54 protein-coding genes (1 of these 54 cut by a window edge) are annotated in these 55,180 nt (G+C 68.5%); 27 read left to right on the plus strand and 27 right to left on the minus strand.

Annotation, left to right across the window (positions count from 1 at the left end):
• The 3 genes from Q1K70_RS02975 to Q1K70_RS02985 form a co-directional block, all read left to right on the plus strand.
• The coding region (locus Q1K70_RS02975) for a hypothetical protein (RefSeq protein ID WP_300155720.1) at positions 1-102 on the plus strand (102 nt) is incomplete at its 5' end.
• Complete coding sequence (gene nuoH, locus Q1K70_RS02980) at positions 99-1,088, plus strand: NADH-quinone oxidoreductase subunit NuoH (protein ID WP_300155542.1); 990 nt, start codon at positions 99-101, stop codon at positions 1,086-1,088. The genes Q1K70_RS02975 and nuoH, both read left to right, overlap by 4 nt.
• Position 1,089: 1 nt before the next feature.
• Positions 1,090-1,608, plus strand: coding sequence for a 4Fe-4S binding protein (locus tag Q1K70_RS02985; RefSeq protein WP_300155544.1), 519 nt, complete (start codon positions 1,090-1,092; stop codon positions 1,606-1,608).
• Between the two features lie 117 nt (positions 1,609-1,725).
• Here Q1K70_RS02985 and Q1K70_RS02990 read toward each other — a convergent pair whose 3' ends face one another.
• The 7 genes from Q1K70_RS02990 to Q1K70_RS03020 form a co-directional block, all read right to left on the minus strand.
• Positions 1,726-3,087: an FAD-linked oxidase C-terminal domain-containing protein gene (locus Q1K70_RS02990; RefSeq protein ID WP_300155547.1), complete on the minus strand. Its 1,362-nt coding sequence runs from the start codon at positions 3,085-3,087 to the stop codon at positions 1,726-1,728.
• Positions 3,088-3,093: 6 nt separating this feature from the next.
• Entirely contained in the window at positions 3,094-3,786 is a 693-nt protein-coding gene (locus Q1K70_RS02995) for an amino acid ABC transporter permease (RefSeq protein ID WP_300155548.1), read from the minus strand.
• 12 nt (positions 3,787-3,798) lie between these two features.
• Complete coding sequence (locus tag Q1K70_RS03000) at positions 3,799-4,575, minus strand: amino acid ABC transporter ATP-binding protein (RefSeq protein ID WP_300155551.1); 777 nt, start codon at positions 4,573-4,575, stop codon at positions 3,799-3,801.
• Position 4,576: 1 nt separating this feature from the next.
• Positions 4,577-5,290: an amino acid ABC transporter permease gene (locus Q1K70_RS03005; protein WP_300155553.1), complete on the minus strand. Its 714-nt coding sequence runs from the start codon at positions 5,288-5,290 to the stop codon at positions 4,577-4,579.
• Positions 5,291-5,359: 69 nt separating this feature from the next.
• Positions 5,360-6,112 carry an ABC transporter substrate-binding protein gene (locus tag Q1K70_RS03010; protein ID WP_300155556.1) on the minus strand — a complete coding sequence of 251 codons (753 nt, stop codon included), beginning with the start codon at positions 6,110-6,112 and terminating at the stop codon, positions 5,360-5,362.
• Positions 6,113-6,373: 261 nt separating this feature from the next.
• Positions 6,374-7,300 (minus strand): diguanylate cyclase, encoded by a 927-nt coding sequence (locus Q1K70_RS03015; protein WP_300155558.1) that lies wholly within the window; start codon positions 7,298-7,300, stop codon positions 6,374-6,376.
• 64 nt (positions 7,301-7,364) lie between these two features.
• Positions 7,365-8,258 (minus strand): DMT family transporter, encoded by an 894-nt coding sequence (locus tag Q1K70_RS03020; RefSeq protein WP_300155561.1) that lies wholly within the window; start codon positions 8,256-8,258, stop codon positions 7,365-7,367.
• Positions 8,259-8,371: 113 nt separating this feature from the next.
• Between Q1K70_RS03020 and Q1K70_RS03025 the strand changes: the two genes are divergently transcribed.
• From Q1K70_RS03025 to hemW, 4 genes are all read left to right on the plus strand, one after another.
• Positions 8,372-9,487, plus strand: a complete 1,116-nt coding sequence (locus Q1K70_RS03025; RefSeq protein ID WP_300155564.1) for an FAD-dependent oxidoreductase — start codon at positions 8,372-8,374, stop codon at positions 9,485-9,487.
• Between the two features lie 27 nt (positions 9,488-9,514).
• Positions 9,515-10,048 (plus strand): 4Fe-4S dicluster domain-containing protein, encoded by a 534-nt coding sequence (locus tag Q1K70_RS03030; RefSeq protein ID WP_300155567.1) that lies wholly within the window; start codon positions 9,515-9,517, stop codon positions 10,046-10,048.
• 97 nt (positions 10,049-10,145) lie between these two features.
• The gene (locus Q1K70_RS03035; RefSeq protein ID WP_300155570.1) at positions 10,146-10,766 is read left to right on the plus strand and encodes a tetratricopeptide repeat protein; all 621 of its coding nucleotides are present in this window, start codon (positions 10,146-10,148) and stop codon (positions 10,764-10,766) included.
• A 167-nt stretch (positions 10,767-10,933) separates the two neighbouring features.
• A complete protein-coding gene (gene hemW / locus Q1K70_RS03040; RefSeq protein WP_300155573.1) occupies positions 10,934-12,061 on the plus strand; it encodes a radical SAM family heme chaperone HemW in 1,128 nt (375 codons plus the stop codon).
• Here the strand turns inward: hemW and Q1K70_RS03045 are convergent.
• Entirely contained in the window at positions 12,055-13,425 is a 1,371-nt protein-coding gene (locus tag Q1K70_RS03045; protein WP_300155576.1) for a peptidoglycan DD-metalloendopeptidase family protein, read from the minus strand. The two genes, hemW and Q1K70_RS03045, sit on opposite strands and share 7 nt — an antisense overlap.
• 806 nt (positions 13,426-14,231) lie before the next feature.
• Between Q1K70_RS03045 and Q1K70_RS03050 the strand changes: the two genes are divergently transcribed.
• The 5 genes from Q1K70_RS03050 to nadB all read left to right on the plus strand — a co-directional run bounded on the left by Q1K70_RS03050 (position 14,232) and on the right by nadB (position 19,830).
• On the plus strand, positions 14,232-14,699 hold the full coding sequence (locus Q1K70_RS03050; RefSeq protein ID WP_300155579.1) for a hypothetical protein: 468 nt from the start codon (positions 14,232-14,234) through the stop codon (positions 14,697-14,699).
• 50 nt (positions 14,700-14,749) lie between these two features.
• Positions 14,750-15,976 carry a replication-associated recombination protein A gene (locus Q1K70_RS03055; protein ID WP_300155582.1) on the plus strand — a complete coding sequence of 409 codons (1,227 nt, stop codon included), beginning with the start codon at positions 14,750-14,752 and terminating at the stop codon, positions 15,974-15,976.
• Between the two features lie 320 nt (positions 15,977-16,296).
• Positions 16,297-17,190 (plus strand): carboxylating nicotinate-nucleotide diphosphorylase, encoded by an 894-nt coding sequence (gene nadC, locus Q1K70_RS03060; RefSeq protein ID WP_300155585.1) that lies wholly within the window; start codon positions 16,297-16,299, stop codon positions 17,188-17,190.
• A complete protein-coding gene (gene nadA / locus Q1K70_RS03065) occupies positions 17,187-18,218 on the plus strand; it encodes a quinolinate synthase NadA (RefSeq protein WP_300155588.1) in 1,032 nt (343 codons plus the stop codon). Before nadC ends, nadA begins: the two co-directional genes overlap by 4 nt.
• Positions 18,219-18,249: 31 nt before the next feature.
• On the plus strand, positions 18,250-19,830 hold the full coding sequence (nadB, locus tag Q1K70_RS03070) for an L-aspartate oxidase (protein ID WP_300155590.1): 1,581 nt from the start codon (positions 18,250-18,252) through the stop codon (positions 19,828-19,830).
• An 82-nt stretch (positions 19,831-19,912) separates the two neighbouring features.
• Here nadB and Q1K70_RS03075 read toward each other — a convergent pair whose 3' ends face one another.
• From Q1K70_RS03075 to mutL, 5 genes are all read right to left on the minus strand, one after another.
• Positions 19,913-20,689 carry an SDR family oxidoreductase gene (locus Q1K70_RS03075; RefSeq protein ID WP_300155593.1) on the minus strand — a complete coding sequence of 259 codons (777 nt, stop codon included), beginning with the start codon at positions 20,687-20,689 and terminating at the stop codon, positions 19,913-19,915.
• 87 nt (positions 20,690-20,776) lie between these two features.
• Positions 20,777-21,277: a MarR family transcriptional regulator gene (locus Q1K70_RS03080; protein ID WP_300155596.1), complete on the minus strand. Its 501-nt coding sequence runs from the start codon at positions 21,275-21,277 to the stop codon at positions 20,777-20,779.
• Between the two features lie 165 nt (positions 21,278-21,442).
• The gene (gene hisF, locus Q1K70_RS03085) at positions 21,443-22,222 is read right to left on the minus strand and encodes an imidazole glycerol phosphate synthase subunit HisF (RefSeq protein WP_300155599.1); all 780 of its coding nucleotides are present in this window, start codon (positions 22,220-22,222) and stop codon (positions 21,443-21,445) included.
• A gap of 2 nt (positions 22,223-22,224) precedes the next feature.
• Complete coding sequence (gene hisH / locus Q1K70_RS03090; RefSeq protein ID WP_300155601.1) at positions 22,225-22,857, minus strand: imidazole glycerol phosphate synthase subunit HisH; 633 nt, start codon at positions 22,855-22,857, stop codon at positions 22,225-22,227.
• Positions 22,858-23,103: 246 nt separating this feature from the next.
• Positions 23,104-25,089: a DNA mismatch repair endonuclease MutL gene (gene mutL / locus Q1K70_RS03095; RefSeq protein WP_300155722.1), complete on the minus strand. Its 1,986-nt coding sequence runs from the start codon at positions 25,087-25,089 to the stop codon at positions 23,104-23,106.
• Between the two features lie 110 nt (positions 25,090-25,199).
• Here mutL and alr point away from each other — a divergent pair, with 110 nt between their 5' ends.
• From alr to Q1K70_RS03110, 3 genes are all read left to right on the plus strand, one after another.
• The gene (gene alr, locus Q1K70_RS03100; RefSeq protein WP_300155603.1) at positions 25,200-26,321 is read left to right on the plus strand and encodes an alanine racemase; all 1,122 of its coding nucleotides are present in this window, start codon (positions 25,200-25,202) and stop codon (positions 26,319-26,321) included.
• 316 nt (positions 26,322-26,637) lie between these two features.
• The gene (gene guaD, locus Q1K70_RS03105; protein WP_300155606.1) at positions 26,638-28,056 is read left to right on the plus strand and encodes a guanine deaminase; all 1,419 of its coding nucleotides are present in this window, start codon (positions 26,638-26,640) and stop codon (positions 28,054-28,056) included.
• A 72-nt stretch (positions 28,057-28,128) separates the two neighbouring features.
• Entirely contained in the window at positions 28,129-28,776 is a 648-nt protein-coding gene (locus tag Q1K70_RS03110; RefSeq protein WP_300155609.1) for a hypothetical protein, read from the plus strand.
• Between the two features lie 24 nt (positions 28,777-28,800).
• Here Q1K70_RS03110 and Q1K70_RS03115 read toward each other — a convergent pair whose 3' ends face one another.
• Positions 28,801-30,219, minus strand: coding sequence for a sigma-54 dependent transcriptional regulator (locus tag Q1K70_RS03115; protein ID WP_300155612.1), 1,419 nt, complete (start codon positions 30,217-30,219; stop codon positions 28,801-28,803).
• A gap of 127 nt (positions 30,220-30,346) precedes the next feature.
• Between Q1K70_RS03115 and Q1K70_RS03120 the strand changes: the two genes are divergently transcribed.
• Together Q1K70_RS03120 and Q1K70_RS03125 are read left to right on the plus strand one after the other, a co-directional pair.
• Positions 30,347-30,781, plus strand: coding sequence for a hypothetical protein (locus Q1K70_RS03120; protein WP_300155615.1), 435 nt, complete (start codon positions 30,347-30,349; stop codon positions 30,779-30,781).
• A 74-nt stretch (positions 30,782-30,855) separates the two neighbouring features.
• The gene (locus tag Q1K70_RS03125) at positions 30,856-31,134 is read left to right on the plus strand and encodes a hypothetical protein (RefSeq protein ID WP_300155618.1); all 279 of its coding nucleotides are present in this window, start codon (positions 30,856-30,858) and stop codon (positions 31,132-31,134) included.
• 21 nt (positions 31,135-31,155) lie between these two features.
• Here the strand turns inward: Q1K70_RS03125 and Q1K70_RS03130 are convergent, their stop codons facing one another.
• Genes Q1K70_RS03130 through bioF form a run of 3 tightly spaced genes read right to left on the minus strand, consistent with a single transcriptional unit; the run spans position 31,156 to position 33,673 of the window.
• Positions 31,156-31,902, minus strand: a complete 747-nt coding sequence (locus tag Q1K70_RS03130) for a methyltransferase domain-containing protein (protein WP_300155621.1) — start codon at positions 31,900-31,902, stop codon at positions 31,156-31,158.
• Positions 31,899-32,498: an alpha/beta hydrolase gene (locus Q1K70_RS03135; RefSeq protein ID WP_300155623.1), complete on the minus strand. Its 600-nt coding sequence runs from the start codon at positions 32,496-32,498 to the stop codon at positions 31,899-31,901. The genes Q1K70_RS03130 and Q1K70_RS03135 overlap by 4 nt, the downstream gene beginning before the upstream one ends.
• The gene (gene bioF, locus Q1K70_RS03140; protein ID WP_300155626.1) at positions 32,495-33,673 is read right to left on the minus strand and encodes an 8-amino-7-oxononanoate synthase; all 1,179 of its coding nucleotides are present in this window, start codon (positions 33,671-33,673) and stop codon (positions 32,495-32,497) included. The genes Q1K70_RS03135 and bioF overlap by 4 nt, the downstream gene beginning before the upstream one ends.
• Here bioF and bioA point away from each other — a divergent pair.
• Together bioA and Q1K70_RS03150 are read left to right on the plus strand one after the other, a co-directional pair.
• The gene (gene bioA, locus Q1K70_RS03145; RefSeq protein WP_300155628.1) at positions 33,672-35,015 is read left to right on the plus strand and encodes an adenosylmethionine--8-amino-7-oxononanoate transaminase; all 1,344 of its coding nucleotides are present in this window, start codon (positions 33,672-33,674) and stop codon (positions 35,013-35,015) included. The genes bioF and bioA overlap by 2 nt on opposite strands.
• Entirely contained in the window at positions 35,012-35,596 is a 585-nt protein-coding gene (locus Q1K70_RS03150) for a dethiobiotin synthase (protein WP_300155631.1), read from the plus strand. Before bioA ends, Q1K70_RS03150 begins: the two co-directional genes overlap by 4 nt.
• Before the next feature lie 64 nt (positions 35,597-35,660).
• On the opposite strand, the gene Q1K70_RS03155 is transcribed toward Q1K70_RS03150, so the two are convergent.
• The 6 genes from Q1K70_RS03155 to Q1K70_RS03180 form a co-directional block, all read right to left on the minus strand.
• Positions 35,661-37,295: a tetratricopeptide repeat protein gene (locus Q1K70_RS03155; protein ID WP_300155634.1), complete on the minus strand. Its 1,635-nt coding sequence runs from the start codon at positions 37,293-37,295 to the stop codon at positions 35,661-35,663.
• A gap of 237 nt (positions 37,296-37,532) precedes the next feature.
• Positions 37,533-38,732, minus strand: a complete 1,200-nt coding sequence (locus Q1K70_RS03160; protein ID WP_300155636.1) for an MFS transporter — start codon at positions 38,730-38,732, stop codon at positions 37,533-37,535.
• 23 nt (positions 38,733-38,755) lie between these two features.
• Positions 38,756-39,424, minus strand: coding sequence for a CerR family C-terminal domain-containing protein (locus Q1K70_RS03165; RefSeq protein ID WP_300155638.1), 669 nt, complete (start codon positions 39,422-39,424; stop codon positions 38,756-38,758).
• 271 nt (positions 39,425-39,695) lie between these two features.
• Positions 39,696-40,496 (minus strand): 2-amino-3,7-dideoxy-D-threo-hept-6-ulosonate synthase, encoded by an 801-nt coding sequence (locus Q1K70_RS03170; protein ID WP_300155641.1) that lies wholly within the window; start codon positions 40,494-40,496, stop codon positions 39,696-39,698.
• Positions 40,497-40,759: 263 nt separating this feature from the next.
• Positions 40,760-41,623 carry an NAD(P)-dependent oxidoreductase gene (locus Q1K70_RS03175; RefSeq protein WP_300155644.1) on the minus strand — a complete coding sequence of 288 codons (864 nt, stop codon included), beginning with the start codon at positions 41,621-41,623 and terminating at the stop codon, positions 40,760-40,762.
• 22 nt (positions 41,624-41,645) lie between these two features.
• Positions 41,646-42,764 carry a DUF459 domain-containing protein gene (locus tag Q1K70_RS03180; RefSeq protein ID WP_300155648.1) on the minus strand — a complete coding sequence of 373 codons (1,119 nt, stop codon included), beginning with the start codon at positions 42,762-42,764 and terminating at the stop codon, positions 41,646-41,648.
• A gap of 244 nt (positions 42,765-43,008) precedes the next feature.
• Here Q1K70_RS03180 and Q1K70_RS03185 point away from each other — a divergent pair, with 244 nt between their 5' ends.
• The 5 genes from Q1K70_RS03185 (at position 43,009) to Q1K70_RS03205 (ending at position 49,108) form a co-directional block, all read left to right on the plus strand.
• Positions 43,009-45,474 (plus strand): glycogen/starch/alpha-glucan phosphorylase, encoded by a 2,466-nt coding sequence (locus tag Q1K70_RS03185; RefSeq protein ID WP_300155651.1) that lies wholly within the window; start codon positions 43,009-43,011, stop codon positions 45,472-45,474.
• Between the two features lie 80 nt (positions 45,475-45,554).
• Positions 45,555-45,758, plus strand: a complete 204-nt coding sequence (locus Q1K70_RS03190; RefSeq protein ID WP_300155654.1) for a hypothetical protein — start codon at positions 45,555-45,557, stop codon at positions 45,756-45,758.
• 53 nt (positions 45,759-45,811) lie between these two features.
• A complete protein-coding gene (locus Q1K70_RS03195; protein WP_300155657.1) occupies positions 45,812-46,717 on the plus strand; it encodes a peptidylprolyl isomerase in 906 nt (301 codons plus the stop codon).
• The gene (locus Q1K70_RS03200; RefSeq protein ID WP_300155660.1) at positions 46,714-47,700 is read left to right on the plus strand and encodes a HupE/UreJ family protein; all 987 of its coding nucleotides are present in this window, start codon (positions 46,714-46,716) and stop codon (positions 47,698-47,700) included. The genes Q1K70_RS03195 and Q1K70_RS03200 overlap by 4 nt, the downstream gene beginning before the upstream one ends.
• 1 nt (position 47,701) lies before the next feature.
• On the plus strand, positions 47,702-49,108 hold the full coding sequence (locus tag Q1K70_RS03205; RefSeq protein ID WP_300155663.1) for a HupE/UreJ family protein: 1,407 nt from the start codon (positions 47,702-47,704) through the stop codon (positions 49,106-49,108).
• A gap of 3 nt (positions 49,109-49,111) precedes the next feature.
• Here the strand turns inward: Q1K70_RS03205 and modA are convergent, their stop codons facing one another.
• The 4 genes from modA to Q1K70_RS03225 are packed head-to-tail and all read right to left on the minus strand — an operon-like array spanning position 49,112 to position 53,224.
• Positions 49,112-49,888, minus strand: a complete 777-nt coding sequence (gene modA / locus Q1K70_RS03210; protein ID WP_300155665.1) for a molybdate ABC transporter substrate-binding protein — start codon at positions 49,886-49,888, stop codon at positions 49,112-49,114.
• Positions 49,889-49,923: 35 nt separating this feature from the next.
• Positions 49,924-50,922: a GGDEF domain-containing response regulator gene (locus tag Q1K70_RS03215; protein ID WP_300155668.1), complete on the minus strand. Its 999-nt coding sequence runs from the start codon at positions 50,920-50,922 to the stop codon at positions 49,924-49,926.
• Positions 50,919-51,377 carry a response regulator gene (locus tag Q1K70_RS03220; RefSeq protein ID WP_300155671.1) on the minus strand — a complete coding sequence of 153 codons (459 nt, stop codon included), beginning with the start codon at positions 51,375-51,377 and terminating at the stop codon, positions 50,919-50,921. The genes Q1K70_RS03215 and Q1K70_RS03220 overlap by 4 nt, the downstream gene beginning before the upstream one ends.
• The gene (locus Q1K70_RS03225) at positions 51,374-53,224 is read right to left on the minus strand and encodes an ATP-binding protein (RefSeq protein WP_300155673.1); all 1,851 of its coding nucleotides are present in this window, start codon (positions 53,222-53,224) and stop codon (positions 51,374-51,376) included. The genes Q1K70_RS03220 and Q1K70_RS03225 overlap by 4 nt, the downstream gene beginning before the upstream one ends.
• 445 nt (positions 53,225-53,669) lie before the next feature.
• Here Q1K70_RS03225 and Q1K70_RS03230 point away from each other — a divergent pair, with 445 nt between their 5' ends.
• The 3 genes from Q1K70_RS03230 to Q1K70_RS03240 form a co-directional block, all read left to right on the plus strand.
• Complete coding sequence (locus tag Q1K70_RS03230) at positions 53,670-54,023, plus strand: hypothetical protein (RefSeq protein WP_300155676.1); 354 nt, start codon at positions 53,670-53,672, stop codon at positions 54,021-54,023.
• Positions 54,024-54,259: 236 nt separating this feature from the next.
• Positions 54,260-54,574 carry a DUF485 domain-containing protein gene (locus tag Q1K70_RS03235; RefSeq protein WP_300155679.1) on the plus strand — a complete coding sequence of 105 codons (315 nt, stop codon included), beginning with the start codon at positions 54,260-54,262 and terminating at the stop codon, positions 54,572-54,574.
• A protein-coding gene (locus tag Q1K70_RS03240; RefSeq protein ID WP_300155681.1) for a sodium/solute symporter crosses the window boundary here: on the plus strand, positions 54,571-55,180 show its 5' portion. The gene runs 938 nt beyond the window's last position; only the first 610 of its 1,548 coding nucleotides appear in the window; the start codon lies at positions 54,571-54,573; its stop codon lies beyond the right edge, outside the window. Before Q1K70_RS03235 ends, Q1K70_RS03240 begins: the two co-directional genes overlap by 4 nt.

Genomic DNA, 55,180 nt, shown 5'->3' on the forward strand with positions numbered 1-55,180 from the left:
AACCTGAGCGTCTTTTGCGAACTGGCGCGCGGCACGCTGCTGGCCGACGCCGTGTCCATCCTGGGCAGTCTGGACCTCGTCATCCCGGAGATCGACCGATGAACCTGGAACAGCTTTTAAGCCTGGATCATCCGCTCACGCGCCTGGTGATCGGGTTGCTTTGCATCTTCGCCTTCGTGGGCCTCAACGGCCTGGTGCTGGTCTGGGTCGAGCGCAAGGTGGCCGGGCATTGCCAGCTGCGCCCGGGTCCCCTGCACGTCGGTCCCCACGGCCTGCTCCAGCCCCTGGTCGACGCGGTCAAGCTCATCGGCAAGCAGCTCGTGGCCCCGGCCGGCAGCGACAAGATCCTCTATTGGACCGCGCCGCTTCTGGCCTTCGCCCCGGTGACGGTGTGCTTCCTGCCGTTGCCCTGGGCGCCGGAACTGTCCATGATCCCCATGAACCTGGGGCTGGTGCTCATCCTGGCCTTTTCCGGGCTCGGCGTCCTGTCGCTGATCCTGGCCGGCTGGGGCTCCAACAACAAGTGGGGGCTGCTCGGGGCCGCCCGCTCCGTGGCCCAGTCCGTGGCCTACGAGGTGCCGCTGCTCCTTTCCGTCATGGCCGTGGCCATCACGGCCGGGTCGCTGGACCTGTACCAGATCTCCGCCCAGCAGGGCGGCTGGCCGTGGCAGTGGTACGGCGTCAAAAACCCCCTGGCCTTCTTCATCTTTCTGGTCTGCGCCGTGGCCGAGACCAACCGCGCCCCCTTCGACCTGCCCGAGGCCGAGTCGGAACTCACGGCCGGCTTCCACACCGAATATTCGGGCATGGGCTTCGGCCTGTTCTTCCTGGCCGAATACGCCAACATGATCATCGTCTCGGGCGTGGCGGCAGCGCTTTTCCTGGGCGGCTGGCAGGGGCCTTTCCTGCCGGGCGTGTGGTGGTTTCTGGTCAAGATCTACTGCATCCTCTTTTTCATCATCTGGCTGCGCTGGACGTATCCGCGCGTGCGCTTCGACCAGCTGCTCAACCTCAGCTGGAAGTGGCTCACGCCCCTGGCGCTTCTTGACCTTGCCCTGGCCGTGATCGTGGCCGGATTCGGAGGCTGACATGTCGGTTTCGCAGCTCATCGAGGAAGCCTACACGGGGCTCAAAAGCCTCGTCATCGGCCTTGGCGTCACGGGCAAGGCCTTTGTGCAGCCGGGCGTGACCGTGCTGTATCCCATGGAGGAAGTGGAGCGCGACGCTCTCGTGACCTTTCGCGGCCATGTGGAGCTGATCGGCAAGGAAGAAGATCCGGCCGTGCCGCGTTGCGTGGCCTGCGGCGCGTGCGTCAAGGCCTGTCCGTCGAACTGCATCACCGTCCTGTGCCCGGTGGCTCCCAAGGAGGGCGAGGAGGGCGGCCCGGCCACGATGGCCCCGCCCCCCCAGAAGGGCTGCAAGACGCCCGGCGCGTTCATCGTGGATTTCTCGCTGTGCAGTCTGTGCGGCCAGTGCGCCAGGATCTGCCCGGTGGATTCGCTCCAGTTCTCGGACAACCCCTACATGGTGAGTTTCGACCGCAAGGACTTCCAGATCGACCTGCTGGCGCGCCTCAAGAGAATGGCGGGCGAGGAAGCGGGAGAATAGAAAGAGAAGAAACGCCTCCGACGGCCAGAAGGGGGACGACCCCTCCTGGACCTCCCGAGAGAGGGGATGAAAGCGCCCGGGGTTTCGGCCGTGGGCGTTTTTATTGGGCAAGAGGGATCAGGGAAGAACCTTGTTCGGGTTCATGATCCCGCTCGGGTCGAACAGCGCCTTGAGGCCCCGTTGCAGGGCGAGCGACCGGGGCGAGAGTTCCATGTCGATGAACGGCTGCTTGGTCACGCCCACGCCGTGTTCGCCGGACATGGTGCCGCCCAGACGCAGCACCTCGGCGACCAGGGCGCGCACGAGGTCGTGGCCGCGTGCGCGGCTGCCTTCCGGGCCGGTGATGTTGACGTGGATGTTGCCGTCGCCGGCGTGGCCGAAGGCGTAGACCGCCATGGCGAAGCGCGCGGCAAGCCCCGGCAGGGCGGCGATGAGGTCCGGGATGCGCGCGATGGGCACCACCGTGTCCTCGGACAAGTACACCGGCGCGCTCTCGTGGATGCGCGTGGAGGTCTGGCGGCGGATGTCCCAGAGCTGTTCCCGCCGATCCGCGTCGTCGGCCGGCAGCACGGCCAACGCCCCGGCGTCGCGGCAGATGCAGGCCACGCGGCCGATGTCCCGGTCCGTGGTGTCCGCGTCGCCGTCCACCTCGAGCAGGAGCAGGGCCGCGTCCCGGCCCGGCAGCTCGAAAGGCAAAAGTTCCTCCACCAGCCCCAGGCAGGCTCGGTCCATGAATTCCACGGCCGACGGGCAGATGCCCGAGGTCATCACCGACGACACGGCCGCGACGGCCGCCCGGGCGTCGGTGAAAAGCGCCACCATGGTGCGCACGGCGCGCGGATGCGGGATGAGCTTGACCGTAAGCTCGGTGATGACCCCGAGCGTCCCTTCGCTCCCCACGAAAAGCCCGGCCAGGTCGTAGCCCACCACGCCCTTGCGCGTGGCCACGCCCGCCTTGAGAAGCTCCCCGTCCGGCAGCACGGCGGTAAGCCCCAGCACGTAGTCGCGGGTGACGCCGTACTTGACGCAGGCCGGGCCGCCGGCGTTGGTGGCGGCGTTGCCGCCGATGGTGCAGGTGGCCAGGCTCGCCGGATCGGGCGGATAGAAAAGCCCCTTGGCCGCGGCCGCGTCGCGCAGGGCCTTGGTGACCACCCCGGGCTCGACCACGGCTACGCCGTTGACCGTGTCGATGGAAAGGATGCGGTCCATGGACGCCGTGGACACGACCACGCCGCCGCGTACCGGCAGACAGCCGCCGCAAAGGCCGGTGCCGGCCCCGCGCGGGGTGACGGGAAAGCCGTGGGCCTTGGCCAGACGCAGGAGCCGGCCGACTTCGTCGGCGTTTTTGGGGAAAAAGACGGCGTCCGGCCGGGCGTGCAACCCCGAATCGTCGGTGGCGGCCGCCTCGCGGCTGGCGTCGTCGAAGCGCAGGCCCGGCCCCAGCTCTCGGGACAGGGCGGCAAGGAGGCTTGCGTCCACGGCTTTCTAGTCCTTCTTCGTCTCGAAGCCCGGCAGCTCCAGCCGCTTTTCCACCGCGCGCAGGACGAAGGTGGCCACGGTCACCAGGGCCAGGTAGTAAAGCCCCACGACGATGAAGACTTCCGTGTTGCGGAAGGTGGATTTGGCCAGGCTGCGGCCCATGCCGGTCAAGTCGCTCACGGTGATGATGGAGGCCAGGGACGAATACTTGATGAGGTAGATGATTTCGTTGCCGCAGCCCGGAAGCGCCCGGCGGAAGGCTTGGGGCAGGACCACCGAGGTGATGGTGGTCAGGGGCGTCATGCCGAGGGCCTGGGCGGCGCGCAACTGGCCGCGTTTGATGGAGAGCAGGCCCCCTCGGATGTATTCGGACTGGTAGGCCCCGCTGCAAAGGGCAAAGCCGATGATGGAGGCCCACATGGGCGAGAGCACGAGATTCACGCCGCCGATGGAGACGTAGGGCAGGGCGAAGTACCAGAAATAGAGCTGCACCACCAGCGGCGTGCCCCGGAAAAGGGAGACGTACCAGTCCAGGGCCTTGCCCACGGGGCGCGGGGCGTAGACCCGGGCCGTGCCCACGATGACGCCGATGGCGATGCCGAGCAGCGAGGCCGGGACGATGAGCAGGACGCTCGTCCAGAGCCCGGCGTCCAGGGCCGGGATGATGCGGTTTACGGCGAAGTCGAGAAAGCCTTCCATGATGCGGCGGTCCTAGGAGGCGATCTCGCAGGAGGCGTCGCCGGCCAGTTCGCTCAGTTTGGCGCAAAACGACTGGGTGCGGCTGCCGGAGTTGCGGGAAAGCAGCACGGCCGGCGCGCCGCGCTCCACGATGCGCCCCTTTTCCATGAACAGGAACTCGTCGGCCAGCGATGCGGAAAAGCTGATCTGGTGCGTGGCCATGACCATGGTCATGCCCTCGTCGGCCAGGTCGCGGATGACGGTGAGCACCTCGCCGATGAGCTCGGGGTCCAGCGCCGAGGTGGGCTCGTCGAGGAGCAGCACCTTGGGGTCGAGCGCGAGCGCCCGGGCGACGGACACCCGCTGCTTCTGGCCGCCGGAGAGCTGGGCCGGGTACAGGCTCGGCTTGTCGGCCAGGCCCACGCGGGCGAGCTCCTCCATGGCCCGGTTGGTGGCGGCGCGCTTGTCCAGGCCCTTGACCTTGATCAGGGCCACGCGCACGTTCTCCATGGCGGAAAGGTGGTCGAACAGGTTGAAATCCTGAAAGATCATGCCGACCTGCTGACGCAGGGCCAAAAGCTCCTTCTTGCTCTTGCCGTTGACCGGCTTGCCGTCCAGGGAAATCACGCCGGAATCGGGCGGCGAGAGAAAGTTGATGCAGGAGAGCAGGGTGGACTTGCCGGCTCCGGATGGGCCGATGAGCACCTTGAGCCCGCCTTTTTTGACGGCAAAGGAGACGTCGTCGAGAATGCGCTGCCCGCCGATGGTCTTGACGATGTTCTCGACGCGCAAAATGGCCGGCTGGTCCATGCTACAGCGTTCCCTGGTGCGCGTATCCGGGGATGCGCACCTTGGCTTCCAGGCGTTTGAGGGTTTTGATGCCGGCCCAGGTCAGAAAGAAAAAGAGCGCTCCGGCCAGGATGGACAGGGGCAGCGGCTGGTGGGTGACGGCCGCCACCGAACGCGTGCGCGCCATGACCTCGAGGACGCCGATGGTGAACGCCAGGGCGGAGTCCTTGAGCAGGATGGAATATTCGTTGGACCAGGCCGGGATGGACAGGCGCAGGGCTTGGGGCAGGATGATCGCCCGAATGGCCTGGCCGTCGGAAAGGCCCAGGGCCCGGGCGGCCTTCAGTTGCCCGGCGGGCAGGCTTTGCATGGCTCCGCGGAAGATCTGCGACTGGTAGGCGGCGCTGGTGAGCCCGAGGACCACCACGGCGGAAAAAAATCCCGAGGAGAGCGGCAGGAAGGACAGGGCCGGCAGTTCGCTCAAGTAGGCCATGATGCCGAAGTAGAAGAGGTAGAGCTGCACCAGGATGGGTACGCCGCGAAAGAGCCAGACGTAGCCCGAAACGAGCCGCCTTGCCAGGCGGCCGCCGTAGACGTGGGCCACGGCCAGGGGCACGCCGAAGGCCAGGCCCAGGGCCATGGCTCCGAGGATGAGCCCGGCCGTCCACCAGAGCCCGCCCAGGATGTAGGGCAGGGCTTCCCAGGATGCCAGGGCGGCCTTGAGGAATCCTTCCATGCAATTCACGTCCGGGGGGGCGCCTCGGCCGGGCCGCGTCGCTGCGGCCCGGCCGAGGCGGCGGGAGGGCTACAGGCCGTACTTGGCCTTGAGTTCCTTCCAGTAGGGGTCGGCCATGAGGAGCTTGAGGCCCTGGTTGACCTTGTCCTGGAATTCCTTGTCTTCCTTGCGCATGGCGTAGCCGTACTTCTCGGGCGCGGCATCGAAGGTGCCAGCGATCTTCATGCCGGGGTTCTTCATGACTTCCGTGGCGATGGTGCTGTCCATGCCGGAGCCGGCGATGCGGCCGATCTTCACGTCCTCCATGGACAGGTCCGTGGAGTCGTAGGGCACGAGCTCGAACTTGTAGCCGGGCTTGGCGACGAGTTCCTCGAGCAGCTTGGCCGTGACCGTGCCGCGCTGGACGCCGAGCTTCTTGCCGGACTTGAGCAGGTCGGCCAGGGAGGCGGTTTCCTTTTCCGGCACCACCAGCACCTGGGTGACTTCATAGTAGGGGATGGAGAAATCGACCTTTTGGGCGCGTTCGGCCGTAGCGCTCATGCCCGAGGCGATGATGTCGATTTTCTTGGCCAAAAGGGCGGGGATGATGCCGTCCCAGTCCATGGGCTGGTGCTTGACCGTAAAACCCATCTTCTTGGCGATCCAGTCCAGAGACTCGACGTCGAAGCCCGTGGGCTTGCCGTCCTTGTCCACGAAGCCGAAGGGCGGAAAGCCGAAGTCGATGCCGTTGACGTAGACTTTCTCCTCGGCCGCGGCCACGCCGCCGCAGGCGAGGACAAAGACGGCCAGGGCGGCCAGAAGAAGGCCAAGACGCTTGCGCATGGTACGCTCCCGGGGTTTGAGTTGGACGGTGCGGGGCCAAGGCCGTATCCGACGACGCCGGTGTCTCCGGCGCGGGGTGTCGTCAGGGCGCGAAGGAACCGTAACCGGATAGCAGAGTTGTCGCGGCCGATCAAGGCCGCGCGGGGGGGGCCGGCAAAGCGGGGGCGCGTTGCGTTCCCGAGGCCTCTTTTCGCGAAAATCGCGCAAAAAGGCTGCGATAATTGTATTTTCTGAAAAAGGCCCCGCTTCGAGGGAGGCAGGCTAGCAGGCCAGGGGCAGGCAGTCGGAAACGACCCTGTCGCGGCCGGCCAGCTTGGCCTGATAGAGCATGCGGTCGGCGGTGAGGAGAAGCGATTCCGGCAGCAGCACGCCGACGGGCACGGCCGAGGCCACCCCCAGGCTCACCGTGACGACCGGAGCGGCCCGGGAGCCGACGTGCTCCATGCCGAGCGCCCTGACCGTAAGGCGCATGGCTTCGGCCACGTGCATCGCGCCGGCAAGGTCGGTGTCCTCGAGCACGATGGCGAATTCCTCGCCGCCGAAGCGCGCCGCCAGATCGCCCGGACGGCGCAGTACCTCGGAAAGGGCCATGGCCACGCGGCGCAGGCAGGCGTCGCCGGCCACGTGGCCGTAGGCGTCGTTGTAGGCCTTGAAGTCGTCGATGTCGGCCATGATCACGGACAGCGGCGTGGCGCAGCGCATGCTGTGTCGCCAGGCCCGCTCCAGGCACTCGTCGAAGCGCCGACGGTTGGGGATGCCGGTCAGCCCGTCGCGCATGGACAGCGTTTCGAGCAGGTCGCCCCGGCGCTTGAGCTCCACGTGGGCCCGCACCCGGGCCTGGACCACGGGCACGGTCACGGGCTTGGTGATGTAGTCCACCGCGCCGAGGGCCAGCCCCAGGGTCTCGTCGGACACCTCGTTTTTGGCGGTGAGGAAGATGATCGGGATGTTCCTGGTGGTGTGGTCCGCCTTGAGGCGGCGGCAGACCTCGTAGCCGTCCATGTCGGGCATGAGGATGTCGAGCAGGATCAGGTCCGGCGCGGAGGCGTCCACCAGGCGCAAGGCTTCCGGACCGCTCGTGGCGATGCGCACGTCGAACTCGCCGCGAAGCGTCTCGGTCAAAATGGCCAGATTGGACGGCGCGTCATCAACGACCAGCACGGTCGCCGGGCATGCGGGCATCTCCATCAACGGACTCCAGGCGGGAAATTGCTGTTTCCTCTAGCCTCAAGACGGCCCAAGCGCAAGACCGTTATCGGCTTTCCAAAGGCCTTGGGCGCCGGTTGGTGAGCCAAACCCCGGCCAGCACGCACAATCCCCCCTGGATCAAATCGCCGGACAGGGGCTCGCCGAGCAGCAGCCAGCCGAGGAACACGGCCGTAACGGGCACGAGGTTGATGAAGACCCCGGCCCGGGTCGGGCCGAGGGCTTTCACCCCTTCGTAGTACCAGGAAAAGCCGAACCCTGTGGCCAGCACGCCGAAAAAGAGCAGGCAGCCCCAGGTCGCCGGGCCGGCCGCGACCGCCTCCTTCGCCAGGCCCGTGGCCGCAGCCGGCGGCAGGAGCATGGCCGCGCCCAGGATGCACGACCAGGCCACCGCGCCGTAGGGGGCCACGCGCTCCATGGCCTTCTTGCCGACCAGGGTGTAGGCCGCCCAGGCGAGCACGCAGCCGAAGATGTACAGATCGCCCGTGGAGAGGCGTTGGGACAGGAGCCGGCCGGGATCGCCGTCGCCGACGATGAGCGCCACGCCGAAAAAGGACAGGACGACGCCCCCGGCCTTGAGCGGGCCCAGGCGCTCCCGGAGGAACACGGCGGAACAAAGCGCCACCACGGCCGGGATGGCCGCCGCGATGAGCGCCGCCCGGCCGGCCGGGACCGTGCGCAGACCGGCGAAGAAGAGCGCGTTGTAGGCGAAGATGCCGGTGGCGGCCAGGGCCGCCAGCCAGGGGAAGTTGGCCCGGGTCAGGCGCGGCAGGCCCCCCTCCAGGCGGGCCGTGAGGAAGACCAGAAAGGCCGAGGCCAGGGCGAAGCGCAGGAATGCGGCCGGAAAGGGGCTCATGGACCGGCCGAGGAACCGCCCGGCCACCCAGGTGCCCCCCCAGAGCGCGGCCGAAGCGATCAGTTTGAGATAGATGCCCGTCATGACGCCATCCTTTTTCGCGGGGCACGGTGGTGGCACAAAGCCGGGGGAAAGTCATCCGGCCCGTTGAGTCGGCCCGGGCTTTGGCGTAGTCTCGGCCCAAACTGGAGGTCGCCATGGAGGCCATGAATTTCAATTTCCTGTGCGACGAGCCGCCGCCGCCGAGCGGCGCGTCCGTGGGCATCGTCGGCGCGGGGCCGTCGGGGCTCGCCGCCGCCGGCTACCTGTCGTGCCTGGGGCACGCCGTGGAGGTCTACGACAAGATGCCCAAGCCTGGCGGGCTCATGCTCTTCGGCATTCCCGGGCACCGCATCCCGAGCGCGCGCATCGAGGCCGGCACGTTGCGCATGGCCCGCCGCTACGGCGTGGTCTTCCACACCCATACCAAGATCTGTTGCAGCGCGCCGCTGTTCGAGGAAGAGGGCGACCATTTCTGCACCGATGTCAAGGGCCTGGGCGACATGGTCAAGAAGCACGACGCCATCATGATCGCCACCGGCTCCTGGCGCTCGCGCCGGCTGGAGGTGCCGGGCGAGGAGCTGCCGGGTGTGTGTTCGGGCCTGGAATTCCTCTTCCCCATCCGGGCGGCCCGCTACTGCGCGCCGGGGGTCAAGGCCCCGGACGTGGCCGGCAAACGGGTGGTCGTCGTCGGCGCCGGGCATTCCGCCGTGGATGTGGCCCACGGGGCGGCGGCCCTTGGCGCGGCGGGCGTGGACATGCTCTACCGGCGCACTCGGGCCGAGGCCCCGTGCGGGAGCCTGGAGATCGAGCGGCTGGAGGCTTCGGGCGTCCGTTGGCACGAAGGCTGCGCGCCCACGCGCGTCCTGGGCGGGGACAGGGCCGCGGGCATCGAGTTCCGCCGGCGCACGCCCCGGGGCGAGGAGATCGAAACGCTCCCCGCCGACGTGGTGGTCACGGCCATCGGCGAGGTGGCGACGCCCCCCTTCGCCAAGGAGCTCGGGCTCGAATCCGTGCGCAAGGGCGAGGTGCGCTGGCTCAACATGACGGCCATCGAGAACGTGTTCGTGGCCGGCGACGCGCTGACCGGCCCGAGCAAGATCGGCAAGGCCGTCTACTCGGGGCTTCGGGCCGCGCGCTCGCTCGGCAACTGGCTCGAGCTCAAGGCGCAGAACCGCCAGACGGAGTTTTCCGGCGACGAGTTCATCAGCCGCGAGGCCGACCGGTTTCCCGGCGGCCAATTCAAGGACGCTCCCCGGGTGCGGGGGTTGTAGGTCGTATCCTGGGGAGACGTGCCCGCCATGGACAAGCAAAAGACGCTTTGCATCGACTATTCCAAGTGCATCGGCTGCGAGACCTGCGAATACGTGTGCCGGTTCGTCCACGACGTGCCGCGCATCCACATGATCCGGGCCGCCTCGGGGCTCATGGCCCCTCTGTATTGCCGCCACTGCGAGCAGGCCAACTGCGCCAAGGTCTGCAAGCGCGGGGCCATCCGCCGCGACGTGGACGGGGCCATGGTGCTGCTGCCCATGCTGTGCCGGGGCTGCGAGTCGCGCCAGTGCATGCTGGCCTGCCCGTACATGGCCATCTTCGAGACGGACAAGGGCGTCATGATCGTCAAGTGCGACCTGTGCGCCGCCCGCCGCCAGGTGGGCCAGGAGCCGGCCTGCGCCGCCATGTGCCCCTGCGGGGCCATCCACTACGTGGAACGCGAGGCGGTGGCCGGGCTTGCCGACGAGGCCTTTTGCGAGGCCGAACAGCGCGTGCTGGACTGCCTGCGGCCTGTCAAGGGGACCGCCGCGCCCGCTCCCAAGGAGCCTGAAAAGCCTTGACCGGGAGGCGAAACCGCGTCACCCAGGCCGTGCGGCGTGATGCAACGTCAAACGGCCGTCGGCGCGTCGCGCCCAAGACCGGCCACCGGAGGAGCCCATGAACGTCCCGAACCAAGACGACGCGGCCCTGGCCCAAGCCGAGGCCCTGCACCAGGCCGCCCTGGAAGCCCTGGAGCGCAAGGAACTCGACGCCGCCCGGGAGGGCTTCGAAAAGGCGCTCGAGGGATTCGCCAAGGCCGGCGACGCCGTGGGCCAGGCCATGACCCGGCACAACCTGGGACTGGCCGCCCAGGAGGCCGGCGACCTCGTCGCGGCCAGGCAGTGGCTGGAGCAGTCCCTGGCTGCAAGCGAAAAGGAAGGCCTCGACGGCGGCATGACCGTCACCAGCCACCAGCTCGGCGTCGTGGCCCAACTGGCCGAGGACTACGCCACGGCCAAGTCCTGGTACGAGCGCGCCCTGGCCCTGGAGGAGAAGCACGGCAACGTCGTGGGCGAAGCCAAGACCACGCACCAGCTGGGCCTGACCGCCAACATCGAGGGCGACCTGGAAGCGGCCAAGGTCTGGTACGCCCGGGCCATCGCCCTGTTCGAGGAGGTCGGCGACGAGGCCAGCGCGGCCAAGACCAAGAAGCTCCTGGACTTCCTGACGGATTTCGAACGCACCGGCAGCCACGAGGGCCACGCCGGCCCCTGCGGCCATGGCAAGACGCCGGTCTGAGCCGCGCACGACGACAGGTCGGCGGACTGCGAAATAAAATAAATTATTCCGGCATGCATCCGTTGGCCCTACAGATGCGAACATCGAGGACAAGACCCTAGGCCCGTGCCGCGCTCCGGTCGCCACGGTCCGGGGCGCGAGGATGGACGGTCCGTTTTTGCCGCGCCATGCTGCTCTACATCCACGTTCCCTTCTGCCGGGGCAAGTGCCGGTACTGCAACTTCGTGTCCCGGCCTTTCGACATGGCCGAAGTCGAGACCTACGTGGCCTCGCTTTGCGCCGAGATGCGACTTTGGGGCAAGAAGCTCGGCCGGCCGAAATTCGAGACGGTCTACTTCGGCGGCGGCACGCCGAGCCTTTTGCCGCCCTGGGCCCTGTCGCGGCTCATGCCCGAACTGCGTCGCCAGTTCGACATCGACCCGGCCGTGGAATGGACCTTCGAGGCCAATCCCGATTCCGCTCTGGACGGGCAATACTTAAAGCTTCTCTTGAAGTATGGCGTCAACCGCCTGAGCCTCGGCGTGCAGAGCCTGTCCGACGCCGACTTGCAATTCCTCGGCCGGCCCCACGACGCGGCCCAGGCCGTGACCGCCTACACCCTGGCCCGGCAGGTCGGGTTCGCCAACATCAGCCTGGACTTCATCTGGGGCCTGCCCGGCCAGCGCGAGGGGCACTGGCTGGAGACGCTCAAGCTGGCCGTACGCATGCGGCCCGAGCATCTTTCCTGCTACGGCCTGACCGTGGAGGAGGGCACGCCCCTGGCCGCGGACGTGGCCGCCGGCGGCGTGGCCCTGCCGGGGGAGAACGAGCAGGGGCGCATGTACGTGCGCGGAGCCGAGCTCCTGGAGGAAATGGGCTACCTACAGTACGAGGTGTCGAACTTCGCCCGCATGGGTTTCGTCAGCCGCCACAATTCCGGCTACTGGGAGGGCAGGGACTACCTGGGCCTGGGGCCGGCGGCGGTCTCGACCCTGGCCGGGGCGCGCTTCGCCAATCCCTCGGACCTGGGGGAGTGGGTCGCCGCGGTGCGGGCGGGCAAGGTCGGCCAGGGCGGCGAGGTCCTCGGCCAGGCCGAAAAGGCGCGCGAGATGGTGATGCTGTCCCTGCGCACGGCCAAGGGCCTGCGCCTGGCCGCCTACCGCCAGGCCACGGGCCGCGATTTCATGAAGGACAACGAAGGGCTGGTCACGGCGCTTCGCCAAAACGGCCTCATCCGCATCAGCGCCGGCCATCTGCGCCTGACCAAAAACGGCTTCCTGGTCAGCAACGTCATCCTGGAACGCCTGTCCTACTGAAGCCGGCCCGAGGCGACGGGTTCGCGGTCGGCCACGTCCTTCACACGTTCCTTGCCGTCCATGAGTGCGGCCAGACGCGCCGCCTCGCGCCGGAAGCGGGCCAGTGCGGCGGCGGGCAGCGCATCGGCGGTCATCTGCGGATTGTCCAGGGCGTTGACCGGCTTGCCGTCCTTGTAGACGCGAAAATCCAGGTGCGGCCCGGTGGCGTAGCCGGTCTGGCCCACGTAGCCGATGACCTGTCCCTGGTCCACCTTGGCCCCCTTGGCCAGGTCCTTGGCGAAGCGGCTCAGGTGGTTGTAGCGCGTGGCCCAGGATGCGCCGTGGCGCACGGTGACGTAGTTGCCGGCGGCCGGATTGCGGCCGCGCTCGACGACTACCCCCGCGCCTACGCTCCACACCGGCGTGCCAGTCGGCGCGGCGTAGTCCACGCCGAAATGGGGCTTTCGCACCTTGAGGATGGGGTGCAGGCGCGAACCGGAGTAGCGCGAGGTGATGCGCAAAAAGGACAACGGCGCGCGCAGGAAGGTCTTGCGCAGCGGCCGGCCGTCGGCGTCGCAGTAGCTGTCCCTGCCCTTGCCGTCCGTCAGGGCGAAGCCCTCGTGGACCTTGCCCTGGTTGACGAAGCGCGCCGCCAGCACCCGGCCGGTCCCGACGTATTCCCCTTCCACGTAGCGCCGTTCCACCACCGCCCGGAAGCTGTCGCCGGGCTGCACGTCGCGGCAGAAGTCGATGTCCGAGGCGAAGACGTCGGCCAGGGCCACGGCCGTCTCGGCGGTGCCTCCGGCCTCTTCCACGGCCCGAAACAGGCTCGAATCCACCGTGCCGGCCATGACTTCCCGCCGGACCTCGCTTTCCCTGGTCTCGACCCGGGCGGCCAGTTCGCCGTCCCGGCCGTCGATGACCAGCGTTTCGGTGGGGCTCACGTCGTATTCGAAGGCCACGAATTCCCGGTCGCGCAGGGTTACCCGGTAGGCCTGGCCCGTGCGCAGGCTTTCGAAGGCGAAATCCTCGGGCGGGGCGAGGGCCCCCAGGGCGGCCGCGTCCACATGGCCGCCGAGGAGATCGCCGAGGGTCTGGCCGGCCTTGACCGCGCCGACGAGCACCTCCTTGGACGGGTCCTCGGCCGGTTCCTCGCCGGCGGCGCGTTCGAAGAGGTTGGCGCGCGGCTCGCACAGCCCTTCGGCCCAGGGCGGGCAGCCGGCGTGGGGCAGGGCGGCCGGCGGCAGCGCGACGTTGCGGTCCGGCCGGGGATACAGAACGGCCGCCGCGGCCAGAAGCAGGACGCCGGCCGCAACGAGTCCGACGCGGCGGCGTTTCGGGCGTACGAAAATCCGGGGACTGCCTTTTCGTGCGAAAAACGTCATGGGTCTCCTTGGGGGCGACGGCCCGCCTGCCAGGGCTTGCGGGGCGAAGCGTCGTCGCCGGCCCGTTTCCGGGCTTGACGCCCTCGGCGCGATGGTTGGTACATGGCGGCTGGGCCGTCGGCGGCTTTCCGGCAAGGGGCGAGCGTCCGCCGTCCCCGGACCCGGCTTTCCCGGGCCTCGCCGCGCGTCCCGGCGGCGCGGACCGGCAGCGGAGCGTGCGGGCCGGCGCTTGGGCTTGCGCCGCTTGGAGTGTCGGCCGCACCGGCCCCGGGCGTCTCCGGCAGGCGGAGGCCCGGAGGCTTGTCGCCGGGAATCGTTATGAATTTGTGTATGAGAATGCCGACCGCAGCTGCTTCTCGCCTAGTTTAAAATGGTCAAGCGGCAACCAATCTGTAAACGAAAATACCATATTGAATGAAGCTGTCAAGCTGCCGCATCGGGTAGGATGTTCAGAGGATGTTCGTGCATTGTATTGTGATGCGAAAATGAAAAAGAGTTTAGGAAAGAATTGAATAATCTTTTGTCGTGTTGCGCGAGGCGTTGCGTTTGAATCTTGCCGCAAAAGGCTGGGGAAAGCGATGCTGCATGTAAAATTCTTATCCAGGTCGGCTGGACTTTTCGGCGGCGGCGACGCCAGGACAGAGCGGGGGGCCAGGGCTCCGTTTGGGGGCGGCGGGCCGGGCATCCCCGGCTCCGGGCAGGAGACGCCGGCAGCGCGCAGGGGGCGTCGGCAGCATGCCGGGCGATTCGTCGCGGCCCTGGCCCTGGCGGCGCTTTGCGCCTGCTCGCGCGGCCCGGAGCCTGTCGTGGAGTTCGGCGGCCTGCGCTTCGGCCAGGGCCGTCCGGCCGACTGCGTCGCCCTGGCCGTGCCCCTGCCCCAGGGGCTGGCCGAAAAGCTGGCCTACTGCGCGCCGCCGGGGGGCGGCGGGGAGTTCGCCGGCGCGGCCCTGGCCGAGGCGACGCTCGGGTTTTTCGAGGGCCGCTTTTTCGCCGCCTCCGCCGTCCTGGCCGAGCCCGCCCAGGTGGACGCCCTGGGGCGGCGCTTGACCGAACGCCTCGGCCGGCCCTATTGCCGCGACGGGGCCGGGCTGGCAGTGTGCCTGTGGCGCGGGGGCGAAGCCGACGTCGTGCTGGAGACCCCGGCCGCCGGGCCGCCCCGGCTCCTGGTGCGCCACCGTCCCCTGGCCGAAAAGGTCGCCGCGTTGGGCGGCGAGGTCGCCGCGCCGGGCCTCTCGGACGCGCCCGCCGGCGGCGACGCCGCGACCCCGAAGTAACCCGCGGCCCGCCCCGGGCGAGCGCCGCCAACCACGACGAAGGCTTGTGCATGGATTTGCTTGGCAACGAGAAGCGGCCCTTGGCCGAGCGCAGCCGCCCGGCGGCGCTTTCGGATTTCGTCGGCCAGACCCACGTCATCTCCCGGCTGACCGCCATCCTGTCCGGCCCGCGCCTGCCGAGCCTGCTCTTTTTCGGGCCGCCGGGCTGCGGCAAGTCCACCCTGGCCCTGATCCTGGCCCGGGCCAAGGGTCGGCCCTACGTGCGGGTGAGCGCGCCCGAGGCCGGGCTATCCGCCCTGCGCGATCGCATCAAGGGCAAGGAGATCCTCATCCTCGACGAGCTGCACCGGTTCTCCAAGGCCCAGCAGGACTTCTTCCTGCCGCTGCTCGAAACCGGCGAAATCACGCTGCTCGCCACCACCACCGAAAACCCGTCCTTTTCCGTGACGCGCCAGCTTCTGTCGCGGCTGCACGTTTTTCGGCTGCGGCCGCTCTCCCATGCCGAACTGCTGGTTCTGGCCGAGCGCGGGGCCAGGGAGGCCGGGCTCGACCTCTCGCCCGAGAGCCTCGAGGTCATGGCCATGCTGTCCTCGGGCGACGGACGCACGCTTTTAAACCTCGTGGAATTCGCCGCCGCCCTGCCCGGGGACAAGCTCTCGGCCGAGGAGCTCAAAAAGCAGCTGCCCGAGGCCCTGGCCCGGGGCGACCGCGACGGCGATTCGCACTACGAGCTGGCTTCGGCCATGATCAAGTCCATCCGGGGCAGCGACCCGGACGCCGCCCTGTACTATCTGGCCTGCCTGCTGGAATCCGGCGAGGACCCGCGTTTCTGCTGCCGCCGGCTCATGATCTCCGCTTCCGAGGACGTGGGCCTGGCCGATCCCATGGCCCTGCCCCTGGCCGTCTCGGCGGCCGAGGCCGTGGAGAAGATCGGCATGCCCGAGGGCTTCATCCCTCTGGCCCAGACCGCCGTCTATCTGGCGCTCGCGCCCAAAAGCAACAGCACCTACGCCGCCTATCTGGCCGCCAAGAAAGACATCATGCAGTCCGGGGTCAAGCCCGTGCCCCTGCACCTGCGCAATCCCTCCACGCGGCTCCAGCGGGAATGGGGCTTCGGCAAGGGGTACAAATACCCCCACGCCTACCCCGACGCCTGGGTGGACCAGGACTACTTGCCCGAGGATCTGGTCGGCCGCAGCTACTACACGGCCAAGGACCAGGGACAGGAGCCGCGCCTGGCCGCCCGGCTCGAGCGACTGCGCAAGCGCCGGTCGTAAGCTTCGCCAGGGAATTTTGACCGGTTCGCGGCCGTGCGCCGGGTCAATATGACACGTCCCTTCAGTCCAGGCGCGACGCCCCCCCGGGGCCTTGCCGCCCGGCCGGCTTCCCGGGGCGACGGACAAAAGTTCCCAGCCCCTCCCGCTTGCCGCGACCCGGCAAAAAAGCTATTTTTTCCAACGCGGCTTGGCGCATCGCCAGGCCGCGCCGTTCGGAAAGCGCCCCGGCGCGGCCTGCCCCGCCGCCCGCCTTTCCCCCACCGGCCCGGCCCGGACGCCCGGCGTTCCGGCCCCGGCCCCATACCCGGACGCGTGCAGCCATGACCGACTCCCGCTTCGAGGCCTTTTTCACCGGTCCCGCCCGGGACTTCCTGCTGCGGGCCATCGATTTGGCCCTGGACGAGGACGGGCCGGATCTGACCTCCCTGGCCGTTTTCAGCCCCGAGGACCGGCTGGCCGCGCGCATCGTGGCCAAGCAGGACACCCTCGTCGCCGGGCTGCCCATCCTGCCCCTGGTCCTTGAGCGTATGGGTGAGGCGGCGCGCTGCCGGGCGGTCTTTTTCGCCTCCGACGGCGACGCCGTGCCCGACCGCACCGTGGTCGCGGCCATCGACGGCCCGGCCGTGACGCTGCTCAAGGCCGAGCGGGTCATGCTCAATTTCCTGTGCCATCTCTCCGGGATCGCCAACCGCGTGGCCCAGGCCGCCGCCGCCCTGGCCGGCTCCGGAACGCGCCTGCTCGACACCCGCAAGACCCTGCCCGGCCTGCGCTATCCCGAAAAATACGCCGTGACCGTCGGCGGCGGCGTCAACCACCGCAAGAACCTGGCCGAAATGCTCATGTTCAAGGACAACCACATCGACCGCGCCGGCGGCATCCCGCAGGCCATGGCCGCCTTGCGCCGGGCCTACCGGGGCCGGATGGAGGAAATGCCGCCGGTGGAGATCGAATGCCGGACCCTGGAGGAGGTCGGCCAGGCCGTGGCCGAGCGGCCGGCACGGATCATGCTCGACAACATGGACGCGCCGGCCATGCGCCAGGCCCTGGCCATGGTGCCGCCGGGCATCGAGACCGAGGTCAGCGGCGGGGTGGACCTGCCGGCCCTGGCCGCCATCGCCGCCCTGGGCCCGGATTTCGTGTCCGTGGGGCGCATCACCCATTCCGCGCCGAGCGCCGACTTCAGCATGCTGCTCAAGGAGACCACCGCCTCATGAACGCATCCCCCACGCAGCGCATCACGGACATCCGCCGCCAGCGCGGCGACTCCCTGGCCATCCTCGCCCACCACTACCAGCGCGACGCGGTGGTGGCCCACGCCGACATCCTTGGCGATTCGCTGGAGCTTTCCCGCAAGGCGGCCGGGCTGGCCGCCCGGGACATCGTGTTTTGCGGCGTGTTCTTCATGGCCGAGACCGCGGCCATGCTGGCCAAGCCCGGCCAGCGCGTGCACATCCCGACGCCCGACGCCGCCTGCGTCATGTCGGAGATGGCCCCGGCCGCCCTGGTGGAGACCGTGCTCGACCGCCTGGCCGCCGCCGGCCGCGACGTGCTGCCGCTGACCTACGTCAACTCCTCGGCCGCGGTGAAGGCCATTGTGGGGGCGCGGGGCGGTTCGGTGTGCACCTCGGCCAACGCCGGCAAGATGCTCCGCTGGGCCCTGGACCAGGGGCGCGGCGTGCTTTTCCTGCCCGACAAGATGCTCGGCCAGAACACCTGCGACGTCCTGGGCGTGGCCCCGGAAAAGCGCCACATCCTGGACGTGCGCGGCGGTGGTTCGCGCCTGGACCTCGATGCCGCGTCCCGGGCCGAGGTGCTCCTGTGGCCCGGTCAGTGTGTCATCCATTCCCGGTTCAAGGCCCGGGATATCGCCGCCGTGCGCGCCGCCCATCCCGGGGCCAAGGTGGTGGTCCATCCCGAGTGCTCCCCGGAGACGGTCAAGGCCGCGGACGCCGTCGGCTCCACCTCGTTCATCATCAAGTACGTGACCGAGGCCCCGGCCGGGGCCGAGATCGTGATCGGCACGGAAATCAATCTCGTTTCACGGCTCGCCCGGCGCTGGCAGGGCGAAAAGACCATCCGGCCGCTGTGCGTGTCCGGCTGCTCCAACATGGCCAGGGGCAGCGAGGAGAAGTTGCTGGCCTTGCTCGAATCCCTGGACGCCGCCACGCCCGTGACCGTGCCCGAGGACGTGCGCGGGCCGGCCACGGCGGCGGTGGCCAAGATGCTGGAAATTTCGGCCTGATTCACGGGGCCGCAAACAGGGAGTACGCGCGATGGTCTACCGCATGCATGCGGGCGCCTTGGTGGTGGGGTCGGGACTGGCCGGGCTCACGGCCGCCCTGACGCTCGCCGACCACGGCCTGGAAGTGATCCTGCTCACCTCGGGCGAGGATCTCGACGACGGCAACAGCGCCCTGGCCCAGGGGGGCATCGTCTTTCGCGGCCCGGACGACTCGCCCCAGCTCCTCGAGCGCGACATGCTCACCTGCGGCTGGCGGCACAACTCGCCCCGGGCCGTCAAGTACCTGGCCAAGCGCGGGCCGCAGGTGGTCCAGGAACTGCTCATCGACCGCCTGAAGCTGCCTTTCGACCGCAAGGGCGACGGCTCCGGCTGGCACATGGGCAAGGAGGGCGGCCACAGCGTGGCCCGCATCCTCCACATGGCCGACCGTACCGGGCGCGGCATCATGGAAGGGCTCATGGCCGCGGTCAAGGCCCATCCCGCCATCAAGGTCCTGGCCCGGCGCACGGCCGTGGACCTGCTCACTTCCCACCACCACGCCACGCTCCTGGAATTCAAGTACCAGCTGCTCAACCAGTGCCTGGGGGCCTACGTTTTAAACGAAGTCTCGGGACAGGTGGAAACCATCCTGGCCGACTTCACGGTCCTGTGCACGGGCGGTTGCGGCAGGTTGTTTCTCCACACCTCCAACACCAGATCCTCCATCGGCTCGGCCCTGGCCATGGCCTCGCGCGCCTTCGCCAAGGTCATGAACGTGGAGTACGTGCAGTTCCATCCGACCACGCTTTTCCACCGGGCCGAGCGCCGGCTGCTCGTCACCGAGGCCCTGCGCGGCGAGGGGGCGCGGCTGGTCAACGACCGGGGCGAACCCTTCATGCAGCGCTACGACCCCCGGGCGGACCTGGCCCCGCGCGACATCGTGACCCGGGCCATCCTGGCCGAGATGCTCAAGACCGACCACGACTGCGTCTACCTCGACGTGGCCAGTTACGTGAAGAACCTGGAAGAGCATTTCCCCACCGTCTACAAGGGCTGCCTGCAGCTCGGCATCGACATCTCCAAGCAGCCCATCCCGGTGGTGCCGGCGGCCCACTACTTCTGCGGCGGCGTGCTCACCGACAACACCGGCCGCACCACCCTGGAGCGGCTCTACGCCGCGGGCGAGTGCGCCTGCACCGGCATCCACGGGGCCAACCGCCTGGCCAGCACCTCGCTTCTGGAGTGCCTGCTGTGGGGCTACAGCGTGGGCCAGGACATCGGCAAGCGGGCCGGGCACAAGGCGGCGCTCGGCCGCCGGCTCGTAGACAGCATTCCGGACTGGGTGAGCCCGGGGTCCAACCGCAACGAGGACCCGGCGCTGATCGCCCAGGACTGGGCCACCATCCGCAACACCATGTGGAACTACGTGGGCATCAACCGCTCGGGCTCTCGCCTCAAGCGGGCCTTCGAGGACCTGCGCGAGCTCAACAAGCACCTGCACGACTTCTACCGCGAAACGCCCCTGTCCAAGGCCATCGTGGACCTGTTCCACGGCTGCCAGGCCGCCTACACCATCACCATCGCGGCCATGCAGAACCGCCGGTCGCTCGGCTGCCACTACCGCGTGGACTGATCGCCGTTTCGCCGTCCCTCGCCGTTCTCCCGCCCGGACCGGGGCGTCGTGCGCCGCATGACGCCCCGGTCCGGCGGCATGGTCAGTTCGTCGTCAGGCCGCCGTCCACGTGGAAGACCTGTCCCGTGATCCAGCCCGCCGCCGGCGAGGCCAGGAAGACGGCCATGGGCGCGACGTCCTCCGGCCGGCCGATGCGCCCCAGCGGATAGATGGTGCGGATCATGTCCTGGAACCGTTCACGCCCTTCCGGGGTCAGGCGCTCCAGGTTGCGGCGCACTTGCGGCGTCTCCACGGTGCCCGGCGCGATGGCGTTGACGCGCACGCCGACCGGGCCGAGTTCGAAGGCCAGGGCCTTGGTGAAGGAGTCGATCCCTCCCTTGGTCATGGAGTAGAGGGCCGAGAGCCGGCCGGGCAGCATCCTGTCCGCGAAATAGGAAGAGATGTTGATGATCGCCCCCCTTTTTTCCGTCAGGGCCGGGAGAACCGCCCGGGACAGGAAAAAAGGCGTGCGGAGGTTGAGGGTCATGTGCGTGGCGTAGCTTTCCTCGGTGACCTCGGCGATGGGATCGAAGAGGCCGATGCCGGCGTTGTTGACCAGGACGTCCAGGCCGCGCCCCAGGGCGAGGAGCGCCGCCGCCAGGGTTTCGGCCGCGCCTTCCCTGGACAGGTCGGCGGCGATGCCGGTCGAGGCCTCCCCCAGGCTTTCCCTGGCCCTTTCGAGCTTGTCCCTGTCCCGGCCGGTGATGACGACATGCGCGCCGCAGGCCGCAAACGCCCGGGACAGGCCCAGGCCGATGCCGTCGCTGCCGCCCGTGACCACCACCGTCTTTCCCGTGAAGTCGAATCGCAGTGCTTCCATGCCGTGCCTCTCCTGTGGTTCCGTAAATTTAGTACCCTAAATAATTGACTCCAATCCGCCTGGCGCGTTGCCGCGCGCATCCTGCCTTCAGGACAGGCGGGACAGGCCCTGGGACACTTTGCCGAGCAGCGCCGTCAGGGTCTCGCGCTCCTGCGGCGAAAGCGCGGCCATGACCGTGGCCACGCGGTCGTAGTGGCCGGGCAGCACGGCGTCCAGGCGCGCCATGCCTTCGGGCGCGGGCCGCACGGTCACGGCGCGGCGGTCGGTGGCCGCGTGTTCGCGCACCACGCAGCCGTCGCGCTCGAGGGTGTCGAGGACGCCGGTCATGGTGGCGCAGGAGACGCCCGTGCCGGCGGCGAGCTGCGATGGGGAGAGGCCGTCCGGGTTGCGGGCCAGCAGGATCAGCACGGAAAAGCGGCGCAGGGACAGGCCGTGCGCGGCCATGTGTCGCTCCATGGACGCCGCGGCGTCCTCGCCTGTGCGCAGCAGCCGCAGGAAGGCGTCCACGGCCGTCACGTCGAGGTTTTCATAGCGTTCGCGGAGCTTCTCCAGGGCTTCCCGGCTCGGCAGATCGCGCAGCTCAAACATTTTGCCTCCATATATTTCGGCTCCTAAATATATCCTTCCCTCCCGCCTGCCAACAAAAAAATCCCGACTCGCGCCGGGATTTTTCATTACCCCTTTTCGGGGTGGTCCAGGAGGGGCCCGAGGCCCCTCCTGGCCGCCGGAGGCATTCTTCCTCTTTCCCCTACATCACCAAACTTCCCGCACCTTCACGCCGCGCGCGGCCATGCGGTCCTTGCAGTCCTTGATGCTGTATTCGCCGTAGTGGACGATGGAGGCGATGAGCGCCGCCGAGGCCTTGCCGATGGTCACGGCGGCGGCCATGTGGTCGGGGTTGCCCGCGCCGCCCGAGGCGATGACCGGGATGGTGACGGCTTCGCTGATAAGCCGCGTGAGCGTCAGTTCATAGCCGGTCTTGGCCCCGTCGGCGTCGATGGAGTTGCAGCAGATCTCGCCCGCCCCCAGCGCCTCCACGGTCCTGGCCCATTCGACGGCGTCCAGGCCCATGGACTTGCGCCCGCCGTGGATGACGATCTCGTAGCCGGAGGGGATTTTTTCGCTGACCGGCACCTGCTTGACGTCCATGCCGACCACCACGCACTGGGAGCCGAAGGCGGCCGCGCCCTGGCTGATGATGTCCGGGTTTTTGACGGCGGCGGAGTTGACCGAGATCTTTTCCGCGCCGGCCAGGAGCACCGCGCGCATGTCTTCCACGGTGGAGATGCCGCCGCCCACGGAGAAGGGAATGAAGATCTGGCTCGCCACCTTGTCCACCACGTCGAGCATGATGCCCCGGCCTTCGCTGGAGGCCGTGATGTCGTAGAAGACCAGTTCGTCGGCCCCGGCCTCGTAGTAGAGGCGGGCGGTCTCCACAGGGTCGCCGATGTCCACGTTGCCCTTGAACTTGATGCCCTTGGTGAGCTTGCCGTCGCGAACGTCCAGGCAGGGAATGACGCGTTTGGAGAGCATGGTTACCGGGCCTCCTTGCAGTAGGCGGCGAAGTTGGCCAGAAGCGCCAGGCCCGGGCGGCCGCTTTTTTCCGGATGGAACTGCACCGCCCACAATCCCTTGCGGCCGTGAAGCGAGCAGAACGGCAGGCCGTATTCCGTGACGCCGAGGACGTACTGCGGCGCGGGCACCGGGTAGTAGCTGTGGACGAAATAGAATTCCGAGGCTTTGTCGATGCCGTCGAAGAGTTCGCAGGGCGCTTTGAGCGCCACGCGGTTCCAGCCCATGTGCGGGATGCGGATGGGCTCGCCGTTCTCGTCCGTGAGCGCCGGGGAGAACATGGCGCATTGGCCGGGAATGACGCCAAGGGCGGTGGTGTCGTTTTCCGCGCTGTATTCGAGGAGTATCTGGCAGCCGACGCAGATGCCGAGCAGCGGCTTGCCGGCGGCCACCTGGCCGGTGAGAAGCTTGTCCAGGCCCGTGGAGGTCAGCTCGTGCATGGCCTGGCCGGCCGCGCCCACGCCCGGGAAGATGATGCCGGCCGCGTCGGCGATGACGGCCGGATCGGCGGTGATCCGGCAGGGGATGCCGAGATGGTCCAGCGCCCGGCGCACGCTCGTCTGATTGCCGGCCTTGTAGTCCAATATGGCAAGCATGGACAGCTCCTTGCACCTTGCCTCCGGCGGCCAGGAGAGGCACTGCCTCTCCTGGACCTCTCCGGCAGGGGCCCTGCCCCTGCACCCCGCCGGGGGGAATGATTCCCCCCGGCCCCCCCCGAAGGGAAAAATGGGGGGAGGCCCTTGTGAAATGGGTATGCGACGGCGCGGCGCGCCGTTTCGCAGGCACCGGTTGTGAACATTTTTGGCCGGTTTGGCAAGGCGGGGCCGCGGGCGGCGCGGCGTCTACTTCTTGCGTTTGAACATCTTTTCCATTTCGCGAATGGAGAAGCGCATGGCCACCGGCCGGCCGTGGGGGCAGTAGTCGCGGTCCGGGGTCCCCGCCCACTGGGCGAGCAGGGCCACGGCCTCGTCGTCGGCCAGGCGTGTTCCCGCCTTGACGGCGGTCTTGCAGCTCATGAGGATCCAGAGGTCCTGCAAGGACTTGGACTGTCCGGACAGGGCGGCGGACAGGTATTCCCGGGCCTGGCCCAGGGACAGTCCCGGCGGCGCGCCGGTGATGGCCACCACCCCGGGCCGGGGGGATTCCAGGAGGAAGCCGATGGCTCGCAGTTCGTTGTGCAGCTCGCGCAGCTTGGCCTGCTCGCTGGGGTGCAGCGTCGTCTCCACCGGGATGCCCACCGGCCGGCTGTCGCCGCGCGAGCCCGAGGCCTCCATGGCGGCGAAGATGACGCGCTCGTGGGCGGCGTGCTGGTCCACCAGCACCAGTTCGCGGCCGAGGTCCACGATGAGGTAGGTGTCGGCGAACTGGCCCAGGTAGCGCAGCCCCGGCGGCAGGGCCGGCTCCAGCTCCTCTGGCGCGCGGGCGCGCAGGGGCTCGGGCGCGGCGGCAAGCGGCGGCTCGTCGGGCGTGGCCGAAGGGGGCGCGGCGCGGAAAGAGGCCGAAGGGGCGGCCTCGCCGCGCTCGCGGCGTTCCACGGCCGGCGGGTCGAAGTGGCGCACCGGCGCGGGCTGGCCCTGGCGGCGGTTGTCGGCGGCGGCCCGGGCCGGCGTGGGCGCGGCCGGGCCGCGGTCCGGACGCGGGGAATAGGCCGGCGGCGCGGCCGGCGCTTCCCGCACCGTCTCGCCCATGGGCACGGTCTGGGAGGGGGCAGGGGCGTCGGTGCGGACGAGCTCGTCCAGGAAATCGCGGCGGGCCGGGAATTTGGGCGGCTCGCCGTCCTTTTTCACCCAGGGCTCGGGCGCGGGCACGGTGCGCAGGACCAGGGCCTTGTCCAGCGCCTGGCCCACGGCCCGGCGCAGGTTCACGAACACGGCCTGCTCGTCGCGAAACCGCACCTCGGTCTTGGCCGGATGGACGTTGACGTCCACGTCCTCGGCCGGCACCTCCAGGAAAATGACGCACTGCGGGTATTCCCGGGCCAGCAGCCGGCCCTTGTAGGCCTCGCGCACGGCCGAGAGCAGCACCCGGTCGAGCACGGCCCGGCCGTTGACATAGAAAAGCATGCGGTCGGCCCGGGCCTGGGCCTTGAGGGGCTTGCCGAGCACGCCGCCGACGCGGATGGGCCCCAGGGCGTACTCCATTTCGAAGAGTTCGTCCGTGACGGCCGGCGGCCACATGCCGGCCAGGCGCGCGGTCAGGTTCTGGCCGGCCGGGAAGCGCAGGGCGGTGCGGCCGCCGATGGTCAGCTTCATGGCCACGTCCAGGCGGGCCAGGGCGGCGCGGCTGAAAAGCTCGGTGGCCCGCTTGGTCTCCACGGCCTCGGACTTGAGGAATTTGAGCCGGGCCGGCACGGCGGCGAAGAGGTCGCGCACCTCCACCCGCGTGCCGCGCGGCATGGCCGCCGGGCCGCGCTCCGCGATGCGTCCGCTTTCCACGCGCAAAAACGCCCCCTCGTCGAAGGCCTCGTGGCGCGAGGTGATGGTGCAGGTGGACACCGAGGCGATGCTCGGCAGCGCCTCGCCGCGAAACCCGAAGCTCTCGATGCCGGAAAGCTCCTCCATGGAGGCGATCTTGCTGGTGGCGTGGCGCGTGACGGCGAGCGGCAGCTCCTCGGGCGTCATGCCCCAGCCGTCGTCGGCCACGGCCAAAAGCGTGCGGCCGCCGCCGTCGACGGTCACCTCGACCCGCGTCGCCCCTGCGTCGAGGCTGTTTTCCACCAGCTCCTTGAGGACGCTGGCCGGGCGTTCGACCACCTCGCCGGCGGCGATCTGGTTTTGCAGTTCCGGGGGCAGGACGCGGATGGTGCGATGCTTGACGGAGCGAGTCATGGACCGGAGCATACGCCAACTCCCGTGCGGAGGCCAGAAGACGCAAACGGCTGGAAAACCGGGAGCGACAAGCGTAGGGACTTTCCTGTCCCACGTAAAGGAGGCCCGTCATGGCCATCGAGCACAACTACCTGCGCACCCGGGTGCGCCTGTCCCATATCGTCGCCAACTACCAGCGCCTTCGGGGCTTGGGCGGCCACGTGCTGGCCGTGGTCAAGGCCGACGCCTACGGCCACGGGCTGGTGGAAACGGCCGCCGCCCTGGACGGGGTCGGCTGCGACGCCTTCGCCATCGGCTCCGTGGCCGAGGGCGCGGCCCTGCGCGACGCCGGGTCGCGAGCGGCCATCATCTCGCTTCTGGGACCCGTCCTGCCCGAGGACGACGCCCTGGCTCTGGAAAAGGACGTCGTGCCCTTTGTCCACGATTTCGGCCAGCTCGACCGCCTGGCCGGGGTCGCGGCCAAGGCCGGCAAAAAGGCCAGGGTGGCGCTCAAGTTCGACACGGGCATGGCCCGGCTGGGATTCGCCGAGGACGACGTGCCGCGCCTGCTTGCCCGCCTTGCCGGCCTGCCGTCCATCGAGCCGGTCATGGTCAGCTCCCACCTGGCCACGGCCGACGATCCCACGGCCTTCGACTACGTGAGCACGCAAGGCGGGCGCTTCGCCCGCATCTGCCAGGCGCTGCGCCACGGCGGGCTCGCCTTCGAGGCCTCGCTTTGCAACAGCGCCGGCATCCTGGCCCATGCCGGGGATTTCGGCTTCGACGCCCGGCGGGCCGGCATCGCGCTCTACGGCGTCAACCCCTTCGCCGGCACGGACCAGGAACACCTGGGCCAGGGGCTTTTGCCGGCCATGGAGACCGTGACACGCATCGTCTCGGTCCACGACCTGCCGCGCGGGGCCTCCATCAGCTACGGCCGGACATTCATCGCCGAGCGCGACATGCGCGTGGCCATCGTGGCCGCCGGCTACGCCGACGCCTACAGTCGGGGGCTCTCCAACAAGGGCTTCATGTGCCTGTCCGGCCGGCGCGTGCCCATCCTCGGCCGGGTGTGCATGCAGCTCACGGCCGTGGACGTCTCGGGGCTCGACCCCGCCCCGGGCGACCCCATCCACCTGCTCGGCGGCGACGGCCCGGGCGCGGTCAGCGCCGACGACCTGGCCCTGTGGTGGGACACCATCCCCTACGAGGTCTTCTGCCTCTTCGGCCTCAATCCCCGGGAATACGTCTAGCCCCGCGTCCGCTTTCGGGACGTCGCGCGAGGGGCATGCCCGCGAACGGGCGGTCCGTGCGCGGGCGGTGCGCCGCATCGCCCGGTTTTCCGGAACCTTCTTCGCCTGTTCCCGGCAGGCATGCCGGCGCGTCGCGTCCGCCCCTGGCCGGACGCTTTTTTTATATCAGACTAAAAATATCTAATTTATCTCTGGCCACGACGGCAGGGCGGCCTTATCCTGAGGGCAGGATTCGGGCCCCGCAAGCCGGCTTGCCCGGAGGGCCGGCGCATCGACGGATCTCCTTTTTCAGAAATTCTTGCAGGAGACAGCGTCAATGGAAACTCCAAGCGCCAGGAAGCACGCCATACGCGGCATGTTCTTCGATCTGCTTGACGATCCCTGGAAGCATGCCGACAAGGAACAGGAGGCGGCCCGTTTCGTTGCGGACGGCCTTCTCGTCGTGGAAAACGGAAAGATCGTGGATTTCGGCCCCGCAGGCGAGGTCGCCCCGCGCCATGAAGGCGTCGAGACCACTCACATCAAGGACCGGCTCATTCTGCCGGGATTCATCGACGGCCACATCCACTTCCCCCAGGTGCGCGTGCTCGGCGCCTACGGCAACCAGTTGCTGGACTGGCTGCAGAAGTGGATCTTCCCCGAGGAGATCAAGTACAGCGACCGCGCCTATGCCAAGGAAGCGGCGGGAAAGTTCTTCGACGCGCTTCTGGCCGGCGGCACCACCACCTGTCAGGCGTTTACCACCAGCTCGCCGGTGTCGACCGAGGAGTTTTTCGACGAGGCCACGCGCCGCAACATGCGGGTCATCGCGGGCCTCACCGGCGTGGACCGTTTCGCGCCCAAGGAATTCCTGATCAGTCCCGACGACTTCTACACCGAGTCCAAGCGGCTCATCGAGCGCTACCACCGCAAGGGCCGCAACCTCTACGCCATCACCCCCCGCTTCGCCGTGGGCTGCACCGGCGAGATGATGGACCGCTGCCGCCGGCTCAAGGAGGAGCACCCCGACTGCTGGGTCAACACCCACATCTCGGAAAATCCCTCGGAAATCCGCACGGCCAAGGAGCATTTCCCCGAGTGCTCGGACTACACCCAGGTCCACGAGGAGCACGGACTTCTCGGGCCGAAGTTCACGGCCGGGCACGGCATCTGGCTCTCAAACGATGAGATGCGTCGGTTTTCCAAGGCCGGCGCGGCCATATCCTTCTGTCCGCTGTCCAACCTTTTCCTCGGCAGCGGGCTTTTCCGCCTGGGCCGGGCCAAGGATCCCGAGCATCCGGTGCGGCTGTCGGTCGGCAGCGACATGGGAGGCGGCAATGCGTTCAGCCTCGTGCGCGTGCTGGAGGAGGCCTACAAGGTCGGCATGTGCAACAACACCATGCTCGATGGCTCCGTGGACCCGCGCGCCCAGGACCTGGCCGAGGCCGACCGCAACAAGCTCTCGCCCTACCGGGCCTTCTACCTGGCCACCCTCGGCGGAGCCCATTCCCTCTACCTCGACGACCTCCTCGGCAATTTCCAGCCGGGCAAGGAGGCCGATTTCGTGGTCCTCGACTGGAACGCCGGACAGGCGGCCATGGCCTGGCATCAATCCCTGGCCGTAGGCGAGGCCGGGCCGCGCACCATCGAGGAAGCGGCGCAGGTGCTTTTCGGCGTCATGGCCGCGGGCGACGACCGCAACGTGGACGAGACCTGGATCGCCGGCGAGCGTGCCTACGCCAAGGCCGCGTCGTGACCCGGCATGCGTCGTCGGCCGCGACCGGGACTCGACCGGGCGCGGCCGGCGGCGGGCCGAAAGGAGGTCGACATGGAAGTGCGCGTGGCCCGGGCTTCGGCCGTGGCGTCCCAACGGGTGCCTCCCGGGCGGGAGGAATGGTTCCTGGCCTGGCAACGCGGGGTCTCGGCCGCGGCCGAGACCTTTCCCGGCTATCGCGGTGCGGACGTCTATCCGCCGGGGCCAGGACAGGGCGAGCAGTGGATCGCGGTGATCCATTTCGACGCGCCCGAGCAGCTCGACGCCTGGCTGGCGTCTCCGGTGCGGGCGCAGTGGGTGGCGAAGCTTCGGGAGAACGTGGGCGATTTCGAGCTGGAGGCCTTTTCCCGGGGCTTCGGCCCCTGGTTCGCCTGCCTTCGCGACGCGCCGGACCGGGCCGCGCCCGCGGGCTGGAAGATGGCCCTGGTGGTGCTCCTGGGGCTTTACCCCACGGTGATGGTCCTGACGCTTTTCCCAGGGCCGCTTCTGGCGCCCCTGGGCCTGCCCGTGTCCATGCTCCTTGGCAACGCCATGAGCATCGCCATCCTGCAATGGGGGGTGATGCCGCTTTTAAGCGCCGCCTTCGCCACCTGGCTTACGGCCTCGGGCCCGGCCGGCCGCCGGGCGACTCTGCTGGGCCTGGCGGTCATCGCCGCGTGCCTGGCCTTGCTGGTTCTTTTCTTCGGGGCGGTGGCGGGGTAGAAGCGCGGCCTTCGACCGGAACGCTCAGGTCCGGGTCGGGATGCCGTGGATGCGCAGGTAGCGGTAGAGGCTCTGCTTGCCGAGCTCGGACATCTCGCAGGCCTTGTGGATGTCGCCGCCGGTCTGCTGCATGAGGCTTCGGAAGTAGCGGTACTCGGTGTCCTTCTTGTAGGCGTCGAAGGGCGTGATCGCCATCTCCCCCGAAGCGGCGGCGGGTTCGGCCTGGGGCGACGGCTCGAGTTCCAGGCCGTTCGTCGCGTCCTGCCGCTTGCCGCTCATGACGCGGATGCGCACCTCGGGCGGCAGGTGCTTGGGGTAGAGGGTGGGCTCGAACTGGGCGCGCACGATGATGTTTTCCATAAGGTTGACCAGTTCGCGCACGTTGCCCGGCCAGTCGTACTCCTGGAGGCAGTCCAGGAACTCCGGCGAGAAGCCCTTGAGCGGCACCTTGTACTTCTTGCAGTAGGCGTTCATGTAGTGGATGGTCAGCTCGCGGATGTCCTCGCCGCGCTCGCGCAGGGGCGGAATGTGGATGTGCATGGTGCGCAGGCGGAAAAGCAGGTCGTTGCGGAAGTCGCCCAACGCCACCAGGGCTTCGAGGTCCTTGTTCGTGGCGGCGACCAGGCGGAAGTCGCTGGTCTCCTCCTCCTTGGCGCCGACCGGGCGGAAGCGGCGCTCCTGGAGCACGCGCAAAAACGCCTTCTGCTGGGAAAAGGGCAGCTCGCCCACCTCGTCGAGGAAAAGCGTCCCCTTGTCCGCCTGCTTGATGAGGCCTTCCTGTTTTTTTTCCGCGCCGGTGAACGCCCCCTTGGCGTGGCCGAAGAGCACCGACTCGATGAGCGTTTCCGTGAGGCTCGAGCAGTCCACCACCACGAAGGGCCCTTCGGCCCGGTCGCTGTTGTCGTGGATGGCCCGGGCGAAGAGCTCCTTGCCCGTGCCGGTCTCGCCGGTAATCAGCGTGTTGGCGTCGGCGTTGGCTGCCTGAGCCACGAGGTCCAGGCAGCTGGCCACGCGCTGGCTGTTGCCGATGATGCCCTCGCGCTTAAGCGCCACGGTCGGCGGGCGGTGGGTGAATTTTTCCTTGCGGTACTGGAGGGCGCGAATGAGCGGCAGGGTCATGGACTCGGCCGTGGCCGGCTTCTCGATGTAGTCCCAGGCGCCGTTCTTGATGGCCAGTTCCGCGCCGTTGGGGTAGCTCGCGCCGGTGAAGATGATGACTTCCGGGGCCTTGTCGCGTTCGGTGATCCTGGGGATGGACAGCAGGCCGTTGCCGTCGGGCAGGTCCACGTCGAGGTAGACGACATCGTAGATTTCGTTGTCCAGGGCCTCGAGCCCCTTGGTCAGGCTCGGGCGCGCCTCGACCTCGTGCCCCATGCCCTCGATGACCAGCTTGCACACCTCGCGGATGTGGGTGTCGTCGTCGATCACCAGAATCTTCGCCATTTGGCCTCCCTTGTGTCCCCCGACACACGGGAATGTGTAAGGGGTAGCGCCCTTTTTGTCGAGACGGGGCGGCGCGACGTTTGACGGGGGCCGGCCCGGTTCGTAAGGATCGGGTCAGGAGGCGGACATGACCGACGAAACGACCCCGCGGCGGCGGCCCATCCTGGTCTGGGTGATCTTTCTTTTCTACCTCGTCAGTTCCGTGCAGGTGATCGTGGGGCTTTTCTTCGTCACGGCCGGCGGCGTGGCCATGGCCCCGGAGCAGCAGGCCTACCTGGCCAAGTTCACGGTCATGGACCGGGTGATCGGCTACGTGAACGCCGGGCTCACCCTGGTCGGGGTGACGCTTCTTTTCGCCTTGCGCAAGCGGGCGGTGAGCGTGCTGGCCCTGGCGTTTGCCTGCAACATGTTCTCCACGGCCGTGGTCTGGTACAAGACCGACCCCTTTTCCGTCATCTCTCCCAAGGGGCTCATCGCCCAGGGCCTGAGCGTCGTGCTTTTCGGCGCGGTGGTCTTCTACGCCTGGCGGCTGGACAAGCGGGGAGTGTTGTGCAGGCCGTGAGGCAGTCCCTATAAACGGTTTTGGAATGCGGCGGCGTTCTTGACTCGCCCCATGAAGTACGGCAGGAGAAAAGCATGACGCTTTTGTTCGATCAATCCAAGGCTATCGAAAAAGCCCTCGGCGAGGAAGCCGCCAAACCGGTCATCGAAGCGTTTCAGACTTCGGATCAACGCGTGATGTCGGCCTTGCTGGCCGAGGTGGCGACCAAGGCCGACGTGGAGCGGTTGCGCGGGGAGCTCAACGCGCGCTTGGCGCGTCTGGAAAACATGGTCAAGGTGCTCATCGGGCTGGCGGCGCTCGCCGTGGCTTTTTTCAGCCCGGTTGCCGAAAAATTGCTGGGCCATCTCAAATAACGCCTCTCCTGCTTCCCCGCCTCAAACGCTTCGCGCCATGACGACTTCGTAGGTCGTGGCCATGCCGTCCCCGGCGCGAAAGCGCTCTTCATAATACCGCACGAAGTCCCGATACCGCTTGGGGCTTCCCGCCTTGGCTCCCGGGGTGTGCGTGACGCCCGCGCCCTTGAGGCTTCGCAGCATGGCGGCCACGCTCTCGTGCGTGATGACATGCGTCTCTTCGCTGATCGAAGCTGTGACGCCCGGCAGACTCGCGAAAAGCTCCCGATAAAACGAGGCCGGCCGCATGGGGTAGACCGCGCCGAAACCCGTGGCCCGCGACGCCTCCTCCAGTTCCCGAAGCGTCCCCTCCACGTAAAGCGCGAGGGCGAAGCCGCCGCCCGGGCGCAGCAAGGCCAGATCGGCCGGGATGGACGCGGACGGGGCGGCGTACCAGTGCATGGCCGAGGCCGAGCACAGGAAATCGAAGGTGGCCGGGCGAAACGGCGGCTGCTCGCCGTCGGCCGCGACCTTGCGCGCCCCGGGCATGGCGGCGTGCTCCAGCATGCCGGGCGAGAGGTCGAGGGCCACGTAGACGCCGCACTTATGGCGCGGCGCGAGCTCGCGCGTGAGCAGGCCGCTGCCCGCGCCGATCTCCAGCACGCGGCCGCGAAGCTCCGGCGGACAGAGATCGGCCAGGCGCGCCGCCACGAGCCGCTGCACCCGGGCCGCGCCCTCGTAGGTGGCCCCGGCCCGGTCGAAACGCCGGCGGATGGGATCGGTCTTCACGCCGGAAGCTCCGCCAGAAGGGCAGGGGAGGGGAAATGCCCGCCGTCGTGCACGGCAAGCTTCGCGCCGGGAAGCAGGGCCAGCGCCCTGTCCAGGGCCTTGCGGCGCACGATGCGGTCCCCCTCTCCCCAGACCACGGCGACGTTGGCGGCCGGGACCGGCGCGTCGGCCACGGTAGAGGCCAGGAGATAGTCGAGCCCGGTCGCCAGGAGCCCGGCCCAGTCCGGATTCCAGGCCGGCGCGCCGGGCACGCCGCAGTTGCCCCAGAAGGCGCGCACGGTCGCCTCGGGTGCGCTCGCCATGGCGTCGCGCATGGACCGGACCAGGCGCTCGGGAAAGCTGTCGGCAAAACGGGCGAAGGGCGCGATAAGCACCACCTTGCGGCAGTTCGGGAAAAGGGCCGCGCCGTGGCGCAGCAGCATGTGCGCGCCCGTGGACCAGCCCATGAGCAGGCGCGGCCGGGCGGCCGCGACCCGGGCGACAAGCGTCGCCTCGTCGCCGTCCAGAAACGGCGCGGCGAAAGCGGCGCGGCCCGAAAGCCCGGGAAAGAGCGTTTCGGGACCGGCCCAGCCGGAGAGGAAAAACGCGTCGGTCATGGAAAAAACGAAACCCGGAGCCTGGAAAAGCCGAGGCGGATGCGACGCACGTCCTCGTCCGTGAGGTCGGCCCGAAGCGACAGGCGAAGCCTCGCCGTGCCATCGGGCACGGTGGGCGGCCGCACGGCGGCCACGAGCAGCCCCTCGGCCATGAGCAACGCCTGGGCGTGGAGCGCCACCCGGTTGCGGCCGCAGGCCACGGGGATGATCTGGGTGGTCGAGCCCATGGTGTCGAAGCCCAGTCCGTTCAAATGGTCCCGGATCTCCTTGGACAGGCGCATGAGCCGCGTGCCGAGGGCCGGATTGGCCTTGATGTGGCGCAGCGCCGCCAACGCCGCGCCGAGCACCGCCGGCGGCAGGGCCGTGGAAAAGATGAACGAGCGGCCGCGGTTGCGCAAAAGCTCGATGGTCTCCACCCGGCCGGCGATGAACCCGCCCTGGGACCCCAGCGCCTTGCTGAGCGTCCCCACGTGCACGTCCACGTCATCGGAGAGCCCAAGAGCCGCCGTCAGGCCGCGTCCCCGGCCGATCACCCCGGTGGCGTGGGCCTCGTCCACAACCACCAGCGCCCCGTGGGCTTTGCCAAGCTCGACGATCCGCGCTAAGGGAGCCACGTCGCCGTCCATGCTGAAGACCGTGTCCGTGACCACGATTTTCTTCTCGGCCTGCGCCTCGCGCGTGAGCAACCGCTCCAGATGCTCCATGTCCAGATGCCGATAGCGCACGAGCCGGGCTCCGGAGAGCCGGATGCCGTCGATGATGCTGGCGTGGTTGAGGCGGTCGGAAAAAACTACGGTATGCCGGTCGGCCAGGGCGGAGAAGACGGCCAGGTTGGCGGCGTAGCCGCTGCCGGTGACCAGCGCCGCTTCCTGGTACTTGAACGAGGCCAGCTCCGCCTCCAGCGTCTCGGCCAGGGCGAAGTTGCCGGTGATGAGCCGCGAGGCCCCGGACGAGCAACCGTAACGCTCCAGGGCCTTGGCCGCGCCGAGGACGAGATCCATGTGCCCGGCAAGGCCGAGGTAGTTGTTGGAGGCGAGGTTCAAGACCCGCGTTCCCGAATAGAGCAATTCCCGGGCCGCGCCGTCGTCTATCGGCGGTATGGTCCGGAAACTGTCCGAGTTGCGAAGCCTGGCCGCCTCGGGCACGATGTATCTGCCGAAAAAGGATGTACTCATGGCTGACGGTTCCGGGAGGGAGTCCATGCGCATCTGGCATCCCTGCACCCAGATGAAGGATCACGAGGCGTATCCTCCCGTCTTTATGGATCGGGGTCAAGGGATTTACCTGTACGACCGGGAGGGCAACGCCTACATCGACGCCATATCCTCCTGGTGGGTCAACCTGTTCGGACACGCCAATCCCCGAATCGTCGAACGCGTGACCGAACAGCTTTCCCGGCTTGAGCACGTCATCTTCGCCGGCGCGACCCACGCCCCGGCCGAGGAACTGGCCGAGCGGCTGCTGGCCGTGGCCATGCCGGGGCTTTCGCGCGTCTTTTTCGCGGACAACGGCTCCTGCGCCGTGGAAGCGGCGCTCAAGATGAGCCATGCCTCCTTCCGCAACCTGGGGCATCCCGAGAAATGCCGCTTCCTGTTTCTGTCCAACGGCTACCACGGCGAGACGGCCGGGGCGCTCGGCGTTTGCGGCGACAGGCTCTACGCCGCCCCGTTCAAACCGCTTTTCATCGAGCAGATCGAGGTGCCCGGCCCGGACTGCCTGGCCTGTCCCCACGGCAGGACGCGCGAAACCTGCGACACGGAGTGCTTCGCGGCCATGGAGGCGGCCATCGACGCCCACAAGGCCGAGCTGGCCGGGGTCATCGTCGAGCCGCTGGTGCAGTGCGCCGGGGGCATGCGCATGTACCCGCCGGCCTATCTGGCCAAGCTGCGCCGGGCCACGACCGAGGCCGGCATCCATTTCATCGCCGACGAGATCGCCGTGGGGTTCGGGCGCACCGGCAGCATGTTCGCCTGCGAGCAGGCCGGGGCCACGCCGGACTTCATGTGCCTCTCGAAGGGCATCACCGGCGGCACGCTGCCCCTTTCCTGCGTGCTGACCACCGACGCGGTGTTTGACGCCTTTTACCACGACTACGTGGAGGACAAGGCGTTTCTGCATTCCCACAGCTACACCGGCAACCCCCTGGCCTGCGCCGCCGCCTGCGCCACGCTGCGCATCTTCGAGGAAGACGACGTCATCGCGGCCAACGTGGCCAGGATCGCCTACCTGCAGGAGGCCGTGCGCGGGCGGTTCGCCGGCTGCAAGCACGTTGCGGAGATACGCAACACGGGCTGGATCACGGCGGTGGAGCTTTACGCCGACCCGGGGCGCGGGGAGCCCTTCGACTGGCGCTCGCGCACGGGCTTTCGGATCTACCGGGCGGCGCTCCGGCGCGGGGCGTGGCTTCGCAACCTCGGCGACATCGTCTATTTTATGCCGCCCTACGTCATCACCAACGAGGAAATCGACCGGCTGGCGGACATCGCCATCGATTCGGTCAGGGAGGTGCTCGGATGAAGCGCTATTGCATCACCGGCACGGGCACGGGCATCGGCAAGTCGCATTTTGCGGCGCTCCTGGCTCGCCGGCTCAAGGAAGAGGGCAAGTCGGTGCGTTACATCAAGCCCGTGGCCACGGGCTATCCCGAGGACGACGACGCGGCCTTCGTGGCGCGCCGGGCCGGACTCGCCCCCGAGGACGCGGTCACGCTCTACACGGCCGCCGAGCCGGCCTCGCCGTGCTTCGTGTTCGATCCGTTTCCCTTCGAGGAATGCGTGGCGCGGATGGAGGCGCTGTGCGCGGACCGCGACGCGGTGCTGATCGAAAGCGCCGGCGGCCTGGCCGTGCCGCTTGGCGTGCGGCGCTACAACTACCATTTCGCCCTGGAGCTCGGCTGCGACGTCATCCTGGTGGTCCCGAACCGCCTCGGCTGCCTGTCCGACGCCGTGGTCTACGGCCATTTCGCCCAGCGGCACCGGATGGCGCTCGAAGCCATCGCCCTAAACGACTTCTTCGCCGAAAGCCCCGGCCACGCCGACCGCAACGCCGCGGAACTGGAGCGGCAGTTTCCGGGGAAGGTGGGATATCGGTATGGCTGAGGCAAAGTTCTCGCGGTGAAGCGAGGGGGAACCCCCGTCGGGATTTTTCCTCGGCAACTGGGCGTCATCCCCTGTCGTCGAGTTTTTTCTCAAGGGCCTGCTTGACGCGATCGACGACGCCGACCCAGTCCATGGGGGCTGTCTGGGTAAAAAGGCGCATCGTCGGATACCAGGGGGTGTCGTCACGGCCGCGCAACCAGCGCCAGCAGCCGGAAAAGCGGTTGAGAACCCATGCAGGCCTCCCCAAGGCTCCCGCCAAATGGGCGACGGCGGTGTCCACGGTGATGACCAGATCCAGGTTCATAATCAAGGCGGCCGTGTCGGCAAAATCGCGGCATGCATCCATGTAGTTCGTCATCTTCAATGTGGCTGGCGGCGGGGGGCCATCTTTTTGGAGATTAAAAAGATGGACTCCTTCCAAGTCCATCAAGGGGAGGAAAGATTCGGCAGGCATGGACCGTTGTTTGTGGCTGAGTCCGAAATCAGAAAATTGCCGTCTGTTTTGACCTGACCAGACGAGACCGATTCTGAAGCCAGTAATTGCAGCCATTTTGCTTTTCCAGAAGAGGACGTCCTCGTCCGATGCGAAAAGATACGGCCCAGGAGCCGGAATGGAATCAAGGTCGGTCTGAAAGGCCAAGGGCAGGCTCATCATGGGACACTGGACATCAAAGTCATGGATCTGCCCACTTGTAACGATCGCATCGATTCCTTGCAAGCTTTTCATCAATCTCGTCAGAGGCTTCTGTACCTGCAAGAGGACGCGAAACCCTCTGTCCTTCGCCAGGACGGCGTATCTACAAAATTGTATCGTGTCGCCAAATCCTTGCTCGCTGTAAATGAACAACGTCTTGCCATGGCCATTTTCGCCCTTCCATTGCGGTCTTGGCGGTGAGGCGCGCGAGGATTTTCGTTCGAAAGCTTTTTCCCGGTATTCGAAGATATCCCAGCCAGGCTTGAAATCCCCCCTGGCCAAAAGCGCCATGGCCAAATTGCATCGAAAGTCGGCTGCGGGCCGGATGGCGACGGCCTTTTCGTAAGCTGCTATTGCCCCGTCCAGATCGTTTGTGTCTTTGAGCGCATTCCCGAGGTTGTTATAGGCTTCGGCATAGTCTTGTTTTAATTCTAGGGCTTTTCGGCAGCAAGCTGCGCTTAGTTCAGGCAGATATTTCAGGCGGGCCACTAGGGCAATGTTGTTATAATAGGCGGCATTGTTGCCGTCGAGTCGTATGGATTTCATGAAGCATCTTTCCGCCTCCTCCAGCTTGTGCAAATAAAGGAGGCACATGCCAAGATTGCTCCACGATTTTGCATCATCCTGTTGGCTGGAAAGTATTTCCGTATAGTAGTGCACCGCCTCCGTGAGGTGGCTCTCGGATTCCTGCTGTATCCCGTATTCCGTCAAGCTGTGCGCGAGCAGAAAAAGCACATGGGGATGCCGTTTTCCCGTGGCGATTATGTTTCGAACTATTTGGATCGACTCAAGTTTTTTGCCCAATACGAGAAGGGCCAGGGCATAGTTCAGTGCGGCGTCTGTGGATTTCTGATCTAGCGTGCAAGCTTTTTTGAACAAAGCGGCAGCGGTATGCGGGTCGTGTCGTTGGAGATGTTGCTTTCCCTCGTGGACAAGGGCGGCGACCGCACTGGAGTCGTGATCAGGAGGGGCCTGACTGCCCACTCCCGTCTTGATCGCGAGCATGCCGCACGTATTTCCATCAGGAAATGTATGTTGCAAATTTTTCATGAAGAGTGTCTTTACAAGATCAATTCTATGGTTTGGCGAAATCCAGCACAAGCAGTCTTTTCATCAGGCCGCCCGAGAGCGTCCCGCGCACCGCCTGCAACATTGTCTCCACGCACAGGGCGTCGTTCACTCTATGGGCCTGGTTACGGTGTTTGCCGCACGAACCCGGATCACCTGTCCCGGGCATCTGCGCTATGCCTGGGCCGCCAGCCCCCGCCCGTCCACCTTCCGGCTGGTCAGCACGTAGCACAGCGCCACGCCGCACAGGCACCAGACGGCGTCGACGTCCAGCATGCCGGCGTAGCCCAGGCGGTGCATGGCCGCCGCGCCGAGAAACGGGCCCAGGAAATTGCCGAGCTGGAGCGAAAGCATCATCAGGTTGGAATTGACTGTTTTGAAGCGCGGCTCGGAGATGTTGAACATGAGCCCGTACAGGGCCGGCGAACTCACCCCCATGCCGATGCCCATGAGCAGCGACGAGGCGTAGAGCCCGGCCAGGCTGTACGACCGGGCGGCCAGGAAAAAGCTCGCCGCCGACAGCAGGAAGCTGAAGCGGATCAGGCGCACCTTGCGCACCCTGTCGAAAAGCCGGTTGCCGCACAGGCGGATGGCGATCATGCACAGCATCTGGATGGTGAAGTAGTGGCCCACGTCATGAAAGCCCCGCGACAGGAAAAGCCCCTCGGCCATGAAGAAGAGCGAGGAAAAGGCCACGATGTAGACGGCGTTGAGCGCGAGCACCAAGGCCACGGACGGCACGGCCACGTTGCGGTACATGTCGCCCAGGGACATGGGTTTTGGCTTGACCGCCTCTTCGTGGGCAGCCTTGCGGCGGCGGCCGATGACCCAGATCATGGCCAGGCCGGGAACGAGCAGCAGCGACATGTCCCGGTAGCCGTGGGCCGCCGAGGGCAGATGGGGCACCACCACGTCGCACAGGGCCGGCACCAGGGAATAGGGCAGCAACAGGGCCACGGAATAGAGGCTGAAGGCCTGGCCGCTGCGCTCGGCCGGGATGCGCGCCACCATGAGGGTCATGCAGGCCGCCGAAAGCAGGTACACGGCCGCGCCGTTGACCAGCCGCACGGCGAGCAGGCCGGCCACGCCCGTGGCGTGGAGGTAGGCGAAGCCGCAACCGAGCAGCAGCACCGCGCCCACGGCGGCGCAGGGGATGGCGTTGCCCACGGTCAGGTAGGGGCTGGCGAAGAGGAAAAAGGCGATGGTCGCCAGGGACGACGCGCCGATGAGAAAGCCCCGCCAGTCGGCGGCGACGCCGATCTGCTGGAGATAGACGTACAGGTTGTAGAAGACCGTGATGTTGCAGTAGGCCAGGAAGATCAGCAGGCAGATGCAGACGAAGTCGAGGGTGAAGAGCTTTTGTTGCGACGACATGGCGATGGCGGGGTTGCGACGCCTCAGCCCCTCGGCGTCAGACCGTTTTTCACGAAATCGGCCAGGGCTTGGCCGATGGCCGCCACATCCGAGGCTGCGTAGCCGGGCGAGGCGGCGAATTGCAGGAAGGTGTTCCTGTTGCGGGCGAAGGCGCTGGCCATGACGAACAGGGAAAAGGCCAGGGCCTTGTTTCCGGCGCTGGCTTGCTCAAGTCCCGAGGCGGCGGCGACGAGCCCGGAAAAGGCTTCCAGGGTGGGGCGGATGGCCGCGTCGTAGAGGGCGGCGAAGCAGGCTGTCGGCGTGATGAACTCGCGCTGCAACAGCAGACTCATCCACTGGGAGCGGTTGGAGGCGACCAGGGCGGCGGCGAGGGCGGCCACGGCCCCGCCGGCCCGCCGCGCCGGGTCCCCATCGTCCGCTTCGCGCCCGGAGGCGACGGCCAGGGCGGCCTGGTGAATTCGGGCCAACTCGCCGGCCACTTCGTCGATGACGGCCCGGTAGAGCCCTTCCTTGCCGGAAAAATGAAAGGCGATGGAGGCGACGTTGGCGCCCGCCGCCGCGGCCACCTCCCGGATGCCGACCCCGTCGTAGCCGCGCTCGGCGAAAAGGCGCAGCGCCTCCCGCAGCAGCCGCTCCCGGGTGTGTTGGCCCTTGGCCAGGCGCATGTCGGCGTTCTTGTCGGCCGGCGTCACGGCAGCCTCCTTCCCTTTCCGGGCAAGGGATACGCCGGCCGCGAAAAATGTCAATCGATTGATTGAAATGTTTCGCCGACCCCGCGCGCCCGCCGGGAGTCGGTCCGGGCGGGTGGGGGGCAGGACCGGAACGGGACGGCGCTGGCCGGCCTGACTGTCGGTCCGGGCGCGCGGGAGGGGCGGGACCCTCCCGCGTCGCCCGCCCGGGGAACGTCTCGCGCCGTCCGAGATTGCGGACCAGGCGCGGCGTCGATGCCTCGCAAAGGGCCGCCTACTCGGCGGCCAGCATCTGCATGGCCGCGTCCACGCTGGCGTTTTCGTGGACGATGGCCGTGACGGCGGCCAGGAGCCTGGCCGGCTCGGGGTCCTGGAAGATGTTGCGTCCCACGGAAAGCCCCGCGCCGCCGGCCAGCACGCTGTCGCGGATCATTTCCAGGAGGCCCCGCCGGGAGTCGATCTTCGGGCCGCCGGCAATGACCACCGGCACGCAGCAGCCGGCCACGACCTTGGCGAAGCTGTCCGGATCGCCGGTGTAGGGCACCTTGACGATGTCCGCGCCGAGCTCGTTGCCGACCCGGGCGCAGTGGGCCACCACGTCGGCGTCGAACTCGTTTTTGACCTTCGGGCCGCGCGCGTACATCATGGCCAGCACCGGCATGCCCCAGGACACGGCGGCCTCGGTCACCAGGCCGAGGTCGTCGAGCATGCGCGCCTCGGTCTCGTCGCCGAGGTTGACGTGCACGGACACGGCGTCGGCCCCCAGGCGGACGGCTTCCTCCACCGTGCACACCAGGGTCTTGGCGTTGGGGAAGGGCGAGAGGCTGGTGCTGGCCGAGAGGTGGATGATGAGCCCCACGTCGCGGCCGCGCGCCCGGTGGCCGCAGCGCACCACGCCCTTGTGCATGAGCACGGCGTTGGCCCCGCCGGCGACGATGCCGGTGACGGTCTCGCGCATGTCCTCGATGCCCGCGATGGGGCCGACGGAAACGCCGTGGTCCAGCGGCACGATGATGGTGCGGCCGGTGTCGCGGTTGACGATGCGCTCGAGACGGATGGATTTGCCGATGGTCATGGTCGTTCTCCTTTGCGGTTTTCGCGAAGGAGCCCGGCTTTTCCCGGCGGCTCGGTCATGAAAAAGGGCCGCCGGCGTGTCGCCCGCGGCCCCTGTCGGCGGTGTTGTGGGATGCGGCCCTATTTGGCCGCGCCACCCGCCGTGCCGCGAGCGCGAAGGCCGTAATAATAATACGAGCCGGCGAAAAGGATGCGCGTGGCGGCGAAACGGGTGTTCATGGAGAGACTCCTAGCCCATGGGCCGGCTTCCCGTCAAGGGCGGGCTCAGCCCATGGCCTTGATGACGGCGGCGAAGTCCTCCTCGCCAAGCCCCGTCTCCACCAGCTTGCGGTAAAGCGGCTCCAGCACGCCAAGCGTCGGCACGGCCGCGCCGGCCCCTGCCGCCGCCTCCACGGCGAAGCGCAGGTCCTTGGCCATGTGCTTGGCCGGAAACTGCGGCGGATAGGCGTCGGAGCGGAACATGGGGTCCTTCAGGCGGAAAAGCGTGTTGGACATGGAACCGGCCAGGACCACGTCGAGGAGCGCCTCCCGCGAAAGCCCCAGGGTCTCGCCCAGGCGCAGCGTCTCGGCCAGGGAGGCCACCATGGCCCCGAGCAGCACGTTGACCGTGATCTTCATGGTCGAGCCCATGCCGACCTCGCCGCACCGGGCCACCTGCTTGCCCATGCAAAGGAGCACCGGCTCCACGGCGGCGATGGTGGCCTCGTCGCCGCCGGCCAGGATGACCAGCGTGCCTTCCTCGGCCGGTTTCTTCGAGCCCGAGACCGGCGCGTCCACGTAGTCCGCGCCGGTCGCCTGCACCTTGGTCGCCGCCTCCCGGGCATAGGCCGGGGAAATGGTGCTCATGTTGACCAGGGTCTTGCCCGGGCCGAGACTTTTCGCCGCGCCGTCCGGGCCGAAGAGCACGGCCTGGCAGGCTTCGGGGCCGGTGAGCATGCAGATGGTCGTCTCGCCGAAGGCGGCCGCCTCGGCCGGCGTGGCCGCGATCCTGGCCCCGGCCTCGGCCAGCGCTTGCGCCGGTCCGGGCGAGCGGTTCCAGGCCATGACCTCGTGGCCGGCCCGCAGGCAGTTGCGCGACATGGCCGCGCCCATGATGCCAAGGCCCAGGAATCCGATTTTCGTCGCCATGGGAAACCTCCTCGAGGATACGTCAGTTTCCGGAAGGCAGGGCGCCGGCCGAGCCGAGCTTGTCCAGCACCTGCCCGCACAGCAGATCGTAGCCGGTCATGGTCATGTGCACGCCGTCCTTGGCCCGAAGCGGCACCTTCCTGCCGCCGATGTCCTTGGCCTGGACGTAGTTGCCCGAAGCGTCGGTGAAGAGGGTCGAGGCCTCCATGTAGGTGCAGCCGCCGACCTTGGCGCAGGCGTCCTTGGCCGCGGCGTTGACCGAGACCACGCGCGCGTTGTAGGCCGCCTCCCGCATGGCCGGCAGTCCCACCCAGATGACCTTGACCCCGGCCCCGGCGGCGATGCGAAGGAAGCTCTCGGCCTTCTCGCGGTAGGCCTCGCTCCACTGGGGCGTGCCGGGCTGCCTGCCGCCGATGGCGTTGTTGGCGTCGTTGCCGCCCATGACCACCACCACGGCCGAAAGCTTTTCCTTGGCCACAAGCTCGGTCAGCTTCTTTTCCCAGTCGAAGAACTTCTTGTTGATGAGCCCGGTGGAGACCTTGCCCAGGGGCTCGCAGCCCAGGCCGGTCTTTTCCAGGCGCTGGGACATGGTCATGCCCACGCCCACGGCCAGGGAATCGCCGACCACGGCCACGGCGGCGGTCTTCTCCCGGGGCGTGGCCTCCCTGGCGTCCTTTTTCCCCTTTTTCGCAGCGTCCTGGCGGGGTTCGGCCTGGGGGGACGCCTCTGTCTTCTCCCCGGCGGGCCGGGTCGGTTTGCCCTCGGGCTTGGCCTGGGAGGCGTTTTCCGGCGCGGGCACAGGCTCGACCGGCTCGCTTTTGGGCTGGGGCAGGGCGGCGGCCTGGACGGGGACGGGCTCCAGGGCCTTTTTGGTCTGCTCCTCGGGCGAGGCCGGGCGGGCCGGCCCGGCCGGGGGCGTCGTGTCCAGGGTCAGGTCGGCCGGGGGCGCGGCGGCCGGCGGCGCGGGCTCGGGAACGGCCTTGACTTCGGCCTCGGCGTCGCCGGGCGGGGCGGTCTCGGGCGCGGCGGTTTTTTCGGCCACGCGCTTGTCCTCGCCTTTGCTCGAGGTGTTGACGCAGCCCGTGGCCAGGACGGCCACGGTCAGGGAAAGCGTGAAGACGAAAAACAGTAGGGATCGCATGAAGCCTCTCCGCCGATGACCTGGACATGACGGGGCGGCCGAGGGGCCGCTTTGTTGGCGCCATGTCCGATGTTCCTGGCGACGCTTATGACCCATGGGGCAGGGCCGGTCAAATCGAAGATGGACCGGCCCGGCGGCGTTCGCCCGATACCACACAACCATCACCATTCCGGCACCAAGCGGCGCATCGGGCCTCCTATACTGTCTCGTCCGGCGCGTTCCGCGCTAAAGAGGAGGTTTCGCCATGAAGGACCGGCATCCCGACACCGACGCCCACGGCGAGGCGGCCGTCGCCGCGCTGCGGGAGGGCATCCTGCGCCATATCGTGACCACCTTCGGCTCGGACAGCGAGCGCGTGAACAAGGACAGGCTCTACAAGGGGCTGGCCGCCGCCGTGCGCGACCGGTTGGCCGAGAACTGGGTGGCCACCAGGCGGCGCTACCGGGCCGAGAAGGCCAAGCGGGTGTACTACCTGTCCCTGGAGTTCCTGCCCGGGCGGTTTCTCAGGCAGAACATCCTGGCCAGCGGCCTGTCGGAGGCCGTGGAGACGGTGCTGCGCGAATTCGGCCATAGTCTGGGCGCGCTGGAATCCAAGGAAGCCGAGCCGGGACTCGGCAACGGGGGCCTGGGACGACTGGCCTCCTGCTACATGGATTCCATGGCCGCGCTGCGCATCCCCGGCCACGGCTACGGGATCCGCTACGACTACGGTCTGTTCGAACAGTCCCTGGAGGACGGCTTCCAGGCCGAGCGCGCCGACAACTGGATGCGCTTCGGCTCGGTGTGGCAGTTCGACCGGCCGCACTTCTTCTACCTGGTGCGCTTCGGCGGCCGGGTCGAGCGATTCGTGGACGAGACCGGACGGCTGCGCCACGCCTGGGTGGACACCAAAAAGGTCCGAGCCATGGCCTGCGACTTCCTCATCCCGGGCTACGGCAACCACTACACCACGAGCATGCGCATGTGGGCGGCCAAGGCCACCACGGGCTTCGACCTCAAGCGCTTCAACGCCAGCGACTACGTGGGCGCGCTGCGGGAGAAGACCCTCAGCGAAAACATCTCCATGGTCCTCTATCCCGAGGACGACACGCCCGAGGGCAAGGAGCTGCGCCTCAAGCAGCAGTATTTCCTCGTCTCGGCCACGCTCCAGGACATCATGCGTCGCCACGACAACGACGGCGGCTCCCTGGAGACCCTGCCGGACGAAGTGGCCATCCACCTCAACGAAACCCATCCGGCCATCGCCGTGGCCGAACTCATGCGTCTGCTCGTGGACGAGCGGCTCATGGACTGGGAAACGGCCTGGAAGGTGTGCACGGACGTGTTCGCCTACACCAACCACACCGTCCTGCCCGAGGCCCTGGAGTGCTGGCCGGTGGAACTGCTCGCGCGCGTCTTGCCCCGGCACATGGAGATCATCTACGAGATCAACCGCCGCTTCCTGGAGGAGGTGGCGGACCGCTATCCCGGCGATTGCCGCAAGCGCGAACGCCTCTCGCTCATCGGCGAGGGCTGGAACCGCCACGTGCGCATGGCCCACCTGGCCGTCGTCGGCAGCCGCAAGGTCAACGGCGTGGCCGCCCTGCACACCGAGATCCTCAAGGACCACGTGTTCAAGGATTTTCACGAGCTGTGGCCGGAGAAGTTTGTCAGCGTGACCAACGGCGTCTCGCCCAGGCGCTTCCTGCTCCAGGCCAACCCCCGCCTGGCCGGGCTCGTCACCGAGGCCGTGGGCCCGGGCTGGGTCACGGACCTGGACAAGCTGGCCGGGCTGCGCGGGCTGGCGGACGACGCCGCCTTCCAGGAGAAATGGCGGGCCGTGCGCCGGGTCAACAAGGAGCGCCTCATCGAGGCTATGCCGGAACTGCGCGAACTCGGCGTCTCGCCCGACGCGCTTTTCGACGTCCAGGTCAAGCGCATCCACGAATACAAACGCCAGGCGCTCAACGTGCTGCACGCCGTGACCCTCTACAACCGCATCAAGGTCCACGGCATCCTGCCCGAAACTCCCCGGGTGATCCTTTTCGGAGGCAAGAGCGCGCCCGGCTACCACATGGCCAAGCGCATCATCAAGCTCGTCACCTCCGTGGCCGAGGTCATAAACGCCGACCCGGACGTGCGCGAACACCTGGCCGCGGTCTTTTTGCCCAACTTCAACGTGGCCCTGTCCGAACGCCTCATCCGGGCCGCCGACCTGTCCGAGCAGATCTCCACCGCCGGCATGGAGGCCTCGGGCACGGGCAACATGAAGTTCGCCCTAAACGGCGCGCTGACCATCGGCACCATGGACGGGGCCAACATCGAGATACGCCAGGAGGTGGGCGAGGAGAACTTCCTCGCCTTCGGCCTGTCCGCCGCCGAGGTGGCCGCCAACCGGGCCGGCGGCTACAACCCGCGCCTGCGCTACGAATTCGACCACGAGCTCAAGCGCGCCGTGGACATGATTCACTCGGGCTTCTTCTCGCCCGGCCGGCCCGAGCTCTTCCGCCCCCTGACCGAGGGCATGCTCGACCACGGCGACTGGTTCATGGTCCTGGCCGACTACGCTTCCTACGTGGATGCCCAGGCCGAGGCGGCGTGCCTTTACGCCGACGCCCCGGCCTTCACCCGCCGTTCCATCATGAACACGGCCGGCATGGGGAAGTTCTCCAGCGACCGGGCGGTCATGGAATACGTGCGCGACATCTGGGGCGTGCGGCCCCTGGAATAGGCACGGCGCGGCGTCGCCGCTGGCGCGCGGGGAATATCCTCCGCCCGGCGGCGGCGAGGCTGCGGCCCGCGTCGCTTCGATTGTACACCCGCCGCGACCCGGCTCAGTCGCCGCGCCCGGACGTCGAACACCTGCGCACGGACGTGCGGCGCATCTACGCGCTCATCCTGCTCCAGTGGCTGCATTACCTGGACCATATCAAGGAGAATTTCCCCTATTTCTTCTCCTTCCAGTGCCGGGTCACGCCTTTCCTGGCCGGCGAGGACGCCACCGTGCGCGAGTAGGGCCGCGCGTGTCCCGTCCTTGCCAAGAAGTCCCGGTCGGGCGAAAGGACGGCATGCGATCCCCTTGCGCCCCTGTGCCCGGAAAATCCCCGTCCATTTTCCAGCGCCTGCTGCGCGAGCCCCTGGTCCATTTTTGCGTGCTCGGCGCGGCGCTCTTCGTCCTGGCCGATCTGAGAGAACGGCCGCAGCCGGCCGGGGACGCCGCCCGCAGCATCGTGGTGACGGACGACGACCTGCGCCAGCTCGCCGGGCTGTGGCGGGTCCAGTGGAACCGCGATCCCGCGCCGGCCGAGCTGCGCCGCCTGGTCGCCGACCAGGTGGACGAGGAGGTGGCCTTTCGCGAGGCCCTGGCCGCCGGCCTGGACCGCCAGGATATCCTGGTGCGCCGCCGGCTGGTCGAGCGCATGCGCCACGACTGGGCCACCCAGGACGGCGCGGCCGATCCCGACGAGGCCGCGCTGCGTCGATGGTACGCGGAAAACGCCGACCGCTTCGCCGCGCCCAGGCAGGCGAGCTTCGCCGTCCTCTATTTTTCCGACCGCCTGCGCGGCGGCAGAGCCAAGGAGGAGGCCATTCTGGCCCGCGACGGCCTGGCCGGCCAGGCGACGGAGCTGGCCGCGACGACCGGAATCGGCGACCCGACCGAGCTGCCGCCCCTGGCCGAGGACCTGACCCCGGACGAGGCGGCCGGGCTCTACGGCCAGGAACTGGCCGCCTCCCTGGGACGGCTGCCCCTGGGCTCCTGGCAGGGGCCGGTGGCCGTGCCCGGCGGCTACGTGCTCGTGGACATCCTGTCCAGGACGCCGGGCGAGCCGCCGGCCTTGGAGTCGGTCCGGGACGAGGTCCTCGACGCCTGGCGGGCGCGGCGGCGCGAGGAGAGCCTGGCCAAGGCCCTGGACGCGGCGCGCGGGCGCTACGCCGTGGTCCTGCCAGCGGACCTCCCGGGCGGCGCGCCGTGAAGGCGTATCTCGCCGTCCTGTGCCTGCTGGCGGCCCTTTGGCCCCGCCCGGCCGCCGCCCACGAGACGCGCCCGGCCTACCTCGAACTGCGCGAGACCGCGCCGGGGGTCTACGACGTACTCTGGCGCACGCCGCTCTACGAAGGCCTGCGCCTGCCCTTCGACCTGCGTTTTCCCGAGGAGGCCCGGGTCCTTGGCGCGCCGCGCACGGTCGCCTATCCCGACTGGCACCTGGAGACCTGGCGCATGGCCGTGCCCGGCGGCATCCTCGGCAAGCCCATCCTTTTTCGCGGCCACGAGGCCACCACCGCCGGCGTGGTGGCCCGTCTCTTGCCCCTCGGCGGCCCGGAGCGGACCGTGGTGGTGCCCCCGGGGCGCGAGGCGGCCGTCTTTTCCGGCCGGCCGGCGGGATTTTTCGATTTCCTGCTCTCCGGCGTGCGCCATATCCTCTACGGACCCGACCACCTGCTCTTCATTGCGGGCTTGCTGTGTCTGGTGTCCGGCGGCCGTGTCCTTGTCGAAACCGTCACGGCCTTCACCTTGGCCCACAGCCTGACCCTGGCCGCCGCCACCCTGGGCTGGGCCGAGGTCCCGGTGGAGGCCGTCAACGCGGCCGTGGGGCTCAGCATCCTTTTTCTCGGCCCGGAGATCGTGCGCCGCCTGCGGGGGGAGGCGAGCCTCACCGTACGCTTCCCGTGGCTGGCCGCTTTCGCCTTCGGACTGTTGCACGGCTTCGGCTTCGCCGGTTCCCTGACCGGCCTCGGGCTTTCGCGCCGAGAACTGCTTGTCGCCCTGCTCGGATTCAACTGCGGCGTGGAAGTGGGGCAGCTCGCCTTCGTGGCGGCATTGCTCGGGCTTTGGGCCTCGGTGCGCCGGCTTGGCATCCGCCCGCCGGATTGGGCGTCCTATGTCCCGGCCTATGTCGTGGGTTCGGCCGGGGCCTACCTGACCTTGTCGCGCACCTTGGTGCTCCTGGGGAAATGACATGGCCCGGCATCGCGCGACGTTTCCAATCTTTACGGCCGCCGTCCTGGCCGTTTGCATCGCTTCGCCGGCCCAGGCCCACATGGTCAGCGCCGACGTGGGCGATTTCTACGCAGGCCTGCTCCATCCCCTGACTTCGGCCGAGCACTGGCTGCCCATGCTGGCCCTGGCCCTTTTCGCCGGCCAGTGCGGCCGGGCGGCGGCGCGCGCCGCCGTCCTCGCCTTTCCCCTGGCCTTGGCCGCCGGCGTGGCGGCCGGGGCGCGTTTTCCCGGCCCGAGCCTCTCCTTCGTCGCCGACGCGGCCGGGCTCGTCGTCCTGGGCCTGGGCCTGGCCGCCGCGCCGCGCCTGACGGGCCGGACCGTCCTTGCCGTGGCGGCCGCTGTGGCCCTGGGTCTTGTCCTTGGCTGGCGAAGCGGCGGCGATCTGGCCGCCTCGGCCGCTGGCTGGCGATTCGCGCCGGGCGTGGCCGTCACGGGCTTTGCCGTGGTTGCCGTGGCGGCGGCCTGGGTCCCCCGGCTCGCAGGGGTCCTGGCCGGCGGCCTGCGCCTCGCCTTCGGGCTGGGACTGGCCTGCTGCGGCCTGCTGCTGGGCCTCGGTGTCCTTGAGAGCTCGCCCTTCGGCGCGGCCGGGCTGCCGCGCTTTCCCGCCGAGGCCGACCTCCTCGCTCTGGCCGGTTCCGCTGCCGGCCGGCCGGGCTTCACCCTGGCGGCGCTCGGCGGCGCGTTCGTCTGGGGCGCGGGCCACGCCCTGACCCCGGGCCACGGCAAGGCCCTGGCCGCCGCCTATCTGGTCGGGGAAAGGGGCACTCCCGGCCGGGCCGTGGCCCTGGGGCTCGTCGTCACGCTCACGCATACCCTGGGCGTCTTTCTCCTCGGCCTCGCCGCCTGGCTGGCCGCCGACTCCTTCGACCGCGAGCGCCTCTTCCCTTGGCTGTCCCTGGTCTCGGGCCTGGGCGTGGCCACGGTCGGCGCTGCCCTGGTTGCCGCGCGCCTGCGCCGGCCGGTCGCGGGCCGGGACGCGTCTGAACACAGCCATGGCGGCATTCCCCATAGCCACGGCGGCCACGGGCAGGCGCGAGGCGGCGAAGCCGGCGGCTGGCGTTCCCTGGTGGCGCTCGGCGTCTCCGGGGGGCTCGTGCCGTGTCCGGGCGCGCTGGTGCTGCTCCTTGGGGCCGTGGCCGTGGGGAGGGTGGGCTTCGGCCTGGCCTTGACGGCCGCCTTCAGCCTGGGCCTGGCCGGTGTGCTGATCGTGGTGGGGCTCTTGTTCGTGAAGGGGGCGCGTCTGCTCGAAGCCTCGGCCGGCTTCGCCAAGGCGTCCCGCTGGCTGCCGGTGTGCGCCGCGCTGGCCGTGACCGTCCTCGGCCTGGTCCTGACCGTCCAGGCCGTGATCGCCCTGGCAGGCGCCTGACGCCTATTTGGCCGCGCCCGGGTCCCTGAAGCCGTAGGAGGCCAGCACGGCCTGGCCCTTGGGGCCGCGCAGGTAGTCGATGAAGGCCTTGGCCGCCTCCTTGCGCGGACAGGCGGCCACCACGGCGGCCGGGTAGACGATGGGGGCGTGGTCGGTCATCACGGCCACCGCCCGCACGCGCTTTTGGGCCATGCGGGCGTCGGTGGCGTAGACGAAGGCTGCGTCCACCTCGCCCAGGGCCACATAGTCCAGCGCCTGTTTGACCGACAGGCCGTAGACCATCTTGGGCGAGAGCGTCTCCCAGAGGCCCCGCTTGTCCAGGGCCTGCTTGGTGTAGCTGCCGGCGGGCACGGCGTCGGGTTCGCCCAGGGCCAGCTTGCCGACCTTGGGTCCGGCCAGGTCCTCCAGGCAGGTCACGCCCTGGTCGTCGGCTGGGACGGTGAGCATCAGGTCGTTGGCCGTGAAGTCCGCCCGCGTGGCCGGGTCGATGAGTCCGCTTTTGGCCGCCCGGTCCATGGTGACCTGGTCGGCCGGGGCGAAGACGTCCACGGGCGCGCCGGCCTCGATCTGCTGGAGCAGTTGGCCCGAGGCGGCGAAGTTGACGAAGACCGTGAGCCCCGGATGCTCGGCCTCGTAGGCTTTCCTGATGTCGGTCAGGGCGCTGGTGAGGCTGGCCGCCGCGGAAACCACCAACTCCTCGGCCGCGCCCGGGTGTGGGAGAAGGGCGGCGAAAAAAAGCAGGATCGCGGCCGGGACGGCAAGGCGGCATCGAAACGACATGGCGGCCTCCTCCCCATTGTTGTTTGAAATTGGAATCAGGCGATGCGCACGGTTCCAGGAGCCCTGGGGATGGCGGGGCCGGTCGCGTCGCCCTCCTTGTCCCGACGCTCCTCCCGGGGCGGCAGGCAGCCGGGCGGCGCGGCCGGTCGCGGCCCGGACCGGCGCGAGCGGGTGCGTTTTTCCTCGTACATGCGCGCGTCGGCGCAACTGACGAGCTCGGCCAGACTGCCGGCGCAGTCGATGTCCAGGCAGGACAGGCCAATGCTCGCCGCGATGGCGTAGGGCCGCCTGCCCGAGGCGTTGAAGGCCTTCATGCGGGCCAGCAGGCGCTCCTTGGGCTCCACGGCCTCGTGGGGCGCGTCCTCGAGGCCGAACACGGCGAATTCGTCGCCGCCGAGCCGGGCCACGACGTCGGATTCCCGGAAGGTCTCGCGCAAGAGCGCGGCCATGTCCCCGAGCATCCGGTCGCCCTCGCGGTGGCCCAGGGTGTCGTTGACGATCTTCATGCCGTCGAGGTCCACGTAGAGCAAAAATGCGCCCCGGGCCAGGCGGCGGGCGGACTTGAACATCTGTTCGGCCAGGGTGAGGAAGCCCCGGCGGTTGAAAAGGCCGGTCAGCTCGTCGGACAGGGCCGCGCCCACGAGTTGCTTGTAGAGCTGGTGGCGCTCGATGGCGTGGAGGATGGCCCGGAAAAGCCCCTGGCCGTCGAAGCCGCCCTTGACCAGGAAGTCCTGCGCCCCCTCGCGCACGGCCATGGTGGAGATCTCCCGGTCGTCGAGCCCGGAGAGCACGATGATGGGCAGGTCCGGAAAGCCGGCCCGCACCGAGGTGAAGGTGGTCAGGCCCGTGGAATCCGGCAGGTTGAGGTCGAGCAGCACCACGTCCGCGCCGCCGTCGGCCAGGAGTTCGACGCCGCTTTCGAGCAGGGGGGCGTGGCGCAGGTCGAAGGGAGCGTCCGCGCCGTCCTCCAGGTAGGCCCGCACCAGTTCCGCGTCGCCGTAGTCGTCCTCGATGAGGGTGATGCGAAGGGTCATGTCCGGCCCTCCACGGCGTGCGGGTGTGGCGGCAGCTTGGCCAGCGACAGCCAGAATTCCTCCACCCGGCGCATCATGACCAGGAATTCGTCCAGTCCCAGGGGTTTTTTCAGGAAGCAGTTGGCCCCGAGGTCGTAGCTGGCCGCGATGTCGGTTGCGGCGTCGGAGGTGGTCAGCACCAGCACGGGAATGGAGCGCAGCCCGGCGTCGCCCTTGACCTCCGAGAGCACCTCCCGGCCGTCCATGCGCGGCATGTTGAGGTCGAGGAGGATGAGGTCCGGCCGGGCGGCGCCGGCGTGCTCGCCCTGGCGGCGCAGGAAGCGCATGCCTTCCTCGCCGTCGCCCACCCGGTCCACGGAAAGAGCGGCCCGAAAGCCGCGCAGGGCCTCCAGAATGAGTTCCACGTCGCCGGGGTCGTCCTCCATGAGCAGAATGCGCACGGGCATGGCGTTCATGGCGCGCCGGCCTCCCTGTCCGGCAGGGTGAAGAGAAAGGTGGAGCCCGCGCCGGCCGTGGATTCCACCCAGATGCGCCCGCCGTGGCGTTCGACGATGCGCTTGCAAAAGGCCAGGCCGATGCCGGCTCCGGCGTGCTCCTTGGCCGTGGTCAGGCGCTGGAACATCCGAAATACCCGGTCGAAGTGCTGCGGCGCGATGCCCATGCCGTTGTCGGCCACGGCCACGGTCCAGGCGTCGCCGTCGCGCCGGGCCGAGACGTGGATCTCGGGCGGGGCCTCGCCCCGGTACTTGACGGCGTTGCCCACCAGGTTCTGGAAGAGCTGGGCGATCTGCGTGGCGTCGGCCGTCACCTCGGGCAGGGCCTCGCGGGTCACCACGGCCCCGGCCTCGGCCAGGGGCAGCTCCAGGTTGTCCAGGGCCACGTCCAGGGCGTCGCCCAGGGCCATGGGCGCAAAGGCCGCCTTGCTCGTGCCCAGGCGCGAATAGGTCAGCAGGTGGTTGATGAGCTGGCTCATGCGCCTGGCCCCGTCCACCATGTAGGCCACGTAGCGTTCGCCGGTCTCGTCGAGCTGGCCGGCGCAGCGCTTGCCCAGCAGGTCGGCGAAGCTCGTGATCTTGCGCAGCGGCTCCTGGAGGTCGTGGGAGGCCACGTAGGCGAACTGCTCCAGGTCCTTGTTGGAATTTTCCAGGGCGGCGGTCTTTTCGGCCAGGGCCCGTTCGCGCTCCTCGAGCTCCCCGGCCATGGCGTCAAAGGCCTGGTCGAGCCTGGACAGTTCCCGGATGGAAGACGCGCCGGACAGGCGCGTGGCGAATTCGCCCCGGCCGATGGCTTCGGCCGCCTCCATCAGGGCGACGATGGGTCGCACCAGGAGCCGTGATCCGAAGAACCAGGCCGCACCGAGGCCGATCAGGCCGACGAGGGCCAGCCAGGCCACCTGGTCGCGAAGGAGCTTGCGCGAGGCGGCGTAGGCCTCGGCCAGGGGCCGTTCCACGAAGACGACCGGGGAGTCCGGCCGGTCCGGGGCGAAGCGGGAGAACCCCACCAGCTTGGCCTCGCCGTCGAGGCCCATTGCCTCCAGGCTGCCGAAACGGTGGCCCGAGACGGCCCGCCCGAGCGGTGTGCCGGAAATGTCCGTGCCCACGGCGGGCAGGGGCCTTGGAAACGTGGCCAGGAGCCGACCTGAGGGCACGAGCACGCCGACCACGCCGCCCTTCGGCGGCGGCGCGGCCGCCACGGCTTCGGCCAGGGCGTCCAGGCTCAGGCTCGCCGCCACCACGGCCTTGACCTCGCCGTCCCAGCCCAGGGACGGACAGGCGACTACGGCCAGGGGCCGTCCGTCCGGGGCAGGGGCGAACGGGCCGGCCTGGCAGGTCTTTTCCGTCGTGGCCGCCCGGAACCAGTCGCGCCCGGCGAAGGTGTCGGTCTGCATGGGCGTGCGCCCCGGGGGAAAGCCGTCCCCGAAACCGCCCGCCGCCTCGGCGATGCGTTCCCCGCCCGCCGCCACGGCCAGGATGTTGGCCACGCCCGCCCCGGATTGGCGCAGAAGCTGGGAAAAGAGCAGGGAACAGCCCTGCGGGTCCACCACCCGCACTACCGTGGCCGCGGCCAGACTCTCCACCAGTCGCAGGGCGGCGGCCAGGTGCCTTTCCTGGCCGGCGGCGAGCGTGAGCGCCCGGTTGACGGCGGCGGATCTGGCCTCGTCGCGGGCCTTGGCCCGTTGTTCCAGGCCGTGGTGGAGCGTCAGTCCCAGGGCCGGCAGCACGGCTAGAAGAACCAGGCCCATGAGGGCGGCGCGAAGACCGAGGGGCGAGGCGCGTCGTGGCGGTGCGGAAGGGTACGTCATGGGGCCGGCGCCTTTGGCTGCATCGCGGATCGGAGCCGGCGAAGGGCCGGAGACGACGGCAGCCGTCTTGCATCGCCACGCGGAACACCGTCCCGGGGCATGCTGCGCTCGCATCCGCATTCACAATGTGGTGTTTTTGTAAACCGGAAGGGCGATACTGTAAAGATGCAAGGACACTGACACTGAATTGCAGTGTTTCGTGTATGTAAGAAAGAGCCCGGCCTTGCGTCCGGCGGCAATGGAACGCCCGGCGTGCTGCAAAACGATTATGGAGATCACGATTTTTCAAGAAACGTGGCGCATCCAGTGCGCCATTTTCCGGTTTGCCGCGTTCCTGTCCCGGCCAGGGGGCGAAAACCGGCGCGCGGCTGTTGCCAGCGGCCACGGCCCGGTCTATGGAAGGGGCAACGCGGCGCGGCCCATCGCGCCATCCCCGCGAGGTTCCATGCCAAAGGGCGACGCCTGCAAGACACTTTCGCCCCTGGAGGCCGTGCGCCGCTACTGCCTGGCCGCCTGCATGGGCGGACAGCGCAGCCTCGTGGCCGCCTGCGCCGATCGGGGCTGCCCGTTCCATCCCCTGCGCATGAAGGAGATCCCCGAGGGATTTCGCGTGCGGGTGGTGCGGGTGGTGCGGCGGTTTTGCCTGCGCTGCACCGTCGGCGACCGCGACGCCGTGCGCCGCTGCACCGAACACGACGTCTGCCCGATCTGGCCCTACCGCGTGGGCGTCTCCCCCAAAAAGCTCAAGCGCCTGATCGCCGAAAAGCGCCGCCCCAGGCAGCTCGAACTGCCCCTGTAGCCCCGGCTCCCCTCCCGCCCGGCCGTTTGCCCCGGCAAACGGCGGCCCCCGTCCGGTAAACGGCGCGGTCGCCGCCGTCGGTCCCTTTCCCCATCCATGGGTTTTCCGACGCCGCTCGCCGAAATTCGCGGGCCTTCCCGTCGCGGCCCGCGCTACCCGTGGTCCATCCCGGCCGGGACCCCGTCCCCGGCCCGGCAACCACGGCCCGGCCATGCGCCGGCGGACAGGAGCCACCCATGACCACGACCGCGACCCACGACCCGACACGCACGCCGGAATTCGCCCGGCTCGTGCGCAAGCGCTGGGGCGTCTCCCTGACGCTGACCGCCTTCATGCTGGCGGTCTACTACGGCTTCGTCGCCATTCTGGCCTTCCGGCCGGACCTCTTCGCCGCCCGCGTCGGCGAGCACCTGACCCTCGGCATTCCGGTGGGCCTCGGCGTCATCGTCGTCTCCTGGCTCGCCACCGGCATCTACGTGCGCTGGGCCAACGACGACTACGACGCCGCCGTGGACAACCTCAAACACGCCATGCGGGAGAACCGGGGATGAACGCCTTCACCACCACCATCGGGCAACCCAACGCCACCTCCATCATCTTTTTCTTCTTCTTCATCCTGGGCACCCTGGCCATCACCTACTACGCCGCCAAGAAGAGCCGGGGAGCCTCCCAGTTCTACGCCGCCGGCCGTTCGGTCACGGGCTGGCAAAACGGCCTGGCCCTGGCCGGGGACTACATGTCCGCCGCCTCGTTTCTGGGCATCGCCGGCCTCGTCTCGCTGAGGGGCTACGACGGCCTCATCTACTCCATCGGCTTCCTCGTGGGCTGGCCCATCATCATGTTCCTCGTGGCCGAGCCCCTGCGCAACCTCGGCAAGTACACCTTCGCCGACGTGGTGGCCTACCGCCTGTCCCAGAAGCCCATCCGCATCGCCGCCTCGGTGGGGTCGCTTCTCACCGTCTGCTTCTACCTGATCGCCCAGATGGTGGGCTCGGGCTCGCTCATCAAGATGATGTTCGGCCTGCCCTATGAGACGGCCATCATCGCCGTGGGCGCGGTCATGATCGCCTACGTGCTCTTCGGCGGCATGCTGGCCACCACCTGGGTGCAGATCATCAAAGCCGTGCTGCTCCTGGCCGGGGCCACGGTCATGGTGC

This window comes from Solidesulfovibrio sp. (assembly GCF_029978005.1).
GTDB lineage: Bacteria > Desulfobacterota > Desulfovibrionia > Desulfovibrionales > Desulfovibrionaceae > Solidesulfovibrio.

Bases quoted from the DNA above. Each gene is read 5' to 3' on its own strand.
- nuoH (WP_300155542.1), top strand. From the start codon at position 99: ATGAACCTGGAACAGCTTTTAAGCCTGGATCATCCGCTCACGCGCCTG.
- Q1K70_RS02985 (WP_300155544.1), top strand. From the start codon at position 1,090: ATGTCGGTTTCGCAGCTCATCGAGGAAGCCTACACGGGGCTCAAAAGC.
- Q1K70_RS02995 (WP_300155548.1), bottom strand. From the start codon at position 3,786: ATGGAAGGCTTTCTCGACTTCGCCGTAAACCGCATCATCCCGGCCCTG.
- Q1K70_RS03000 (WP_300155551.1), bottom strand. From the start codon at position 4,575: ATGGACCAGCCGGCCATTTTGCGCGTCGAGAACATCGTCAAGACCATC.
- Q1K70_RS03005 (WP_300155553.1), bottom strand. From the start codon at position 5,290: ATGGAAGGATTCCTCAAGGCCGCCCTGGCATCCTGGGAAGCCCTGCCC.
- Q1K70_RS03010 (WP_300155556.1), bottom strand. From the start codon at position 6,112: ATGCGCAAGCGTCTTGGCCTTCTTCTGGCCGCCCTGGCCGTCTTTGTC.
- Q1K70_RS03015 (WP_300155558.1), bottom strand. From the start codon at position 7,300: ATGGAGATGCCCGCATGCCCGGCGACCGTGCTGGTCGTTGATGACGCG.
- Q1K70_RS03020 (WP_300155561.1), bottom strand. From the start codon at position 8,258: ATGACGGGCATCTATCTCAAACTGATCGCTTCGGCCGCGCTCTGGGGG.
- Q1K70_RS03025 (WP_300155564.1), top strand. From the start codon at position 8,372: ATGGAGGCCATGAATTTCAATTTCCTGTGCGACGAGCCGCCGCCGCCG.
- Q1K70_RS03030 (WP_300155567.1), top strand. From the start codon at position 9,515: ATGGACAAGCAAAAGACGCTTTGCATCGACTATTCCAAGTGCATCGGC.
- Q1K70_RS03035 (WP_300155570.1), top strand. From the start codon at position 10,146: ATGAACGTCCCGAACCAAGACGACGCGGCCCTGGCCCAAGCCGAGGCC.
- hemW (WP_300155573.1), top strand. From the start codon at position 10,934: ATGCTGCTCTACATCCACGTTCCCTTCTGCCGGGGCAAGTGCCGGTAC.
- Q1K70_RS03045 (WP_300155576.1), bottom strand. From the start codon at position 13,425: ATGACGTTTTTCGCACGAAAAGGCAGTCCCCGGATTTTCGTACGCCCG.
- Q1K70_RS03055 (WP_300155582.1), top strand. From the start codon at position 14,750: ATGGATTTGCTTGGCAACGAGAAGCGGCCCTTGGCCGAGCGCAGCCGC.
- nadC (WP_300155585.1), top strand. From the start codon at position 16,297: ATGACCGACTCCCGCTTCGAGGCCTTTTTCACCGGTCCCGCCCGGGAC.
- nadA (WP_300155588.1), top strand. From the start codon at position 17,187: ATGAACGCATCCCCCACGCAGCGCATCACGGACATCCGCCGCCAGCGC.
- nadB (WP_300155590.1), top strand. From the start codon at position 18,250: ATGGTCTACCGCATGCATGCGGGCGCCTTGGTGGTGGGGTCGGGACTG.
- Q1K70_RS03075 (WP_300155593.1), bottom strand. From the start codon at position 20,689: ATGGAAGCACTGCGATTCGACTTCACGGGAAAGACGGTGGTGGTCACG.
- Q1K70_RS03080 (WP_300155596.1), bottom strand. From the start codon at position 21,277: ATGTTTGAGCTGCGCGATCTGCCGAGCCGGGAAGCCCTGGAGAAGCTC.
- hisF (WP_300155599.1), bottom strand. From the start codon at position 22,222: ATGCTCTCCAAACGCGTCATTCCCTGCCTGGACGTTCGCGACGGCAAG.
- hisH (WP_300155601.1), bottom strand. From the start codon at position 22,857: ATGCTTGCCATATTGGACTACAAGGCCGGCAATCAGACGAGCGTGCGC.
- mutL (WP_300155722.1), bottom strand. From the start codon at position 25,089: ATGACTCGCTCCGTCAAGCATCGCACCATCCGCGTCCTGCCCCCGGAA.
- alr (WP_300155603.1), top strand. From the start codon at position 25,200: ATGGCCATCGAGCACAACTACCTGCGCACCCGGGTGCGCCTGTCCCAT.
- guaD (WP_300155606.1), top strand. From the start codon at position 26,638: ATGGAAACTCCAAGCGCCAGGAAGCACGCCATACGCGGCATGTTCTTC.
- Q1K70_RS03110 (WP_300155609.1), top strand. From the start codon at position 28,129: ATGGAAGTGCGCGTGGCCCGGGCTTCGGCCGTGGCGTCCCAACGGGTG.
- Q1K70_RS03115 (WP_300155612.1), bottom strand. From the start codon at position 30,219: ATGGCGAAGATTCTGGTGATCGACGACGACACCCACATCCGCGAGGTG.
- Q1K70_RS03120 (WP_300155615.1), top strand. From the start codon at position 30,347: ATGACCGACGAAACGACCCCGCGGCGGCGGCCCATCCTGGTCTGGGTG.
- Q1K70_RS03125 (WP_300155618.1), top strand. From the start codon at position 30,856: ATGACGCTTTTGTTCGATCAATCCAAGGCTATCGAAAAAGCCCTCGGC.
- Q1K70_RS03135 (WP_300155623.1), bottom strand. From the start codon at position 32,498: ATGACCGACGCGTTTTTCCTCTCCGGCTGGGCCGGTCCCGAAACGCTC.
- bioA (WP_300155628.1), top strand. From the start codon at position 33,672: ATGGCTGACGGTTCCGGGAGGGAGTCCATGCGCATCTGGCATCCCTGC.
- bioF (WP_300155626.1), bottom strand. From the start codon at position 33,673: ATGAGTACATCCTTTTTCGGCAGATACATCGTGCCCGAGGCGGCCAGG.
- Q1K70_RS03150 (WP_300155631.1), top strand. From the start codon at position 35,012: ATGAAGCGCTATTGCATCACCGGCACGGGCACGGGCATCGGCAAGTCG.
- Q1K70_RS03155 (WP_300155634.1), bottom strand. From the start codon at position 37,295: ATGCTCGCGATCAAGACGGGAGTGGGCAGTCAGGCCCCTCCTGATCAC.
- Q1K70_RS03160 (WP_300155636.1), bottom strand. From the start codon at position 38,732: ATGTCGTCGCAACAAAAGCTCTTCACCCTCGACTTCGTCTGCATCTGC.
- Q1K70_RS03170 (WP_300155641.1), bottom strand. From the start codon at position 40,496: ATGACCATCGGCAAATCCATCCGTCTCGAGCGCATCGTCAACCGCGAC.
- Q1K70_RS03175 (WP_300155644.1), bottom strand. From the start codon at position 41,623: ATGGCGACGAAAATCGGATTCCTGGGCCTTGGCATCATGGGCGCGGCC.
- Q1K70_RS03180 (WP_300155648.1), bottom strand. From the start codon at position 42,764: ATGCGATCCCTACTGTTTTTCGTCTTCACGCTTTCCCTGACCGTGGCC.
- Q1K70_RS03185 (WP_300155651.1), top strand. From the start codon at position 43,009: ATGAAGGACCGGCATCCCGACACCGACGCCCACGGCGAGGCGGCCGTC.
- Q1K70_RS03195 (WP_300155657.1), top strand. From the start codon at position 45,812: ATGCGATCCCCTTGCGCCCCTGTGCCCGGAAAATCCCCGTCCATTTTC.
- Q1K70_RS03205 (WP_300155663.1), top strand. From the start codon at position 47,702: ATGGCCCGGCATCGCGCGACGTTTCCAATCTTTACGGCCGCCGTCCTG.
- modA (WP_300155665.1), bottom strand. From the start codon at position 49,888: ATGTCGTTTCGATGCCGCCTTGCCGTCCCGGCCGCGATCCTGCTTTTT.
- Q1K70_RS03215 (WP_300155668.1), bottom strand. From the start codon at position 50,922: ATGACCCTTCGCATCACCCTCATCGAGGACGACTACGGCGACGCGGAA.
- Q1K70_RS03220 (WP_300155671.1), bottom strand. From the start codon at position 51,377: ATGAACGCCATGCCCGTGCGCATTCTGCTCATGGAGGACGACCCCGGC.
- Q1K70_RS03225 (WP_300155673.1), bottom strand. From the start codon at position 53,224: ATGACGTACCCTTCCGCACCGCCACGACGCGCCTCGCCCCTCGGTCTT.
- Q1K70_RS03230 (WP_300155676.1), top strand. From the start codon at position 53,670: ATGCCAAAGGGCGACGCCTGCAAGACACTTTCGCCCCTGGAGGCCGTG.
- Q1K70_RS03235 (WP_300155679.1), top strand. From the start codon at position 54,260: ATGACCACGACCGCGACCCACGACCCGACACGCACGCCGGAATTCGCC.